At 71.3% G+C, this 57,671-nt stretch carries 45 protein-coding genes (1 of these 45 running past the window's edge); 23 read left to right on the top strand and 22 right to left on the bottom strand.

The features are described 5' to 3' along the window. A protein-coding gene (locus J2Z33_RS15575) for an alpha-amylase family glycosyl hydrolase (RefSeq protein WP_209842753.1) crosses the window boundary here: on the bottom strand, window positions 1–692 show its 5' portion. 886 nt of this gene lie to the left of the window's left edge; 692 of the gene's 1,578 nt are visible here — the first part of the coding sequence; it begins with the start codon at window positions 690–692; its stop codon lies beyond the left edge, outside the window. Window positions 693–807: 115 nt separating this feature from the next. On the opposite strand from J2Z33_RS15575, the gene J2Z33_RS15570 reads away from it, so the two are divergent. The 9 genes from J2Z33_RS15570 to J2Z33_RS15530 all read left to right on the top strand — a co-directional run bounded on the left by J2Z33_RS15570 (window position 808) and on the right by J2Z33_RS15530 (window position 12,268). Next, window positions 808–1,884: a LacI family DNA-binding transcriptional regulator gene (locus J2Z33_RS15570; RefSeq protein WP_209842751.1), complete on the top strand. Its 1,077-nt coding sequence runs from the start codon at window positions 808–810 to the stop codon at window positions 1,882–1,884. A gap of 127 nt (window positions 1,885–2,011) precedes the next feature. Then, on the top strand, window positions 2,012–3,301 hold the full coding sequence (locus J2Z33_RS15565) for an ABC transporter substrate-binding protein (protein WP_245218913.1): 1,290 nt from the start codon (window positions 2,012–2,014) through the stop codon (window positions 3,299–3,301). 100 nt (window positions 3,302–3,401) lie between these two features. Next, window positions 3,402–4,382 (top strand): carbohydrate ABC transporter permease, encoded by a 981-nt coding sequence (locus J2Z33_RS15560; RefSeq protein ID WP_209842749.1) that lies wholly within the window; start codon window positions 3,402–3,404, stop codon window positions 4,380–4,382. Continuing rightward, complete coding sequence (locus J2Z33_RS15555) at window positions 4,382–5,215, top strand: carbohydrate ABC transporter permease (RefSeq protein WP_209842747.1); 834 nt, start codon at window positions 4,382–4,384, stop codon at window positions 5,213–5,215. The genes J2Z33_RS15560 and J2Z33_RS15555 overlap by 1 nt, the downstream gene beginning before the upstream one ends. 3 nt (window positions 5,216–5,218) lie before the next feature. After that, window positions 5,219–6,244 carry an ABC transporter ATP-binding protein gene (locus J2Z33_RS15550; RefSeq protein ID WP_209842744.1) on the top strand — a complete coding sequence of 342 codons (1,026 nt, stop codon included), beginning with the start codon at window positions 5,219–5,221 and terminating at the stop codon, window positions 6,242–6,244. A gap of 111 nt (window positions 6,245–6,355) precedes the next feature. Next, window positions 6,356–7,591, top strand: coding sequence for an efflux RND transporter periplasmic adaptor subunit (locus J2Z33_RS15545; protein WP_209842742.1), 1,236 nt, complete (start codon window positions 6,356–6,358; stop codon window positions 7,589–7,591). 1 nt (window position 7,592) lies between these two features. Next, window positions 7,593–10,697, top strand: coding sequence for an efflux RND transporter permease subunit (locus J2Z33_RS15540; RefSeq protein WP_209842740.1), 3,105 nt, complete (start codon window positions 7,593–7,595; stop codon window positions 10,695–10,697). Between the two features lie 58 nt (window positions 10,698–10,755). Then, window positions 10,756–11,922, top strand: coding sequence for a fumarylacetoacetate hydrolase family protein (locus tag J2Z33_RS15535; protein ID WP_209842738.1), 1,167 nt, complete (start codon window positions 10,756–10,758; stop codon window positions 11,920–11,922). A gap of 64 nt (window positions 11,923–11,986) precedes the next feature. After that, on the top strand, window positions 11,987–12,268 hold the full coding sequence (locus J2Z33_RS15530) for a hypothetical protein (RefSeq protein WP_209842736.1): 282 nt from the start codon (window positions 11,987–11,989) through the stop codon (window positions 12,266–12,268). A 66-nt stretch (window positions 12,269–12,334) separates the two neighbouring features. On the opposite strand, the gene J2Z33_RS15525 is transcribed toward J2Z33_RS15530, so the two are convergent. Both J2Z33_RS15525 and acs read right to left on the bottom strand, forming a co-directional pair. Beyond that, window positions 12,335–14,149 (bottom strand): MFS transporter, encoded by a 1,815-nt coding sequence (locus tag J2Z33_RS15525; RefSeq protein ID WP_209842734.1) that lies wholly within the window; start codon window positions 14,147–14,149, stop codon window positions 12,335–12,337. A 152-nt stretch (window positions 14,150–14,301) separates the two neighbouring features. Continuing rightward, the gene (gene acs, locus J2Z33_RS15520; protein ID WP_209842732.1) at window positions 14,302–16,263 is read right to left on the bottom strand and encodes an acetate--CoA ligase; all 1,962 of its coding nucleotides are present in this window, start codon (window positions 16,261–16,263) and stop codon (window positions 14,302–14,304) included. Between the two features lie 292 nt (window positions 16,264–16,555). On the opposite strand from acs, the gene J2Z33_RS15515 reads away from it, so the two are divergent. Continuing rightward, complete coding sequence (locus J2Z33_RS15515; RefSeq protein WP_209842730.1) at window positions 16,556–18,091, top strand: aldehyde dehydrogenase (NADP(+)); 1,536 nt, start codon at window positions 16,556–16,558, stop codon at window positions 18,089–18,091. Between the two features lie 3 nt (window positions 18,092–18,094). Here the strand turns inward: J2Z33_RS15515 and J2Z33_RS15510 are convergent, their stop codons facing one another. Next, complete coding sequence (locus J2Z33_RS15510) at window positions 18,095–19,288, bottom strand: low temperature requirement protein A (protein ID WP_209842728.1); 1,194 nt, start codon at window positions 19,286–19,288, stop codon at window positions 18,095–18,097. A gap of 1,495 nt (window positions 19,289–20,783) precedes the next feature. Further along, window positions 20,784–22,973 carry a right-handed parallel beta-helix repeat-containing protein gene (locus tag J2Z33_RS15505; protein WP_209842726.1) on the bottom strand — a complete coding sequence of 730 codons (2,190 nt, stop codon included), beginning with the start codon at window positions 22,971–22,973 and terminating at the stop codon, window positions 20,784–20,786. Window positions 22,974–23,353: 380 nt separating this feature from the next. Here J2Z33_RS15505 and J2Z33_RS15500 point away from each other — a divergent pair, with 380 nt between their 5' ends. Further along, window positions 23,354–23,980: a YcbK family protein gene (locus tag J2Z33_RS15500; protein ID WP_209842724.1), complete on the top strand. Its 627-nt coding sequence runs from the start codon at window positions 23,354–23,356 to the stop codon at window positions 23,978–23,980. Between the two features lie 11 nt (window positions 23,981–23,991). Here the strand turns inward: J2Z33_RS15500 and J2Z33_RS15495 are convergent, their stop codons facing one another. Further along, complete coding sequence (locus J2Z33_RS15495) at window positions 23,992–25,002, bottom strand: tagatose kinase (RefSeq protein WP_342454208.1); 1,011 nt, start codon at window positions 25,000–25,002, stop codon at window positions 23,992–23,994. 194 nt (window positions 25,003–25,196) lie between these two features. Here J2Z33_RS15495 and J2Z33_RS15490 point away from each other — a divergent pair, with 194 nt between their 5' ends. Then, entirely contained in the window at window positions 25,197–25,412 is a 216-nt protein-coding gene (locus J2Z33_RS15490; RefSeq protein ID WP_209842720.1) for a hypothetical protein, read from the top strand. A gap of 34 nt (window positions 25,413–25,446) precedes the next feature. Beyond that, on the top strand, window positions 25,447–25,692 hold the full coding sequence (locus J2Z33_RS15485; protein WP_209842718.1) for a hypothetical protein: 246 nt from the start codon (window positions 25,447–25,449) through the stop codon (window positions 25,690–25,692). A 16-nt stretch (window positions 25,693–25,708) separates the two neighbouring features. Here J2Z33_RS15485 and J2Z33_RS15480 read toward each other — a convergent pair whose 3' ends face one another. The 5 genes from J2Z33_RS15480 to J2Z33_RS15460 form a co-directional block, all read right to left on the bottom strand. After that, window positions 25,709–26,098 (bottom strand): response regulator, encoded by a 390-nt coding sequence (locus J2Z33_RS15480; protein WP_342454209.1) that lies wholly within the window; start codon window positions 26,096–26,098, stop codon window positions 25,709–25,711. Between the two features lie 20 nt (window positions 26,099–26,118). Further along, window positions 26,119–31,188, bottom strand: coding sequence for a PAS domain-containing protein (locus tag J2Z33_RS15475; RefSeq protein ID WP_209842714.1), 5,070 nt, complete (start codon window positions 31,186–31,188; stop codon window positions 26,119–26,121). A 78-nt stretch (window positions 31,189–31,266) separates the two neighbouring features. Further along, on the bottom strand, window positions 31,267–31,620 hold the full coding sequence (locus J2Z33_RS15470; RefSeq protein ID WP_209842712.1) for a response regulator: 354 nt from the start codon (window positions 31,618–31,620) through the stop codon (window positions 31,267–31,269). An 82-nt stretch (window positions 31,621–31,702) separates the two neighbouring features. Continuing rightward, window positions 31,703–33,466 (bottom strand): glycosyltransferase, encoded by a 1,764-nt coding sequence (locus J2Z33_RS18540; RefSeq protein ID WP_209842710.1) that lies wholly within the window; start codon window positions 33,464–33,466, stop codon window positions 31,703–31,705. Between the two features lie 160 nt (window positions 33,467–33,626). Beyond that, window positions 33,627–34,310, bottom strand: a complete 684-nt coding sequence (locus J2Z33_RS15460; protein ID WP_209842708.1) for an alpha/beta hydrolase — start codon at window positions 34,308–34,310, stop codon at window positions 33,627–33,629. Window positions 34,311–34,519: 209 nt separating this feature from the next. Between J2Z33_RS15460 and J2Z33_RS15455 the strand changes: the two genes are divergently transcribed. Genes J2Z33_RS15455 through J2Z33_RS15445 form a run of 3 tightly spaced genes read left to right on the top strand, consistent with a single transcriptional unit; the run spans window position 34,520 to window position 38,063 of the window. Further along, window positions 34,520–36,088, top strand: coding sequence for a sugar ABC transporter ATP-binding protein (locus J2Z33_RS15455; protein WP_209842706.1), 1,569 nt, complete (start codon window positions 34,520–34,522; stop codon window positions 36,086–36,088). Further along, window positions 36,085–37,086: an ABC transporter permease gene (locus J2Z33_RS15450; protein WP_209842705.1), complete on the top strand. Its 1,002-nt coding sequence runs from the start codon at window positions 36,085–36,087 to the stop codon at window positions 37,084–37,086. Before J2Z33_RS15455 ends, J2Z33_RS15450 begins: the two co-directional genes overlap by 4 nt. 32 nt (window positions 37,087–37,118) lie before the next feature. Beyond that, entirely contained in the window at window positions 37,119–38,063 is a 945-nt protein-coding gene (locus J2Z33_RS15445) for an ABC transporter substrate-binding protein (RefSeq protein ID WP_209842703.1), read from the top strand. 346 nt (window positions 38,064–38,409) lie between these two features. Here the strand turns inward: J2Z33_RS15445 and J2Z33_RS15440 are convergent, their stop codons facing one another. From J2Z33_RS15440 to J2Z33_RS15415, 6 genes are all read right to left on the bottom strand, one after another. After that, window positions 38,410–39,498, bottom strand: coding sequence for a DUF1513 domain-containing protein (locus J2Z33_RS15440; protein WP_209842701.1), 1,089 nt, complete (start codon window positions 39,496–39,498; stop codon window positions 38,410–38,412). Window positions 39,499–39,501: 3 nt separating this feature from the next. Next, window positions 39,502–40,506 carry an imelysin family protein gene (locus tag J2Z33_RS15435; protein ID WP_209842699.1) on the bottom strand — a complete coding sequence of 335 codons (1,005 nt, stop codon included), beginning with the start codon at window positions 40,504–40,506 and terminating at the stop codon, window positions 39,502–39,504. Beyond that, window positions 40,507–42,039 (bottom strand): di-heme oxidoreductase family protein, encoded by a 1,533-nt coding sequence (locus J2Z33_RS15430; RefSeq protein ID WP_209842697.1) that lies wholly within the window; start codon window positions 42,037–42,039, stop codon window positions 40,507–40,509. Window positions 42,040–42,053: 14 nt separating this feature from the next. Continuing rightward, the gene (locus tag J2Z33_RS15425) at window positions 42,054–43,313 is read right to left on the bottom strand and encodes an imelysin family protein (RefSeq protein WP_209842695.1); all 1,260 of its coding nucleotides are present in this window, start codon (window positions 43,311–43,313) and stop codon (window positions 42,054–42,056) included. Between the two features lie 105 nt (window positions 43,314–43,418). Further along, a complete protein-coding gene (locus J2Z33_RS15420) occupies window positions 43,419–44,024 on the bottom strand; it encodes a L,D-transpeptidase (protein ID WP_209842693.1) in 606 nt (201 codons plus the stop codon). 84 nt (window positions 44,025–44,108) lie between these two features. Continuing rightward, window positions 44,109–44,555: a hypothetical protein gene (locus J2Z33_RS15415; protein WP_209842691.1), complete on the bottom strand. Its 447-nt coding sequence runs from the start codon at window positions 44,553–44,555 to the stop codon at window positions 44,109–44,111. Window positions 44,556–45,087: 532 nt separating this feature from the next. Here J2Z33_RS15415 and urtA point away from each other — a divergent pair. The 6 genes from urtA (at window position 45,088) to J2Z33_RS15385 (ending at window position 51,621) form a co-directional block, all read left to right on the top strand. Continuing rightward, window positions 45,088–46,374 (top strand): urea ABC transporter substrate-binding protein, encoded by a 1,287-nt coding sequence (urtA, locus tag J2Z33_RS15410; protein ID WP_209842689.1) that lies wholly within the window; start codon window positions 45,088–45,090, stop codon window positions 46,372–46,374. A 44-nt stretch (window positions 46,375–46,418) separates the two neighbouring features. Then, window positions 46,419–48,356 carry an urea ABC transporter permease subunit UrtB gene (gene urtB / locus J2Z33_RS15405; RefSeq protein ID WP_209842687.1) on the top strand — a complete coding sequence of 646 codons (1,938 nt, stop codon included), beginning with the start codon at window positions 46,419–46,421 and terminating at the stop codon, window positions 48,354–48,356. Window positions 48,357–48,360: 4 nt separating this feature from the next. Then, entirely contained in the window at window positions 48,361–49,608 is a 1,248-nt protein-coding gene (locus J2Z33_RS15400; RefSeq protein WP_209842685.1) for an ABC transporter permease subunit, read from the top strand. A gap of 2 nt (window positions 49,609–49,610) precedes the next feature. Beyond that, window positions 49,611–50,351, top strand: a complete 741-nt coding sequence (gene urtD, locus J2Z33_RS15395; RefSeq protein WP_209842683.1) for an urea ABC transporter ATP-binding protein UrtD — start codon at window positions 49,611–49,613, stop codon at window positions 50,349–50,351. 3 nt (window positions 50,352–50,354) lie between these two features. Beyond that, a complete protein-coding gene (gene urtE / locus J2Z33_RS15390) occupies window positions 50,355–51,050 on the top strand; it encodes an urea ABC transporter ATP-binding subunit UrtE (RefSeq protein ID WP_209842681.1) in 696 nt (231 codons plus the stop codon). 97 nt (window positions 51,051–51,147) lie between these two features. Beyond that, on the top strand, window positions 51,148–51,621 hold the full coding sequence (locus J2Z33_RS15385) for a potassium channel family protein (protein ID WP_209842679.1): 474 nt from the start codon (window positions 51,148–51,150) through the stop codon (window positions 51,619–51,621). A gap of 8 nt (window positions 51,622–51,629) precedes the next feature. Here the strand turns inward: J2Z33_RS15385 and J2Z33_RS15380 are convergent, their stop codons facing one another. After that, window positions 51,630–52,886 carry a glycoside hydrolase 5 family protein gene (locus J2Z33_RS15380; protein ID WP_209842677.1) on the bottom strand — a complete coding sequence of 419 codons (1,257 nt, stop codon included), beginning with the start codon at window positions 52,884–52,886 and terminating at the stop codon, window positions 51,630–51,632. A 318-nt stretch (window positions 52,887–53,204) separates the two neighbouring features. After that, window positions 53,205–53,873 (bottom strand): TerC family protein, encoded by a 669-nt coding sequence (locus J2Z33_RS15375; protein WP_209842675.1) that lies wholly within the window; start codon window positions 53,871–53,873, stop codon window positions 53,205–53,207. 138 nt (window positions 53,874–54,011) lie between these two features. On the opposite strand from J2Z33_RS15375, the gene J2Z33_RS15370 reads away from it, so the two are divergent. Then, window positions 54,012–55,004 (top strand): aldo/keto reductase, encoded by a 993-nt coding sequence (locus J2Z33_RS15370; RefSeq protein ID WP_209842673.1) that lies wholly within the window; start codon window positions 54,012–54,014, stop codon window positions 55,002–55,004. A 1-nt stretch (window position 55,005) separates the two neighbouring features. Here J2Z33_RS15370 and uvsE read toward each other — a convergent pair whose 3' ends face one another. The 3 genes from uvsE to J2Z33_RS15355 form a co-directional block, all read right to left on the bottom strand. Beyond that, window positions 55,006–56,172: a UV DNA damage repair endonuclease UvsE gene (uvsE, locus tag J2Z33_RS15365; protein WP_209842671.1), complete on the bottom strand. Its 1,167-nt coding sequence runs from the start codon at window positions 56,170–56,172 to the stop codon at window positions 55,006–55,008. Then, window positions 56,169–57,239, bottom strand: a complete 1,071-nt coding sequence (locus tag J2Z33_RS15360; protein WP_209842669.1) for a DHH family phosphoesterase — start codon at window positions 57,237–57,239, stop codon at window positions 56,169–56,171. The genes uvsE and J2Z33_RS15360 overlap by 4 nt, the downstream gene beginning before the upstream one ends. Window positions 57,240–57,476: 237 nt before the next feature. Further along, window positions 57,477–57,671: hypothetical protein (locus tag J2Z33_RS15355; protein WP_209842667.1), on the bottom strand; the 195-nt coding region annotated here is incomplete at its 5' end.

Here is a 57,671-nt window from a genome sequence, read left to right as displayed (position 1 = left end):
ATGTCGTAGGTCTTGAAGGCAGGGCGGGCCTTCACGCGGAAATCGGCGGCGTCGTCGCGCAACTGGCGGTCGTGGAAGTAGAAGTTGACCGTGTCGAAGCGGAAGCCGTCCACGCCGCGGTCGAGCCAGAAGCGCAGCGTGTCGAGCGCCCAGTCCTGCACGGCGAGGTTCCAGAAGTTCAGGTCGGGCTGCGCGACCATGAAGTTGTGCAGGTAGTATTGGAAGCGGCGGGCGTCCCATTCCCAGGCCGGGCCGCCGAAGACGGATTGCCAGTTGTTGGGCGGCGTGCCGTCCGGGCGGGGGTCGGCCCAGACGAACCAGTCGGATCGGGGGTTGTCGCGGCTGCTCTGGCTTTCGCGGAACAGCGGGTGGTCGGTGGAGGCGTGGTTCAGAACCTGGTCGATGAGGACCCGGAGCCCGAGGCGGTGCGCCTCGGCCACCAGGGCGTCGAAGTCCGCGAGCGTGCCGAAGGTCGGGTCGATGTCGCGGTGGTCGGACACGTCGTAGCCCATGTCCACCATGGGCGAGCGGAACACCGGCGAGAGCCAGACGGCATCGACTCCGAGATCGGCGATCCGCGGCAGCCGGGCGGTGATGCCCGGCAGGTCGCCCACGCCGTCGCCATCGGAGTCCTGAAAGCTGCGCGGGTAGACCTGATACGTCACCGAGCCGCGCCACCAGTCCTTGTCCATGGCCGTCCCCTCCCCCTGTGACGCCCGGCTTGTCCGAAGCGTTTCGGAATGGCAAGCTTCGCGAGAAGCCTAGAAGCGCGGGGAACGCGGTCAACGGGCTTCGCGGGAGGGGTTCATGACCACGCTGCGGGACCTGAGCCGCCACCTCGGCCTGTCGGTGACGCAGGTGAGCCGGGCGCTGAACGACCACGCCGACGTCGCGGCCGACACGCGCGAGAGGGTGAGGGCGGCGGCGCGGGAACTGGGCTACCAACCGAACGTCTCGGCGCGGCGGCTCGCGACGGGGCGGTCGGGGATGCTGGGCCTGGTGCTGCCGGACATCCCGCCGCAAGCCGAGGACGCGATGTTCGTGCAGATCGTCGGCACGCTGTCGCAGCACCTGTCGCGGCTGGGTCGGGCCTTCGTGCTGCACATCGCCGACCCGCAGGACGATATCGTGGAGGTCTATCGGCGACTGACCGGCGGGGGGGCGCTGGACGGCTTCGTGCTGCTCGACCCCGAGAGGCGGGACCGGCGGGTGGAGTTCCTGCGCGGGGCGGGGGTGCCCTTCGTGATCCACGGGAGAATCGAGGAGCCGCATGACTATTCGTTCTACGACATCGACAACCGGATTGTCGCGGAGCGGCTGACCGAGGTGCTGGTCGCGGCCGGGCACCGGCGCATCGCCTTCCTGAACGGGCCGCGGGGGCGGACCTACGCGGCCTCGCGCCACAAGGGCTGGCGGGCGGTGCTGGCGCGGGCGGGGATCGCCGAGGCGCCGGGGCTCCATCGCTGGGGACCGATGAGCGAGGGGGAGGGGCTGCTCGCGGGAGTGGCTCTGTTCGGCGAGGGGGGCCCGAGGCCCACGGGTGTCGTCTGCGGCAATGCGCGGCTGGCGGCGGGGCTGCTACAGGCGCTGCGGGCGCTGGGGCTGCGGGTGCCGGGGGACGTGTCGGTGGTGGCGCACGACGACGAGTTGCCGGGGTTCCGCGTCGGGGCCTTCGACCCGCCGCTGACGGCGACATGGTCGCCACTGGCCTGGGGCTGGCCGCACCTCGCGCGGCTGCTGGCGGCGGCGGTGGACGGCGCGCCGCTGGCCGAGCTGCAGATGGTGGGCGAGGTGCGGTTGGTCGAGAGGGGCTCGGTCGCCCCGGTTTCCGCTGCGACGCGGCGGAGGGATTCGTTGACGGATCGAACGGGCGGCGTAACTTAGGACCAAGCGAAGGATGAAGCCGGTTGACGCGCCGAACGCGGGTCAGCTAACGTCCAAAGCGTTTCGGAAGGTCATCCGAAGCCATAGCAAAAGACGGCGGGCACCCGCCGACATCCGGGAGGATCCCATGACCCACAAGATGAAGGCGGTCGCGCTGCGGTCGTCCGCGCTGGCCATCGTGGCGGCGCTGTCCGCCTCGGCCGCAGGCGCGCAGGGCGTCGAGGTGACGGTCGTCTCGGGCGCCGTCGGCGCGGCGGTGGCCAACTTCGACGCGCTGGTGGCCCCCTGGGAGGAGCGGACCGGCAACGACGCCGTGCTCGTGCCGATGCCGGCCTCGACCTCGGACCAGTTCGGGCAATACCGGCTCTGGCTCGCGGCGGGGAACGGGGATATCGACCTCTACCAGACCGACGTGATCTGGGCGCCGCAACTGGCCGAGCACTTCGTGGACCTCCTGCCCCACGCGCAGGAAGCCGGGCTGATCGAGCAGAACTTCCCCTCGATCGTCGAATCGCAGACGGTGGACGGCAAGCTGGTCGCCATGCCGATCTTCACCGACGCCCCGGCGCTCTACTACCGCACCGACCTCCTGGAGAAGCACGGGCGCGAGGTGCCGACCACCTGGGCCGAGCTGCAGGAGACCGCGCAGTTCATCCAGGACGCCGAGCGGGCCGAGGGCAACGCCGAGATGTGGGGCTTCGTCTGGCAGGGCAACGCCTACGAGGGGCTGACCTGCGACGCGCTGGAATGGATCAAGTCGAACGGCGGCGGCCAGATCGTCGAAGCCGACGGCACCATCTCGGTCAACAACCCGCAGGCGGCCGCCGCGCTGGAGATGGCAGCGGGCTGGGTCGGGACCATTTCGCCCGAGGGCGTGCTGGCCTACCAGGAGGAGGAATCGCGCGGGGTCTGGCAGACCGGCAACGCGGTCTTCATGCGGAACTGGCCCTACGCCTACCTGCTGGGCAACGGCGACGATTCGGCGGTGAAGGGCCTCTTCGACGTGGCGCCCCTGCCGATGGGCGAGGGCGAGGGCGCGACCTCGGCGGCGACGCTGGGCGGCTGGAACATGGCCGTGTCGCGCTATGGCGACAATCAGGAGGCGGCGATCGATCTCGCGCTGTATCTCGGCTCGGCCGAGGCGCAGAAGCAGCGCGCGCTGAACGAGGGCAACCTGCCCACGCTCCAGGCGCTCTATTCGGACGAGGAGATCCTGGCGGCGAACCCCTACTTCGCCCGCTGGGTCGAGGTGTTCCAGACTGCCGTGCCGCGCCCCTCGGCGCCGACCCAAGCCAACTACAACGAGGTTTCGACGCTGTTCTTCACCGCCGTCCACAGCGTCATCTCGGGCGAGGAGGACGCCGCGACCGCGCTGGAGGACTTGGAGATCGATCTGCAGGACCTCCTGGAGGAGTGACGATCCCGGACCGGGCGGCCACGCCGCCGCCCGGTCCGATCCGGGCCAGGGCCCCCCGGTTCCGGGACGGCCGCCCGACACCGGGGGGAGGACCGGCGCCATGACCACCACCATCACCGCCGCGACCGAACGGGCGATGGCCCGCGAGACGGGGCTCCAGCAGCAGCGCGTGCGCGCCGCCTTCTGGTTCCTGGCGCCGATGCTCCTGATGCTGTTCTTCGTGGCGGCCTGGCCGCTGTTCCGGTCGATCATGTTCTCTTTCACCGACGCGGACGCGAACAACATCTTTAGCGGCGGCGCGGAATGGGTGGGCTTCGAGAACTACCTGACCTGGCGTGTGCGCGAGAACGGCGACATCCGCTGGCGCGGCGTCCTGGCCGACCCCGACTGGTGGAACGCCGTCTGGAACACGGTGCGCTTCGCCATCATCTCGGTCGGGCTGGAGACGGTGCTGGGCCTGCTGGTCGCGCTGATGCTGAACGCCGAGTTCAAGGGGCGCGGCCTCGTGCGCGCGGCCATCCTGATCCCCTGGGCGATCCCAACCATCGTCTCGGCCCGGATGTGGGGCTGGATGCTGAACGACCAGTACGGGATCATCAACTCGATGCTGCTGTCGGTGGGGCTGATCGATTCGCCCATCGCCTGGACGGCGCGGCCCGACACGGCGATGATCGCCGTGCTGATCGTGGACATCTGGAAGACGACGCCGTTCATGGCGCTGCTGATGCTCGCCGGGCTCCAGATGATCCCGCGCGACATGTATGAATCGGCCAAGATCGACGGCATCCATCCGGTGAAGGTGTTCTTCCGGGTGACGCTGCCGCTGCTCAAGCCCGCGCTGATGGTGGCGGTGATCTTCCGCCTGCTCGACGCGCTGCGGATCTTCGACCTGATCTGGGTGCTGACGCCCCGGTCCGAAGGAACAGTGACGATGTCCGTCATCAGCTTCCAGAACATCCGGGAGTTCGGGGACTACGCCGAGGGCTCGGCGCAGTCGTCGCTCCTGTTCCTCATCATCCTGATCTTCGTCGGCCTTTACATCTGGTTGGGCCGCGTGGACCTCACGGGGGAGCGGAGCTGATGACGGCGTCGTCCATCTTCTGGAACGTGATGTTCTACATCGGCGTCGCGCTGGTGGTGCTGATCGCCGTGTTTCCCTTCTACTACGCGGTGCTGTCGAGCTTCGAGACCGGGACCGACCTGTTCCGGGTCAACTACCTGCCGCAGAGCTGGGACTTCTCCAACTACGAGACGGTGCTGGGCCGGGCGAGCTTCCTCCGCTCCGTCCTGAACTCGGTCTTCGTGGCGACGGTGACGGTGCTGGCGGCGCTGCTGCTGGCCGTGACCGCCTCCTACGCCCTGGCGCGGGTGCGGTTCCGGGGGCGGGGGCTGCTGCTGCTGACCATCCTCGCAGTGTCGATGTTCCCGCAGATCGCGGTGCTGTCGGGGCTCTACGAGCTCATCAACTGGCTCGGGCTCTACAACACGCCCTGGGCGCTCATCATCTCCTACACGATCTTCACGCTGCCCTTCACGGTCTGGGTGCTGACGACGTTCATGCGCGACCTGCCCGTGGAGATCGAGGAGGCGGCCATCGTGGACGGGGCGAGCCCCTGGGTCATCATCACCAAGGTATTCCTGCCGCTCCTCTGGCCGGCGATGGTGACGACGGGGCTCCTGGCCTTCATCGGGGCCTGGAACGAGTTCCTGTTCGCCCTCACCTTCACCATCGACGAAACGCAGCGGACGGTGCCCGTCGCCATCGCCAACTTCTCGGGCGCCTCGGTGCAGGAGATCCCGTGGGGGCCGATCATGGCGGCGTCGGTCGTCGTGACGGTGCCTCTCATCATCCTCGTCCTCGTGTTCCAGCGCAAGATCGTGGCGGGGCTCACCGCCGGCGGCGTCAAGGGGTAAGCCATGGCCAACATCCAGCTTCGCAACGTCACCAAGACCTACGGCGCGGTGAACGTCATCAAGGGCATCGACCTGGAGATCCGGCGCGGGGAGTTCATGGTCTTCGTCGGGCCGTCGGGCTGCGGGAAGTCCACGCTGCTGCGCCTCATATCCGGCCTGGAGAGCATCAGCACCGGCGACCTCTACTTCGATGGAGAGCGGGTGAACAACGTCCTGCCGTCCAAGCGCGGCATCGCCATGGTGTTCCAGAGCTACGCGCTTTATCCGCACATGACCGTCTACGACAACATGGCCTTCGGCATGAAGCTGGGCGGGTCGAACAAGGCCGACATGGACGCGCGGGTGCGGCGGGCGGCCCAGATGCTCCAAATCGACCACCTTCTCGACCGGCTGCCCAAGCAGCTTTCGGGCGGGCAGCGGCAGCGGGTGGCCATTGGCCGGGCCATCGTGCGCGACCCGCGCGTGTTCCTGTTCGACGAGCCGCTGTCGAACCTCGACGCCGCGCTGCGGGTGCAGACGCGGCTGGAGATCGCCAAGCTGCACCACGACATGCGCGACGTGACGATGATCTACGTGACGCACGATCAGGTGGAGGCAATGACGCTCGCGGACCGGATCTGCGTGCTGCGCGACGGCCTCGTGGAGCAGGTGGGCACGCCGACCGAGCTCTACGACCATCCGAACAGCGTGTTCGTGGCGGGGTTCATCGGCAGCCCCAAGATGAACTTCCTCGACGGCGACTTCGCGCGGGCGCATGGCTGCGCGACGCTGGGCATCCGGTCCGAGCACATCGACCTCGTGCCGCAGGGGGCGGGGATCTGGCAGGGCCAGGTGATCCACGCCGAGGACCTGGGGAGCGACAACTACCTGTTCGTGGAGATCGGCTCCAAGGAGCCGCTGATCGTCCGCCAGCCCGGCAAGGTCGCGGTGCCCGAAGGGGCGACCGTGTCGCTCCAGCCCCGGCCGGGGATGCTGCACCGCTTCGACGAGACAGGGCGGCCGGTGCAGGCGCCGCTCGCGGCGGAGTAGCGCAGGAGCCATAAGTCGCGGGTCACGCCCGCGCGGGCGGCCTTGAACCCGAAGCCCGCCAAGCCCACCCTTGGGGGGCGGCGATCCCTGCCGCGGGAAGCGAGTGGCAGGATGGCCAAGGACCTGATCGACACCACCGAGGGCCAGGCCCCCGCGAAGCCCGACTGGGCGCTCACGCGGCGCGAGCGCGCGGCGGCGGAGCGGGTGAGGCAGGGCCTCCCGTCGCGGCGGCGCTGGCCTTGGGTCGTGGCTCTGCTGGTCGTGCTGGCGGCGGGTGCGGGGGCTTGGATGTGGTGGCAGCGCGTGGCGGCCCCCGAAGCCGTCGCCGCCGCTCCGGCGGCTCCGGTCGCGATGCAGGTCAACGGCGACGAATGGACCGAGGTAGCGCCCCTGACGCTGCGGCGCACCGTCAAGGTCATCGGCCCGCTGGCGCCGGAACGGCGGGCCGACCTGTCCGCCGAGACCGGAGGCCGGGTGGAGTCCGTCGCGGCCCGTCCCGGCGACCGGGTGGAGGCGGGCGCGGTGCTCGTGCAGGTGGACGTGGAGCGGCTGACGCTCGACGTGGAACTGGCCCGCAGCAACGCCGCCGCCACGCGGGCGCAACTGGCGCTGGCCGAGCAGCAGCTCGGGCGGGCCGAGGCGCTGGCCGAGCGTGGCGTGCAGGCCGAATCGACCCTGGCCGAGGCGCGGGCCAACGCCGAGGCGCAGCGCGCCAACCTCCAGGCGCAGGAGGAGCAGGTCCGCTCCGCCGAGCTGGCGCTGGAGGGGGCGACGCTGCGCGCGCCGTTCTCGGGCGTGATCGCGTCGCGCGACGTGGAGCCGGGGCAGGTGGTCGCGGCGGGGACGCCGCTCCTCACGCTGGTGGACCTGTCCCGGATGGAGATGCAGGGCGCGGCCCCCGTCTCGGCCGGAGTGGCGGTCGCAGCGGGGCAGGAGGTCGAGCTGCGGGTGGACGGCCTTCCGGGCCGGACGTTCGTTGGCACCGTGGAGCGCATCGCCCCTGTCGCCGCCGAGGGGACGCGCACCCTGCCGGTCTATGTCGCGGTGGACAACGCCGAAGGGCTGCTGCGCGGCGGGATGTTCGCCACGGGCGAGATCGTCACCGCCGAGGCGGTGGACGTCCTCGCCCTGCCGCGCGACGCGCTGCGCGAGGCCAGCACTGAGAACGAAGGCACCCATGTCCTCGTCATCGAGGGCGACACCCTCGCCCGACGGGACGTGACGGCGGGAGAGGAATGGCCCGGCGGCCTCGTGCGGGTCGAGGGGGTGAGCCCCGGCGACCGCGTGGTGGTCGCGCCGCTGACCGGGCTGGAGCCGGGGCAGGCGGTCGAGCTGGTGGAGTTCTGACGTGTTCCTGACCCGCATCAGCGTGGCCCAGCCGGTCTTCGCCACCATGGTCATGGTGGCGATCATGGTTTTCGGCCTCGTCAGCTTCTCGCGGCTGCCGATCGAGCAGTTCCCCGACGTGGACTTCCCCGTCGTGGCCGCCGTCGTGTCCTACCCCGGAGCGAGCCCGGAGGCCGTCGAGGCCGACGTGATCGAGCCCATCGAGGAGGCGGTCAGCACCATCGCCGGCATCGACGAGGTGCAGGCGACCGCGCAGCCCGGCGCGGCCATCGTCGTGATGTTCTTCGACTTGGAGGTGAACTCCGCCGACGCCGCTCAGGACGTGCGCGACAAGCTCGCCCAGGTCGAGGCCGCCTTTCCCGACGCGGTGGAGGAGCCGCAGATCCTCCGCTTCGACCCGGCCGAGCAGCCCATCGTTTCTCTCGCCGTCACGGGGGCCTTGGAGCCGCGCGAGCTGACCGCGCTGGCCGAGGACGTGATCGCACGCCGGCTGCTGGCGATCCAGGGGGTCGGGCGGGCCTCGGTGGTGGGCGGCACGCCCCGGCAGATCGACGTGCTTCTCGACCCCGACCGCATGAACGCCTTCGGCATCGGGGTGGAGCAGGTGACGCAGGCGCTCCTGACCCAGAACCGCGACAACCCGGCGGGCGACATCGAATCGGCGACGACCGTTCAGAGCGTGACCGTCGAGGGCCGCGTGGAGCGAGCCGAGGACTTCCTCGACCTGACGGTGGGCACTCAGGGCGGACTGCCCGTGCGGCTGGGCGACGTGGCGACGATCCAGAACGCGGCGGCCGAGACCGATTCACTGGCACTCCTTGACGGGCGGCCCGCGCTGGCGGTGGACGTGGTCAAGCAGCAGGGCGCCAACACCGTCGCCGTCGCGCAGGCGATCCGCGCAGTGGTGGAGGAAATGAACGCGAACGACATGCCCGAGGGCGTGCGGATCGAGGTCGTCAGCGACAATGCCGTGGAGGTCGAGGAAAGCTACCTGTCCGTCCAGAACATGCTGGTCGAGGGAGCGATCCTCGCCACGGTGATCGTGTTCCTGTTCCTGAACTCCTGGCGCTCCACGCTCATCACCGGGCTGACGCTGCCGATCTCGGTCATCGGGGCCATGGCGGTGATCTACCCCTTGGGCTTCACGCTCAACATCATGACGCTGCTGGCGCTGTCGCTCGCCATCGGCCTCCTGATCGACGACGCCATCGTGGTGCGCGAGAACATCGTGCGGCACCTGCGGATGGGCAAGACGCACCGCCGCGCGGCGCTGGAAGGGACCGAGGAGATCGGCCTCGCCGTGCTGGCGACCACCCTCTCCATCGTTGCCGTGTTCCTGCCCGTGGCCTTCATGGAAGGGATCATCGGGCGATTCTTCCTGCAGTTCGGGGTGACGGTCTCGGTCGCGGTGCTGATCTCGCTCTTCGTGGCCTTCACGCTCGACCCGATGCTGTCCTCGGTCTGGTACGACCCCTCGGCCGACCCGGACGCGCCCAAGGGGCCGGTCTGGCGGCTGGTGGACCGCTTCGACCGCTTCTTCGAGGCGCTGGGCCGGGCCTATGGCGGCCTCGTGCGGGGGGCCCTGCGGCATCGCCTCCTGACGCTGGGGGTGGCGGGGCTGGCCTTCGTGGGCAGCTTCGCACTGGTGCCGATGGTCGGGACGGAGTTCGCGCCCGCCGTGGACGACGGCCGCTTCCAGGTGGAGATCGAGACGCCCGCCGGATCGTCGCTCGACCGCACCGCAGCCAAGATCCGGCAGGTGGACGCGGTGCTGAAGGAATTTCCGGAGGTGGCGCGGACCTACGCCACCGTGAACTCCGGCACCACGGCGAGCGGGGTGACGCAGGCGACGATCCAGGTGACGATGGTCGCGCAAGCGGAGCGGACGCGGGCGCCCCAGGACATGACCGAGCCCGTGCGCGAGGCGCTGCGGGCGGTGCCGGGGATCGAGGTCACGATCGGCGCGGCGGGGGGCCTGGGCGGCGTCGAGGCGCCGGTGCAGCTCACGCTCTCGGGCGACAGCTTCGTGGAGCTGGAGCGGCTGGCCGCCGACCTCCAGCGCCGGCTGGAGGCGGTCGAGGGGCTCTCCGACGTGACCACCAGCCTTCAGGACGTGGAGCCGGTGCTGGCGGTGCGGCTGAACCGCGAGGCGGCGGACGACCTGGGCGTGAGCTTCGCCACCCTGGGCGATTCGCTCTCGACGCTGCTGGGGGGCACCAACGTCGGCGACTGGACCTCGCCCGACGGCAAGAGCTACGCGGTCAACGTGCAGCTTCCCGAAGCGGCGCGGACCGACGCCGGAGCGCTGGGCGCGCTGCCCATCGCCAGCGCCGGGGGCGCGCTGGTCCGGCTCGATCAGGTGGCGACTCTCGTGCCGTCAGTGGGGCCGTCCGAGATCAACCGAACCGACCTGTCGCGCACGGTGACGGTGACGGCGAACCTCGCCGACGTGACGCTGGGCGAGGTGCTGCCCGCCGTCAACGCCGCGACCGAGGCGCTCGACCTGCCGCCCGGCTACCGGGTGATCCAGGGCGGCGACGCGGAGCAACTGGCCGAGTCCGGAGCTTCGGCGCTGACCGCGCTGGGGCTGGCGGTGGTGTTCATCTACCTTGTGCTCGCCTCGCAGTTCGGCAGTTTCCTTCAGCCGCTCGCCATCATGATGTCGCTGCCCCTGGCCCTGATCGGGGTCCTGGCGGGCCTGCTGATCGGGGGGAGCACGCTCAACATCTTCTCGGCCATCGGTTTCATCATGCTGATGGGACTTGTGGTGAAGAACGCGATTTTGCTGGTGGACAACGCCAACCAGAGGGCGCGCGAGGGCACGAACCTCTACGATGCGCTCGTGCTAGCGGGGCAGACGCGGTTCCGGCCCATCGTGATGACGACGCTGGCGATGATCTTCGGGATGCTGCCGCTGGCGCTGAACCTCCACGGCGGCAGCGGGCAGAACGCCCCCATGGCGCACGCGGTGATCGGAGGGCTGGTGTCCTCGACGCTGCTGACGCTGGTCGTGGTGCCGGTGGCGCTGACCTACATGGACGCGCTGGGCCGTTGGGCGGGGCGTCTGGTCCCCTCGCCCCCCGACCACGGCACGCCGGCGGAGTGATCCCCCTTCCGGTCGGCCCGCCCGGCTGGCACCCTGTCCGAAACAAAGGAGGGACGGGATGGATCAGGGGGTTGGCCTCGGGCTGCCGGGGGAGGGGCTCTTCGTGGGGCGGGTCTGGCGCGGGGGGATCGGCCCCTCGGTCGTGGCGCTGCGCGGGGGCCGCGTAGTGGACATCACCTCGCGCGAGGCCCCGACGCTGAGCGCGCTTCTCGAACGGGACGATGTGGCGGACCACGCGCGCACCGCGCCGGGCGAGGACCTGGGAAGCGCCGAGGAGATCGCCGAGACCAGCCTGGACGCCGCCCGCTCGGGCGACCCCGAGGCGACGCGCCTCCTCGCTCCCGCCGACCTCCAGGCGGTCAAGGCCTGCGGCGTGACCTTCGCCCGGTCGATGATCGAGCGGGTGATCGAGGAGCGCGCGGGCGGCGACCCCTCCCGCGCCGAAGCGATCCGGGCGCGCGTCGGCGCCGTGGTAGGCGAGCGGCTGCGCGACTTGCGTCCGGGGTCCGAGGCGGCAGCCGAGGTCAAGCGCCTGCTCCAGGCCGAGGGGCTCTGGTCGCAATACCTGGAAGTCGGCATCGGCCCGGACGCCGAGGTCTTCACCAAATGCCCGCCCATGGCCGCCGTGGGCTGGGGGGCCGAGGTCGGGCTCCACCCCGTGTCGCGCTGGAACAACCCCGAGCCCGAGGTCGTGCTGGCCTGCGATTCGCGCGGCCGCGTCCGGGGTGTCACGCTCGGCAACGACGTGAACCTGCGCGACGTGGAGGGGCGCTCGGCGCTGCTCCTTGGAAAGGCTAAGGACAACAACGCCTCGGCCGCCCTCGGGCCGTTCGTCCGCCTGCTCGACGACGGCTTCGCGATGGATGCCGTGCGCGGCCTGGAGCTGACGCTAACCGTGGAAGGCGAGGGCGGCTATCGGATGGAGGGCCGGTCGTCGATGAGGGAAATCAGCCGCGACCCGCTCGACCTCGTGGCCCAGGCGCGCGGGCGTCACCACCAGTATCCCGACGGGTTCCTGCTCTACCTCGGCACGCTCTTCGCGCCGGTCGAGGACCGGGATGCGCCCGGCCAGGGCTTCACGCACCACGGGGGCGACCGCGTGACCATCGCCTGCCCGGAACTTGGGGCGCTGGTCAGCGTCGTGGGGTTGTCTACCGAGGTTCCCGAATGGACCTTCGGCGCGGGCGCGCTGATGCGGAACCTCGCGGGGCGGGGACTCCTGTGACCCCCTTGGGGCGGGGCGGCGCATCCCCTACCTTGTCAGGGGCGAAAAAGGGAGGCGCCGCGACATGACCTTGGGCGAGATACTGACCGCGCAGATCTTCGATCCGTTCCGGCTGGGCCTGATCGTGGCCTTGGTCGTGACCATGCTGCGGACCGAGGCCGTGACGGGCCGATGGCTTCCACTGGCGGCGGGCGTGCTGTTCGTGGCCTTCATCATCCCCGCCACCCTCGGCCAGAACGCCGCCGCGCCCTTCTGGCAGCTTGTGGCGGTGGGGGTGCTGGCGAACCTCGTGCTGCTCGCCGTGGTGATGACGATCCGGCACTTTGTCCTTCGCATCATGCCCTGAAAACGCGAACCGCCCCCGGAGAGGAACTCCGGGGGCGGTCGCGTGTAGGCCTAGGGCCAAGAGAGGTCAGTGGTGGACCTTGTGCTCCGGGTCGTCGGTGAACATCGACTTGCTCTGCGTGCCGCCGGGGACAAAGATCGCCCCGATCACCACCGTCGCCGCGGCGACGATGATCGCGTACCAGAGGCCCGAGTAGATGTTGCCCGACTGCGCCGAGATCGCGAAGGCGGTCGCCGGCAGCAGGCCCCCGAACCAGCCGTTGCCGATGTGGTAGGGCAGCGACAGGCCGGAATACCGGATGCGGGTCGGGAACAGCTCACAGAGCATGGCGGCGATGGGGCCGTAGACCATGGTGACGAGCAGGATCAGGTAGGTGAGGATCGCGACGATCGCGAGCTTTTGGCCGGTGAAGATGTCGACGAAGTTGGAGGCCACCGCGACGGTGGCGTTGTCCGCGGCGACCAGCGGGTAGCCGGCGGTGCGGAGCGCGTCGGCCACGCTCGCGTCGAAGGCGGTCTTGGCGGCGGCCAAGTCGGCGCCGGTCAGCGCGCCGGCGTCATAGGACGGGATCACCGCGTCGCCGATCTGGATGGTCGCGGCGGTCGCGGCCGGGTCCTCGACGGTGGTGTAGTTGACCGAGGTCCGGGCAAGCTGGGCCTTGGCGATGTCGCAGGACGAGGTGAACTTGGCCGTGCCCGTCGGGTTGAACTGGAACGAGCAGTCCTCGGGGTTGGTGGTCACCGTCACCGGCGTCTGGTGCGCGGCGTGCAGCGCCGGATTGGCGACGCGGGTCAGCGCCTCGAAGACCGGGAAGTAGGTCAGCGCGGCGATGAGGCAGCCCGCCAGGATGATCGGCTTGCGGCCGATGCGGTCCGACAGCGCGCCGAAGAACAGGAAGCCGCCGGTGCCCAGGATCAGCGACCAGGCCACGAGGACGTTGGCCGTGAAGCTGTCCACCTTGATGACGTTCTGGAGGAAGAACAGCGCGTAGAACTGGCCCGAATACCAGACCACCGCCTGCCCCATGGTCAGGCCGAACAGCGCGATCAGGGCGATCTTGCCGTTCTTCCAGGTGCCGAAGGCTTCCTTGAGCGGGGCCTTGGAGGCGGTGCCCTCCTCCTTCATGGCCTTGAAGGCCGGGGATTCGTGCATCTGGAGCCGGATGTAGAGCGAGATCAGCAGCAGGATGATCGAGCCCAGGAACGGGATGCGCCAGCCCCAGGCATTGAAGGCCTTCTGCATCATCGGCGAGCCGTCGAGGTTGGTCATCGCCGCGCCCGCCGCGTCCAGCACCGGCTGGTCGGGCCAGTTGCCGTTCACGTAGCCCTGCACCGAGATGATGACGACGAGGGACAGCAGCAGCCCCAGCGTCGCGGTCGTCTGGATGAAGGCGGTGTAGTAGCCGCGCCGGCCGATGGGCGCGTGCTCGGCCACGTAGACCGCCGCCCCGCCGTATTCGCCACCGAGCGCGAGGCCCTGCAACATCCGCAGCGCGATCAGGATGATCGGCGCGGCGACGCCCCACTGGTAGTAGTTGGGCAGCAGGCCCACCAGGAAGGTCGAGGCCCCCATGATGAGGATCGTCATCAGGAACGTGTATTTCCGGCCCACGAGGTCGCCCAGCGCCCCGAACACCAGCGCCCCGAAGGGCCGCACGATGAAGCCCGCCGCGAAGGCGAGGAGCGCGAAGACGTTGCGCGTCGCCTCGGGGAAGGGCGTGAAGAACTGCGCGCCGATGATCGCGGCGAGCGAGCCATACAGATAGAAATCATACCATTCGAAGATGGTCCCGGCCGAGGAGGCCATGATGACCTTCTTTTCCTCGGCGGTCATGGGACGCGTGCGGTTCACTCCGCCGGTCCCTGCGTCGATCGATGCCATTCCCTTCCTCCTCTGGGAGCCGGTCGTTGCCGGCGGTCTCTCTCCGCGACGCTTGGCGTGGCTCCGCCCGCCCCTCCTCATGGGAGGGCAGAGCCTCGTCGCGGTTCTCGGGGGTCGCCCGGCCCGGTTGTCCCCGGGCCGGGGCCTTGAGCTCAGTCCTTGCCGCGGTTCATGCGGTTGGCGATCAGGTCGTCCACCACGCCGGGGTCGGCCAGCGTGCTGATGTCGCCCAGGGTGCCGTGGTCGTTCTCGGCGATCTTGCGAAGGATGCGCCGCATGATCTTGCCCGAGCGGGTCTTGGGCAGGCCGGGGGCGAACTGGATGAGGTCCGGCTTGGCGATCGGGCCGATCTCCTGCCGCACCCAGGTCTCCAGTTGCTTGCGCAGCTCCTCGGTGGGCTCCACGCCGCGCATCAGGCTGACATAGGCGTAGATGCCCTGGCCCTTGATGTCGTGCGGGAAGCCCACCACCGCCGCCTCGGCCACGCATTCATGGGCGACGAGGGCCGATTCGATCTCGGCGGTGCCCATGCGGTGCCCGGAGACGTTCAGCACGTCGTCCACGCGGCCGGTGATCCAGTAGTAGCCGTCCTCGTCCCGCCGGCAGCCGTCGCCGGTGAAGTAGAGGCCGGGATACTGCGAGAAGTAGGTGTCCTCGAACCGCGCGTGGTCGCCCCAGACGGTGCGGGCCTGACCGGGCCAGCTATCGGCGATGCAGAGCACCCCTTCCGTCCCCATGTCCTCCTGCACCTGCCCCGTGGCGGCGTCCACCACCACCGGCTTGATGCCCCAGAACGGCGTCGTGGCCGAGCCGGGCTTGAGCGGGGTCCCGTAGGGATGCGGGCAGATCAGGTGGCCGCCGGTCTCGGTCTGCCAGTAGGCGTCGATGACCGGCAGCTTCCCCTTGCCGACGTGCTGGTGATACCAGTTCCAGGCCTCGGGGTTGATGGGCTCGCCGACCGTGCCCAGCATCTTGAGGCTGCTCAGGTCGTGGCCGTCCACCCATTCCGGCCCCTGCGCCATCAGCGACCGGATCGCCGTCGGCGCCGAGTGGAAGTGCGTGACCTTGTGCTTGTCCACCACGTCCCAGAACCGCCCGGCGTCGGGCCAGGTCGGGATGCCCTCGAACATCAGCACGGTCGCGCCGTTCGCCAGCGGCCCATAGACGATGTAGCTGTGCCCGGTGACCCAGCCCACGTCCGCCGTGCACCACCAGATGTCGTCCGGCTGGAAGTCGAAGCAGACCTCGTGCGTCAGCGACGCATAGGCGAGATAGCCGCCCGAGGTGTGGACGACCCCCTTGGGCTTGCCGGTCGAGCCCGAGGTGTAGAGGATGAACAGCGGGTCCTCGGCCCCGATCTCGGCGTAGGAGCAGTAGGACGGCGCCTTGCGCATCTCATCCGTCAGGTCGATGTCGCGGCCCGGCGTCCAGTGGATCTGCCCGCCGGTGTGGCGGATCACCATGCACTTCACCTTGTCCGAGCAGTGGAGAAGCGCGGCGTCGGCGTTGGACTTGAGCGGCGTCGTCTTGCCGCCGCGTGGCGCGAAGTCGGCGGTGATGACCACCTTCGCGTCCGAGTCGTTGATGCGGTTCGCCAGCGAATCCGGCGAGAAGCCCCCGAACACCACCGAATGGATCGCGCCGATGCGGGCGCAGGCCAGCATCGCGAAGGCGGTCTCGGGGATCATCGGCATGTAGATGACCACCCGGTCGCCCTTCTTGACGCCATGCGCCTTGAGGACGTTGGAGATCCGGCAGGTCTCCTCCAGCAGCTCCCGGTAGGTGATGTGGCGCGAGGGCGCCTTGGGGTTGTCGGCCTCCCAGATGATCGCGACCTTGTCCGGGTTGGTGGCCACGTGCCGGTCGATGCAGTTCGCCGAGACGTTCAGCGTGCCGTCCTCGTACCACTTGATCGAGACGTTGCCCTTCTCGAACGAGGTGTTCTTGATCCGGGTCGGCGGGCTGATCCAGGTCAGCCGCCGGGCCTGCTCGCCCCAGAATCGGTCGGGGTCCGCCAGCGAGGCCGTGTAGCTGTCGTAATAGGCTTGCGCCCCGTCCTTCGCCGCGGTCCCGGTTGCCTCCCTGGCCGCATGCAGCTCGTTGTCGAGCATCATGTCCTCCTCCTCGTGCCGGGCCTATGGTCCCAGCTCCAGCCGGGCGCCGCCGCCCGACGCTCCATCCCGAGTCCAGGGATAGGCCTATACACCCCCGCCGTCCCCGTCCGGTTCACCGGCGCCGCAATTTTGTCACTGAATTTGCCATGCCGAACGACGTTCTGTAAAGATGATGTAAAGTCTGCTGGTTCGGTGGCCGGTCACCGCCTGCATGGCGGACATCTCCCCGTCGCCTGTGGACTTCCGCGCCCCGCGACGCGAGATAGCACGTCCAAAGACGGAGGATCGCATCATGGCGGATGGCGAAGTTGTGGGGCCGGCCCAAGGCCGGCACCTGATCGCGGGCGAATGGGTGGCGGGGGAGGGCACGTTCCGATCCTCGCCCTGGACGGGCGAGGGGCGCGACTTCGCCCTGGGCTCGCCCGCCTTGGTGGACCGGGCCGCCCAGGCCGCCGAAGCCGCCTTCCCCGCCTTTTCGGCGCTGACGCGCGAGGCGCGGGCCGCCTTCCTCGAACGCATCGCCCAGGAGATCGAGGCGCGCGGCCCCGCCATCACCGAGATCGGACACCTGGAGACCGGCCTGCCCAGGGCCCGCCTCGAAGGCGAGCGCGGCCGCACCATCGGCCAGCTTCGCCTCTTCGCGTCCCACATCCGCGAGGGCGCCTATCTCGACCGCCGGCACGATGCCGCACTCCCCGACCGCCAGCCGCTGCCCCGCCCGGACCTGAGGCTGGTCCAGCTTCCCATCGGCCCGGTCGCGGTCTTCGGCGCGTCGAACTTCCCGCTGGCCTTCTCGGTCGCGGGCGGCGACACGGCCTCCGCTCTGGCGGCCGGCTGCCCGGTGCTGGTCAAGGGCCACTCCGCCCACCCCGGCACCGGCGAGGTGGTGGCCGAGGCCGTGCTCGCCGCGATCAAGGCACTCGACCTGCCGCGCGGCGTCTTCTCCCTGATCCAGGGCGGCGACCGCAAGACCGGCGAGGCGCTGGTGCAGCACCCTGTCATCCGCGCAGTGGGCTTCACCGGCTCGCTCACCGGGGGCCGTGCGCTCTTCGACCTCTGCGCCCGCCGGCCCGAGCCGATCCCCTTCTTTGGGGAACTCGGCTCCGTCAACCCGATGTTCGTGCTGCCCGAGGCGATGGCCGCGCGCGGCACCCAAATCGCGACCGGCTGGGTCGCCTCGCTCACCATGGGCGCGGGCCAGTTCTGCACCAACCCCGGCATCGCCGTGGCGCTGGACGGGGACGAGGCCGACGCCTTCGCCCGCCACGCGGCCGATGGCCTGGCCACGGTCGGGCCGCAGGTCATGCTGACCGACGGCATCGCCACCGCCTATCGCGAGGGCTCCCAGCGCATCGGCGGCGGGCAGGGCGTCCGTGCGCTCCACGTCTCCGAGCCCTCGGGCCGCAACGCCACGCCCTTCCTCTACGAAGTGACGGGCGAGCACTTCCTGGCCCAGCCCGAGCTCGCGCACGAGGTCTTCGGGCCGCTGGGCCTGCTGGTCCGCGTGACGGGCGAGGATCAGATGCTCGCGGTCGCCGATGCGATGGAGGGCCAGCTCACCGTGACGCTCCAGCTCGACGCGGGCGATCATGCCCTCGCCGGGCGGCTGACGCCGGTCCTGGCGCGCAAGGCGGGGCGGGTGCTGGCGAATGGCTTCCCGACCGGTGTGGAAGTGGCCGACGCCATGGTGCACGGCGGCCCCTATCCGGCCTCGACGAACTTCGGGGCGACCTCGGTGGGCACGCTCTCCATCCGCCGCTGGCTCCGGCCGGTCTGCTTCCAGAACTGGCCCGAGGAGCTGCTGCCCGAGGACCTGCGCGGCTTCTGACCCTCAGGTGACCTTGGCGGCGGCGGCGGTGCGCGACCGGGCCAGCCGCCACTCCAGCGCCGCCACGACCAGCAGCGCCACCGTCGAGCCCCAGCTCAGGAGCAGGGGCTCGACCACCCAGGGCGCGAGCGCCAGCGCCAGCAGCACCACGAGCCCCGCGAGATGCGACAGCGGCAGCCGCCCCGCGACAGCCATCTTGAACAGGAGGTTGCCCAGGAGGAACAGCGCCGGACCGCCCAGGATCGTGGCGGCCACGCCCCAGTCGCTCACGCCCAGGGGGTCGGCCAGCACCTTCTCGTCGCCGACGGCGGTGACGACGATACCGGCGACGATGGGCATGTGCAGGTAGGTATAGGCGATCTGCGCGAGCCGACCGGGCGTCTCCGACCGCTCCAGCGCGCGCTCGCCCCGGCGGGCGCCGGTGTCGAAGTAGATCCACCACATCGTCACCGCCGTCGCCAGCGCCGCCACGAGCCCCGCGAGGTTGGCGGGCGTGAACTCGTGCTCCTCCAGCGTCGCCCCGGTGAGGAGGAGCGATTCGCCCAGCGCGATGATGATGAAGAGCCCGCAGCGCTCGGCGAAGTGCGGCCCTTCCACGTCCCAGTCCTCGGGCGAGGCCCGCCCAAGGCCCGGCAGCCAGAAGCCGATGGAGGGCGACAGGAGCTCGATCCCCACCGCCAGCGTCCAGAGCCCGAAGCGGGCGTCGCCCTCGGCGAAGGCGCCGGCGATCCAGAACGCGCCCGACAGCAGCAGCCAGACCGCCACCCGCTGGAAGTTGATCCGTCCGTCGTGGCGGGCGAGGATCAGCGCCCAGACCATGAAGAAGGACCGCCCGACCTGCATGGCGACATAGGCCAGCGCGAAGGCGAGGCCCCGGTCCTCGAAGGCGCCGGGCAGGGCGATGGACATCATCAGCCCGGCGAGCATCAGCGCGAAGATCAGCAGCCGCACCGGCGTCCGCTCCGGATCGAGCCAGTTGGTGACCCAGGAGGTGTAGATCCACACCCACCACACCGCGAGGAACAGCAGCAGCGCCCGCATCGCCCCTTCGGCGGTGAGGTTGTCGATCAGGTAATGCGAGAGCTGGGTGATCGCGAAGACGAAGACGAGGTCGAAGAACAGCTCGACATAGGTGACCTCGGCGGATTCGTCCCCCTCGCGGTCGCGGAGCCAATGGCGCGATGTCGCCTCGACCATGCTGCTCCCTCCGCCGGCCCTGCCCGACGACCTAGCGCGGCGGCGGGAAAGGCGAGCGCCGTCGCGCCTTCCATCCCGGGTCGGAAGTCCGATGCTGGCCCAGACCCAGGCGACGACCGCCGCCAGCCCCGGCCAGGACGGAATGCGAGCCGCCGATACCCGTCCGCCAGACGTGCTCAAATGGCTCGCGGCACCGACATGGACAGCCACTACTCGGGCGTGCATGGCCGACACGGCTTCGGTTCCGGCTACGATGCGTTGCGTCGCCGGCTGATCGGCAGGCTTTCATTCGCAGTCTCAACGCTGCCTGCCACTGCCCGGCAACCATGCCCGGCGCATCCGGGCGGCGGGCGGTTGCCGCCTGCCGGCTCGGTGGGGGCGGTCCGTCCTCGACATCGCGTGTCCGCTCCTGGGGGCTTGCCGGGCCACCAAGGCCACGCGACGCTTGCAGGTGCGTCCACCCGACCAATTCCCGGCGCGCGGGCGGCCGAACCGCGATCCGGCTGCCGGTCTCCAAGCCCCGTCGCGGCCCGTCCAGACACTACCGTTCTCCGTCCCAACCGTCGCCGGGCCACGGGACCTCGAACATGCGCCATGGAACGGGCGGCTCGCCGGCCGACGCCGCGCTCGGACCGCAGCCCGCGCCACCGAGGCGACCCGCCACCGGCCCGGCCGCAGAGCGGCCGACCCAAGTCGCACGGTCTCCCCCGCCCGGTCCTCGAAGGCTCCTCCTCCCGATCCCACCGCTGCCCCGGCAGTACCGTCGCCAAGATCGCTCCCGGACCCAACCGCCGCTCGATCCGCGCGATGGACCGGCTCGCGGCCTGTCGCATCCTCGCCATTCGGGCCTCTCCCTTCGGCAGGCCCACGGACGGGACTTGCAGGCACCACCGCGGCCCGATCACGCCTGACCGCGCACCGTAGGCGGCCATTCCCCTAACCTCCAGCCCCGTCACCTATTATCCGAGCTCTCGTGCTCCGCGACAGGGACCGCCTCTGGCGACGCCTCACCCCCCAATTGCACCCTGCCGCGCGACATTCCGTCAGAGGGCTCACCGAACCCCGGACACCCTCGGCGATCGGATTGGCGCAGGGCGGGTGGCTTGGGCGAACGATCGCAGGACCGGTTCCCGCCGTCCGGCCTTCTGCCAAGGCCGAGTCCCGACGCGTGCGCCGATTTGCCAAGTTTGACGAAGGCCCTCGACCTCCATTGTCCCGCGCCCCAGCCGACTCGTCGCGATGCCCGTCCGAGCGCCGAAGCGGGAACCGGGCCGCAGCCCGACAGGACGGCGGGACGCCTGAGTTGAAGGTCCGATGCCGCGCCGGAGCCTCCAGTCGGTTCGCCGCTCCCTTCCACGGAACTTGCGACATCCCCTGCATCCATGAGGCAACCTACGGCGGGACGCCGAGTCGCGGTCCTTGTCCCGGCGGGTCGAGAGCCAGCCCACCGCGGGCCCGAACGAACCAAAGGTGCGACCCCAGGCCCGCATTCGGCTCAGGCCGCCCCCGCGCTCGTCTCCGGCAGGTCGTTGAAGGCGTCGGCCCAGGCGGGCAGGAAATCGCCGAAGGCCGCCCCGAACGCCTCGATGGCGGAGGTGGCCGGGACGAGAAGGTTTGGGTCCGAAAAGTTCCGCAGCTCCGCCTCGATCACGATTGTTTCCGGGCTGTCCGCGAAGCTCCCGTCATCATCCGAGAGCACGAAGGCGCCCAGGTCGCCGTCGAAGTTCGTGCGCCCCCAGGGGTTGCCGAACATGAGCATCTGAGAGCCGAATCCCGTGCCGCCCACGACTCCCAGGTCGTCCATGTGCGCCCGGAGCAGCCCGTCTACCCAGATGTCCAGGTCCCCTTCATGCAGGTCGATCACCACGTCGTGCCACACGTCGGCGGTCGCGTTCAGCGCGGCTCCGACCGTTGTGACGACGGCAGTGGCCTCATCGTCCCGCATCACTTGGAACACCAGTTCGCCCGCCGTGTTCACCGCGGCGATGAAGCTGCCATGGAGCCGGAACAGCTCGCCCGAGGCCCCGGCCCGGTCGGCGTCCAGGCTGAAGGCGATCGTCATGTCGTCGCTGCCCACCACGTCGGCCACGTGCTCGCGCTCGACCGCGACCGTCGTGCCCGTCGCGCCGAGCTGGAGCCCGTCCGCCGTGATCTGCGCCACCGCGCCGAGCGCGCTCTCGATGCCCGCCTCGGTCGCGACGAAGCCCGTGCTTCCCAGCCGAAGGAGTTCGGGTTCCCGGACCACGATGTCGAGCTGCTCCGTGGCCGACGATCCGTCGGGCAGCGTGACCGTGAGGACGGCGGCGTAGGTGCCGCCCTGCGTGTAGGAATGGGCGACCTTCACGCCTTCGGCCGTGGTGCCGTCGCCGAAGGTCCAGTGAAAGCTCGTGCCCGCCGGGAGGTAGCCGGCGCCATAGGACGAGACCGAGGCGTCGAAGACCCGCGTGGCGGCATCGGGCGCCGAAAGGTGGAACAGGGGCGTGAGGCCGAGGCCCGCCGCGCTGGTGGCGGAGGAGCCGACGCCCGTGGCTGCGATCTCGCCGCCCGGCAGCGCGACGAGCCGCAGGTCGGCGTCGTTCGCCAGGGTCGAGGCGATGAACAGGTCGCCGTACCAGCCCTCGGCGAGGGGGTTCTGGTCCTGTACCGTCATGTTGTCGCGCACCGTCCAGGTCGGGAAGTCGGTCGCGGAACGGATGCCTCCCGAGAGGTTGCCCTCGATGAGAACATCGGTCGAGGCGGCGGCCACGCTGATCCGGGGGATCTCCACGCTGGGGTCCTGCCCGTCCGCCAGCCGCCCGTCGGCGTGGAGCACGGAGTTGTCCCGGATCGTCAGGCCCAGCGTCTCGCCGACAGAGATGCCGTGGAGATGGGCGTTGATGATCGTGTTGTTCTCGATGAGCACGTTGCGATAGAACAGCTCCTCGCCCGCCCGCCCGGAGTCGACCTCCTCGTTCCGCATGAAGATGGACTGCGTGCTGTCGCCCAGTCCGATGTCGAGGAGGTTGTCGCGGATGACGATGTCGCGGCTGGCCTCGCTCGTGCCTGTCGTCCAGAACTGGATCATGTCGCGATGGTCGCCCGACAGCAGCGACGCCTGGAAGTCGTGGATGTAGTTGCCCTCAATGGTGACGCCCTGGACATCGGCGAAGTTCATCCCGTCCATGCGGATCGAATGAATATCGTTATCCTTGACGAGGATGTCGCTCGAGTTGCCCACCACCAACGCGCGATAGAACACGCGGAACTCGTTCCCCTCGATGGTGACTCCGCTGCTGTTCGAGACGCTCAGGCCCCTCGCGGTGCCGTAGCCGTCGCTCACCGACGACACGCCCTGCGCCACGTCCCCGTCGAACACGGAGTTGACGATGGCGATGTTCGTCGAACCGGACACCGCGAACGGAGATGAAAAGGCCGGATCCCCCGAGCTGAACGTGTAGTCGAACAGGAGCCCATCGAGCCTGAGATTCGACACGCCATGCAGGCCGAGGCCGGAGAAGCTCGCCGGATCGGCCGGGTCCGCCGACGCGATGGTGACGGCCGGGCTGGGCGACGCGAAATTCGAGGAACGCAGGGCCAGATCGCCGTAATCCCCGGGCGCGAGCAGGATCGTTTCGCCTCCCGTTGCCCGCGCCAGGGCGGAACTGAGTTCCTGCTGCGTGGAAACTGTGATGGTCGTCGCGGTCATGCCTGATCCTTCTCCGGGAAAGCTGCCCCAGCCGGCGCGGAGGGCGGCGCCATGGGGGCAGATTACAGCCGCACCGCGCGCGCCGTAACCGGCAAGTTCCAGCAATTTAAGGAAATAGTCTTTCCACGATGGCAACCGTCCCGGGGCCGGGCACCCGCGCCGCGCCCGAACCGGGGAACGCAAGGCTCTAGCCCGCATGGAGGCTGCGACGGGCTGGAATCGCGCAATTCCGGAAACGCGCGGCCCCATTTCATTTCGGCGGGGCGGCATTGCGTCGCCGCCACAGGCCGTCGCCCTTGCCGCGCCGGGCCGTTCCCGGCGCGCGGGCCCGGTGCTAGCGTCCGGAGCCGGGAGATCGGAATCGCTCGATGGAGACTCGCATGACGTGCCGCGATCCTCAGGCTCCGGCCCGCCCCGCCCGGCGGACCGCCCTTCGCCTCCTCGCCGGCGGGGCGGCCCTGCCGGTGCTCGGCGGCTGCGCGGGCCGCTACGAGGCCCTGCCGTCGCCCTGGCGGCCGGGCAGCCGCCTCGACGGCCTGATCCCGGCGACGGACACCTATCTCGACATCACCAACGCCAACACCCACGAGCATCTGGCGCTCCGCTTCGCGGACGACGGGCGCTACGACGGCCGGGCGATCCGCGCTCTCGACTGGATGTTCCGCGACTGGCGCGAGAACCGGCACCCCGAGATCGACCCGCGCCTCTACTGGGCCCTGGCCGCGCTCTCGACCGCCGCGCGCCAGGACGGCCATTCCGGCCGGATCGAGCTGCTGTCGGGCTTCCGCACCCGGCGCACCAACGCCATGCTCCAGCGGCAGGGCGGCGGGGCGGCGTCCAACAGCTATCACACGCGCCGCCGCGCCTCCGACATCCGGCTTGAGGGCGTCCCGATGGAGCAGGTGGCCGACTACGCCGAATGGCTGCAGGTCGGCGGTGTCGGACGCTACCACGAGCGCGCGTTCACCCACATCGACACGGGCCCGCTGCGGACCTGGAGCGCCTGAGGCCGCGCCGCCTAGCCCCGCCTCGGGGTGGCGGCGATGAAGGCGTCGAGCTCCGCCCGCGTCCCGGCGCCGCCCATCGGCCCCAGGACCGTGACGTTCCGGGCGCCCGCCGCGCTGGCATAAAGCAGGGCCCGTTCGGGGATCAGGCCGAGCCGGCGGACGGCCACGAAGGCGCCGCCGAAGCAGTCGCCCGCGCCGGTGGGATCGACCTCCGGCACGTCGAAGGCCGGTGCGTCGTGGCGCGATCCGTCCGAGCCGAACCAGGTGGCCCCCTCCCGCCCGCGCTTGAGCGCCACCTCGCCCACCCCGCGCGCGAAGAGCGCCGCCAGAGCGGCGTCCTCGTCCCCGGCGCCGGCCGCGACGAGAAGCTCCTCCCCCGACGGCAGCAGCAGGTCGGCCCGGTCGATCACCCGGTCGAGCCTCGCCCGCGCCTCGCCGTCCCCGGCAAGCTCCTTGCGGAGGTTGGGGTCGAGCGACACGCTGCCGCCCCGGTCGCGGACCGCATCCAGCGCGTGATCGAGCAGCGGCCGGAGCCCGGGGATGGCGAAGGCGCTGCCCATGACGTGGAGGTGGCCCGCGCGGGCGATCAGCCGCCGCGCCGGCTCGTCGAGGCTCACCAGGGCGGCGGCCGACCGCGCGATGTTGAAGACGAAGTCGCGCGATCCATCGTCGCGGTAGCGCACGAAGGCGGTGCCGGTCGGGGCGTCGGGCCAGGCGCGGACCGCCGACACGTCCACCCCGTCCGCCGCGAGCCGCCGCAGGCAGAGCCGCCCGAAGTCGTCGTCGCCCACCGCCGCCACGAGGCCCGCCGTGCCGCCCATCCGCGCGCACTGGTCGGCGAAGATCGCCGGGGCGCCGCTCGGGAAGGGGCCCACGAGCGGCATCGGCTCCGGGAAGCCCGGCCCGCGCGTCGTGGCCATGATCTCCACCAGGATCTCGCCGATGACCACCGTCGGCCCGGCCGCGTCCGGCGCGAGCCCGCCGCGACGCCCGTCCGACGCCGCTCCGCCCTTCGTCGTCACGCCCGCCCCTCCCATCCCGGTCCCGCGCCACTCTAGGCCCGCCGGCGTCCCGAGGGCCAGCCCGCGCCCGCCCGCCGCCGCCGCGCGGATTCCTGCCGGCCTCCCGTTCCGTCCCCATGCCCCGTTAAGACGCCCTTAACCGAGATGGCGCAAACCTCGACTCATTCCTGCAACTTCCATCAAGGAAGAAGAACATGACGAGGCTGGACGAGCTTGACACCCTGCACCGGCAAGGCAGCGCCTATGCCCTGATCGCGGCGCGCACCGGATTCTCCGGGACCGCCCGCGCCCTGGAGGCGATGCTGCGCGCCATCGAGGCCGAACGGGCCCTGATCCTGAGCCAGGACGCCCTGGCGGACGGCAGCGCCCAGGAACCCGCGCGCCCCAAGGCCGGGCACGCCACCGCATGAGGAGGTCCTCATGCGCCCAGACCGGAGAGACGACATGACATTGGCCGACCACGTGGGGCAGTTCATCGACCAGGCCCGCGCCTACCAGCAGCGCCACGGCACGCGCGCCCTCGACCACGCGCTCCGCCGGCTGGAGCGGGCCGCGGCCGAGCTCGACGGCGACGGGCCGCCGGCGGGCTCGCTGGCGCAGGTGCTCACCTTCAACGCCAGCCGCCGCCGGCAGGAGCGCGCCACCGCGCCGTCCCGGCCCGAGGCCGTTCGCCGCGAGACCGGGGTCTGAGCCGCGGGCCGCGCGCTCAATAAAGGTGCAAGGCCGCCGGCAGGACATCGGGACGGCGCTCGCCGCGCAGCACGCGGTCGACGGCCTGCATGGCCGAGGCGAGGGCAAAGTCGCTGAACGGCTTGTGGAGGCAGCCCAGCGCCAGCGCGCGACCAGCCTCGGCAGGGCAGTTGCCGGTCGCGAAGAGCACGGGCAGGTCGCGCGCGCGCAGCGCCGCCGCCACCTCGATCCCGCTGCCGCCCGCCCCGAGCCGCACGTCCACGAGCGCGAGGTCGGGCCGCCCCGCCTCCGCCTCGCGCAGCGCCGAAGGCAGGTCGTCGGCCGAGCCCACCGGCTCGTGGCCGGCCATCGCCAGCATGGCTTCCAGCTCCAAGGCCACCAGGGCCTCGTCCTCGACGATCAGCACCCGCAACGGGCTCTCCCTTCCTATGGGCTTCCCGCCCCGTCCGGCTCCGGCTGGGCCAGGTGCCGGGCCGGCAGGCGGATGACGAACCGCGCCCCGGGCGCGTCGCCCGCCAATTCCAGCTCGCCCCGGACCTGCCGCACCAGGGCGGTGACGATCTTCATCCCCAGGCCACCCGACCGCGCAGGGTCGAAGCCCTCCGGCAGGCCAACGCCGTCGTCGGCCACTTCGATCCGCGCCCCCTCGGGGCCCTGCCGCAACGTCACCTCGACCCGCCCGCCGGCCCGGTCGCGGAAGGCGTATTTCACCGCGTTGGTGATGATCTCGCTGACCGCCAGCGCCAGGGGCACCGCCTGCTGCAACGGCACCACCACGCCCGCCTCGACCTCGGCCGCCAGCGTCACCCGCCCCGAGGGGTCGAGCGAGCGCAGCGTCTCCTCGGCGAGGTCGCGCAGGTAGTCGCCGAAGTCCACCCGGTCGTGCTGGCTGGTCGAATAGAGCCGCTGGTGCAGGCTCGCCACCACCGACAGCCGCCCGCGCGCCTCCATCAGCGCCTGACGGAGCTGCGGGTCTCGCGCCTGCCCCGCCTGGAGCATCAGCAGCGAGGTCACGAGCTGGAGGCTGTTCTTGACGCGGTGGTTCACCTCCTGGAGCAGCACCTCCTTGACCGCCAGCGCCTCGGCCAGCTCGGCCTCGATGCGCTTGCGGTCCTCGATGTCGGTGCAGGTGCCCATCCAGCGCCGGATCGCTCCCGCCTCGTCGCGGACGGGCAGGGCGCGGCCCAGCACCCAGCGGAAGGCGCCGCCTCGATGGCGCAGCCGGTATTCGATCTCGTAGAGCTCCCCCGTGGCGAGGCAGCGTCGCCACAGCGCCCCGGCCCGCTCCCGGTCCTCGGGGTGGAAGGCCTCCGCCCAGCCCGCGCCGTCGGTCGAGCCCGGGGCGACGCCGGTGAACTCGTACCAGCGGTCGTTGAAGTAATCGTGATGCCCGTCGGCGCGGGTGGACCAGACCATCTGCGGCATGGCGTTGGCGATGGTGCGGAACCGCGCCTCCGATTCGGCCAGCGCCTCGCGGGCGGCGCGCTCCTCGCCGATGCCGCGCACCTCGATGATGGTGCCGACCGTGCGCGACGCCTCGTCCCGGATGGGCGAGGCGGTGAAGGCCACCGGATAGAACCGCCCGTCCCGGTGGACGAAGACCTCCTCGCCCTGGGTCTGGTTGTTCTCGGGGAAGGCCCGGTCGATGGGGCAGTCCTCCAGCGCGTAGGGCCGGCCGTCGGGATGCGTGTGGTGGATCACGTCGTGCAGCGGCCGCCCCTGCATCTCCTCCAGGCGGTAGCCGGTCAGCCTCTCGGCGGCGGCGTTGGCGAAGACGCAATGCTGCCGCTCGTCCATGACGAAGACCGCCATCATCGTGTTGGCCAGCACCGCGTCGAGCCGCCGCGAGGTCTCGCGCAGGCGGGACTCGCTCGCGGCCTGGGCCTCGCGCGCCCGCTCGCGGTCGGTCACGTCCCGGTAGAACACCGCGAGGTCGTCGCCCACCGGGTAGGCCCGCACCTCCAGCCACACGTCGTGGGCGTCCGATCGGTGCTGGTAGACCGCCTCCACGGGCCGCCGCTCGGCCATCGCGGCCTGATACAGCGGCCAGGTCGGCAGCGCCTCCGACTCGGGCCAGACCTCCAGCAGGTGGCGGCCCAGGATCGCCTCGGCGGGGCGGCCGTCGATCCGCAGCCCCTCGGCGTTGATCTGCTTGACGCGGAAGCCCTCGTCCATGACGAGGAACCCCTCGTCCATGTTCTCCACCACCGTCGCCGCCTCGCGCAGCCGCTCCTCGGCGCGGCGCTCCTCGGTGATGTCGCGCGAGATCGACAGGAGCTTCTCGGGCCGCCCGTCCGCGCCCAGGATCGGCGTCACCACCACGTCCCAGTGCTTGGGCGTGCCCTTGGCCGTGGGCGCCGGCCCCCGGAACCGCCCCGTCCGCCCCTGCCGGGCCTCCTCCAGCGCCGCGAGGGCGTCGTCGCGGGCCTCGCCCTCCCAGTAGTCCGGCCAGAACGACCCGCGCAGCGCCGCGAAGTCGTCCACCTCCATGACCCGCATCCCGCCGCTGCTCATGCTCTCCAGCCGGCCGCCCAGCGACAGCACCTTGATGCAGTCGCCCGAGCTGTCGAGCACGCGGCGGTTGAACTCCAGCGCCGCGCGCAGCGCCTCCTCGGCCTTCTTGGCCTGCGTGATCTCGGCGGTGACGCCCACCAGGCCCACCACCTCCCCCGCGTCGTCGCGCATCGGCGACTTGGTGGAGCGGAAGGTCCGCGTCACCCCGTCGGGCGAGGTGAAGCGCTCCTCGACGACCCGGGTCTCGCCGGCGGCGATCACCCCGGCGTCGGCGGCGAGGATGGCCTCGGTCTCGGCGGGGTTGTCGTGGAACTCCGCCTCCGTGCGCCCCAGCACCTCCGACGCGGGCCGCCCGATCACACGCAGCGTCGCCGGGTTGGCGTACAGGAGCCGCCCCTGCCGGTCCTTGACGTAGATGAGGTCGGGCGTCGTCTCGCCCACCGCCGACAGCAGCGCCGCCGCCCGCGCGCGCTCCTCCTCGGCGCGCGTCTGCACCGAGATGTCCACGAAGGTCACGAGCACGCCGTCCGCCCGTCCCTCGCCGTCGCGGTAGGGCAGGACGCGGCGCAGGAACCAGCGCCCGTCGGCGTGGCGCGCGACGTGCTCCAGTGGCCTGTCGAGCCCCGCCACGTCCGCGAAGCCCGGCACGTCCGGCAGGTCACGGAGCCGGCTGCGAAGCTCCTCCAGCGGGCGGCCGAGGTCGCTCGGGCGCAGGTTGTAGATCTCGGCGGCGGCCGGCGTGAAGCTGCGGACCAGCCCCTCGCGGTCGAGGAACACCGTCGCGATCCGCGTGGAGCGCAGCAGGTTCTCCAGGTCGGCGTTGACCTGCTCCAGCCGCCGGTTGGCGGCCTGCACCTCCTCCTTCGAGGATTCCATCTCCTCGTTGGCGGACTGCAGCTCCTCGTTCATCGACAGGAGCTCCTCGTTCGAGGACTTCAGCTCCTCGTTCGCGGCCTCCTGGTCCTGCGCGGCGCGCTCCAGCTCCTCCCGCGTGCGGGCCAGCTCGCGCTCCAGCGCCTCGATCATCGCCTCGGCGTCGGGCCGCGCGGCGGCGGCCTCGCCGGGCGCGCGGGGCAGGGGGCCGCCCAGGTCCTCGAAGACGATGAGGTGCAGCCCCTCGCCGTGGCCCAGCTCCGGCATCGGCTGCACCGTGAGGCGCACCCGCGCCGAGCCCTCCAGCGTCTGCACCGCCGGCAGCTCGCGCACCACCGTGCGCCGCCGCTGCGCCGATTCCGTCAGGGCCGATCGCAGCCCCGCCGACAGCCCGCGCCGCGCCATGCGGGTGATGCTCTGCGAGAAGCTGCCCACCGGCGGCCGCAGGTAATGCTCCACGCCCTCGGACAGGTGAACGACCTGCCCCTGGTCGCCGACGATGGCGTAGCGCGGCGCGAACTCGGTCAGCAGGATGCGCTGCGCGATGGCGCCCAGGTCGGGCTCGCCCATGGTCCCGGCCAGCGTCTCGCCGCCCCGGAACCCCGGCAGTCCCTGGCCGCCGAACTCGCGCAGGCCGCCGGGCGGCACGCCCCGCGCCTCCTTGCGCTGCGCCAGCCGCGCCCGCGCGTCCACGGCCCGGAACAGCTCCCCGTGCCCGCCCAGGCTCTCGGAGGAGCCCAGGAACAGGTAGCCGCCGGGCTTGAGCGCGTAGTGGAACACCGGGAACAGCTTCTTCTGGAGATGCGGCCCCAGGTAGATCAGCAGGTTGCGGCACGAGATGAGGTCCAGCCGCGAGAAGGGCGGGTCCGACACCAGGTTGTGCGCCGTGAACAGGCACATCTCGCGCAGCTCGGGCGTCACCTGGTAGCGCCGGCCCTTGCGGACGAAGAACCGCCCGAGCCGCTCGGGCCCCACCTGCGCCGCGATCCCCTGCGGGTAGCTGCCGCGCCGGGCGGCGGCCAGCGCCCGCTCGTCGATGTCGGTGGCGAAGATCTGCACGCGCGGCGGGCTCTCCAGCCCGTCCATCGCCTCGCGCGCCAGCATGGCGATGGAATAGGCCTCCTCGCCGGTGGCGCAGCCGGGCACCCAGATCCGCAGCTCGTCCGAGCGCGCGCGCCCCGAGAGCAGCGGCCGCAGCGCCCGCGCCGCCAGCGCCTCGAAGGCCTCGGGGTCGCGCAGGAAGCTCGTGACCCCGATCAGCAGCTCGCGGAACAGGGTCCGCGCCTCGGCCTCCTCCGCCTCCAGCCGGTCGAGGTAGTCGCCGATCCCGGCCACCTGGAGCACCTGCATCCGCCGCTCCAGCCGCCGGACCAGCGTCGTCGGCTTGTAGTGCCGGAAGTCGTTGCCGGTGACGCGCTTCAGCACGTCGCAGACCTGCGGCAGGCTCGCGTGGATCTCGCGGTGGCGCGCGACCCGCTCGGCCCCGTCGGGGAGCCGGCCCACGTGCTCGGCATGGCCCAGCAGCGCGCGGGCGAGGTCGGCGGGCGCCAGCACGTGGTCGCAGATCCCGCCCGAGGCCGCGCTCTCGGGCATCTCCCCCTGGGCGGCGGTCTCGGGGGCCTGCGCCATGGCAAGGCCGCCGGCCGCCCGGATCGCCTCCAGCCCCAGCGCCCCGTCCGAGCCGAATCCCGACAGCACGATCCCCACCGCGCAGGGCCCCGCGTCGGCGGCGAGCGACTGGAAGAACCGGTCGATGGCCGTGCGCCGCTCCACCGCGCCGCGCGCCGGGCGCGGCGCGAACCGCCCCTTCCGCAGCCGGAGCACCTGCCCGGCGGGCGCCAGGAACAGCCGTCCCGGCGCGACCGGGGCGCCCGGCGCCGCCATCTCGACGGGCAGGGGGCTCAGGGGCCGCACCGCGTCGAGCAGGAGCCCGTCCTCGCCCGCGCCCATGTGCTGCACCAGCACGAAGGTCATCCCGCTCGCCGCCGGCACCTCGGCCAGCAGGGCGCGCAACGCCTGCAACCCGCCCGCCGAGGCGCCGATCGCCACGATCAGGTGCCGCCCCGCCGGGGCGGTCGCGGTCGCGCGGTCGGGAACGGGGACATTCATGCGCGCAACCCTAGCACGGTTCGATTCCGGGGAACAATCGGCGCGGCCGGCGGGGGGGCCCGGCCCGGCCCCGCGCGCTCACGCCCGCCTCGGTCCGTCCAGGTCGGACAGCGCCCGCGCCAGCAGGTCCTCCCGGAAGGGCTTCTCCAGCACCGCCAGCGCCGGGGTCGGCCGGGGCACCAGCCGCGCCTCGCCCGAGACGATGATCGACGGGATGCCCCGCTCGGCCAGCGCCGCGACCAGCCCCAGCCCCGTGCGCCCGTCGATCAGCGTCAGGTCCACCGTCACGAGGTCGGGCCGCCGCTCCTCGCAGCGGCTCAGGCACTGCGCGGCGCTCGCCACCGTCCCCAGGACCGCGTGGCCGAGCTCCTCCAGCGTCCAGGCGAGGTCCATGGCGATGATCGGGTCGTCCTCGCAGATCAGGATGTTCATCGGGCCCCTGCATGATCGACCCGGCGGGCCACGGACCCGAGTTATACCCCCGGTTGCATCGAGGGCAAGTTCCACCCGCCATTCAGCGCGCCGCCGGGCCGGCGTCCCCTTCCGCCTCCACGACGATCCGGGGGACGAAGCGCAGCCGGTCGAGAGGGGTCGGGCGGCCCACGGGCACGAGCCGCGCCGTCACCGCCTCCTCGCCATAGACCAGCGCGCGCACCGTCGCCCCATCCACGAGGGCGCGCAGCTCGGCGCACATCCCGGCGTTGGCGGGCAGGTCCAAGCGGTAGTCGTAGGCCTCCACCAGCCCCAGGACCTCGCCCCGCGCGCGCCGGGCGGCGATCTCGGCCGCCAGCGCCAGGACGGCGGGCGTGGCGAGGCGGAACTCGCCCACGAACACGGCGTCGAACCGGCGCGGGACCGGGTCGGGCGGATGCGGGAGCATCATCGGGGCCACGCCGAAGGGCCGCTCGCCGGGCCGGCCCGAATAGCGCAGCGACCGCGCGTGGACGTGGTGGTGGCGCTGCGCGTCGAAGTAGTCCCGCCGCACGCCGTAATAGTGGAAGCCGCCGTCGATCCCCTTCACCGCGTCGCCGGTGACCGAGGTGGCGGCGTCGCGCTGGAAGGACAGCGGCCCGGTCGGCAGCTTGCGGAAGGCCCCGCCGCCCCAGACGCGCTGGACGCGGCGGATCAGCTCGTTGTCGGCCCCGAAGCGCACGGTGTCCCAGTAGCCCAGCGCCTCGCGCACGGGGGCGCGGCGGAACAGGAAGGACGAGGTGTTGAAGGTCACGAAGCCGCCGCCGCCCCGCAGCTTGCGGAAGCTCAGGTCGTCCAGCACCCGCGCCTGCTCCGAGGTGCAGCCCATCACCCGGGGGGTCTCCAGCAGGAACCGCGCCTGCGTCTCGATCTTGGCGGGGTGCGACCAGTCGTCGGCGTCGTGGATGGTGACCAGCTCGCCCGTCGCCTCGTCGAGCCCGCGGTTGCGCGCGATGTAGGCCCCGCCGTTGCGCTCCAGGCGGATCAGCCGGATGCGGGGGTCCTCGGCGGCGTGGGCCCGCACCACGCGGGCCATCGCGTCCGTCGGGCTCGCGTCGTCGAGCACCAGGATCTCCAGGTCGGCCCAGGTCTGGGCGCGCAGCGACCGCAGGGCGGTGCCGATGGTCGCCGCCGCCTCGTAGGCCGCCATCAGCACGGTGACGCGCGGCCCGTCCCGCCCGGCCGAGCCCGGCGCGGGACCCGGGGCCGCCAGCCGGTCGTAGGCCGGCAGCCCCGGCGCCTCGGGCAGCAGGGCCAGCGGCGCGATCCCGTGCCGCGCCAGCGCGGCGTTGATGACCTCCACCCGCGCCTCGGGGCCGGGCTGGAAGTTGGACCAGGCGAGGAGCGCGTCCACGCCCACCTCGCCCGCCGCCTCCGCCCGTTCCAGGGCGGCGCGGCCCGCCTCGGCGTCGCCCAGGCCGTGCAGCGCCAGCAGCTCCACCGACAGGAGCTGGCGGCGCAGGTCGGCGGGCGCTCCCTGCCTGCGGGCCGCCGCCACAAGGCCGAGGCTGTCGCGGAAGCCGTCCGCCGTGCCCCGCCGCAGGTGCCAGACCGCCAGCTCCCGCCCCGCCAGCGCCCGGTCGAGGGGGCGGCGCCCGGAGCGCAGCACGGCTTCCAGGTCGGCCAGGGGCTCCTCGGTGAAGCCCAGGCTGAACAGCTTGGCGCGCAGCAGGTCGATGCGGCGGCGCGACCGGCTGTCGCGGTCGAGGAGGTCCAGGGTCCGCCGCAGGGCGGCGCGCGCCCGGGTCCGCAGCAGCAGGCGGCGCACGAAGGCCGGGCGGGAGGAGGGGGCAAGCCAGGAGGTCACGGGTCGGGAGGCGTCCTTCGGGCCACGGCGGGGCCATCGGGCGTCCTGTGCCGCATTCCGGGGCCCGACCGCAATCCGAAACTTGGCCCGCGTCCGCCCGCCCGGCTGCCGCCCCCGCCACCTCCCCCCTCCGCCGCCGTCGTGGGCGTCGCCGCCGTGGTCAGGCCCAGCCGCCGGGGCCGGGGCCGGAACCGGGGCCGGGGACGGGGCGCGGGGCGGTGTCCGTCCCAGCCTCCCCGGCCAGGGCCTCGGCCAGGAAGCGGACCACCGCCGCCACGCCCCGGGGCGGGATGGCATGGCCCACGCCCGGATAGGTGGCCACCCGCACCGCCAGCCCCGCGCCCTCCAGCGCCGCCGCCGCGCGCCCCGCGTCCGCCACCGGCACCACCGGGTCCGCCTCCCCATGGAGGAGCAGGACGCGCGTCCCGCCCGGCGGCCGCATCGGCGCCGGGATCGACCAGCGCCCCGCGATCGCCGCCAGCGCCGCCACCGGCCAGCGTCCCGAGGCCACCGCGTCCAGCGCCATCGTCCCCCCTTGCGAGAACCCCACCAGCGCCACCCGCCCCAGGCTCCCCGACATCCCTTCCGCCGCCACGATCCCCCCGATGGCCCGGTCCAGGCCCGCCCGCGCCGCCCGCACCCGCGCGGGCCGCTCCTCCTCGGCGACCGCCGTCAGGCTGAACCACTGCCGCGTCCCCGCGTCCCAGTCGCAGGGCTCCGGCGCGTCGGGGCAGGCGGTCCGCGCGCCGGGCAGGCCCCGCGCGATGGCCCGCGCCAGCGGCTCCAGGTCGCGCCCCCGCGCGCCCACCCCATGCAGCAGCACCACCAGCGGCCCCGCGTCCATCCCATGCCCTCCACGTCGAAGCCGTTAGAATGCCGGACAATCCCCTCGCGTCAATCGCGGGCGCAGGGCGTCTGGCGCGTTGACCTGCGGCGCGGGGCCGATAGATTTCCCCCAAGGGGAGGGACCCCGCCGCGCGCCCCGCAACGGGACGGACACGCGGGGGGCCGCAGGGGGACGCCGAATGGCGGCCCGAAGGGGGGAAACGGAGGATGCCGCAGCACGGGCCTCAGCTCGGGCCTCAGCACGGGCACCCGCCCGCCGAGCCGCGCCTTGCGCTCGCCTCGGTGGACCGCAGCTTCGGCCCTGTGCAGGTGCTCCATTCCGTCTCGCTCGACCTCCGCCCCGGCGAGGTGCACGCCCTGATCGGCGAGAACGGGGCCGGCAAGTCCACCACCATGAAGATCCTGACGGGCTACCTCCGCCCCACCTCCGGCGAGGTCCTGCTCGACGGCCGCCCCGCCCGCTTCCCCGACAGCCAGGCCGCCGAGGCCCAGGGCGTCGTCCTCATCCACCAGGAGTTCAACCTCGCCGAAGAGCTCACGGTCGAGGAGAACGTCTTCCTCGGCCGCGAGCTGCGGCGCGGCCTCGTCCTCGACACGCGCGCCATGCGCGACCGGACGGCGGCCCTCCTCGACCGCCTCCAGGCCCGCATCGACCCCAGCGCCCGCGTCCGCGACCTGTCCACCCCCGACAAGCAGATGGTGGAGATCGCCAAGGCCCTCGGCCGAGAGGCGCGGGTCCTCGTCATGGACGAACCCACCGCCGTCCTCACCCACCGCGAATCCGCCGCGCTCTTCGACCAGATCGACCGCCTGCGGGCCGAGGGCGTGGCGCTCCTCTTCACCTCCCACAAGCTCGACGAGGTGCGCCGCATCTCCAACCGGGTGACGGTGATGCGCGACGGCCGCGTGGTCCTGACCCGCCCGACGGCGGACATGACCGAGGATAGGATGGCCGAGGCCATGGTCGGCCGCGACCTGTCCGCCCTCTACCCCCGCCGCGCGACGCCCCTCGGGACCGACGTGGCCCTCCGCGTCCGCAACCTGTCCGTCCCCGGCCACGCCGAGGGCATCTCCTTCGACCTCCGGCGCGGCGAGGTGCTGGGCATCGCCGGCCTCATCGGCTCGGGCCGCACCGAGGCCATGGAGGGCCTCGCGGGCCTGCGCCGCCATGCGGGCACCGTGGAAATCGACGGCCGCCCCGTCGCGATCCGCACCCCCCGCGACGCCCAAACGCTCGGCCTCGCCTACCTGACCGAGGATCGCAAGGGCCGGGGCCTCCTCCTCGACAAGGACCTGCGCGAGAACCTGACGCTGCCCTCCCTACGCGACTTCGCCCGCCCCTTCGTGGACCGGCGTCGCGAGGAGGCGGCCCTCGACGCCGCCATCCGCGACTTCGACATCCGCGCCCCCTCGCGCGCCGCCCGCGCGGGCCACCTGTCGGGCGGCAACCAGCAGAAGCTGCTGCTCGCCAAGACCATGCTGACGCAGCCCCGCATCGTCATCATCGACGAGCCGACGCGCGGCATCGACATCGGCACCAAGCAGCAGATCTACGACCTCATCCACCGCCTCGCCGCCGCCGGCACCTCCGTCGTCGTCGTCTCCTCCGAACTCCCCGAGGTCATCGGCCTGTCCGACCGCGTCCTCGTCATGCGGCAGGGCCGCCTCGCCGGCGAGGTCGAGGGCGCGACCAAGACCGAGGACGCCATCGTGCGCCTCGCCATGGGCCTCGGGACGGAACGCAACGCAACCGTGGCCCAGGAGTCCCCGGCATGACCACCACCGCCCGGCCCGGAGCCGCCCGCGCGCGGCCCGCGATCAACCTGCACGTCCTGGGGCCGATCGTCGCCCTCCTCGTGCTGGTGATCGCCGGCGCGCTGATGAACCCCAACTTCCTCAGCTACGCCAACGTGACGAACGTGCTGGCCCGCTCGGCCTTCATCGGCATCATCGCGGTGGGCATGACCTTCGTCATCACCGCCGGGGGGCTCGACCTCTCGGTGGGCTCCATGGCGGCCTTCATCGCGGGCCTGATGATCCTGGTGATGAACGCCCTCGTCCCGTCGCTCGGGGCCGGGGCCACGACCATCCTCGCCGGCATGGGGGTGGCGCTCCTTTGCGGCCTCCTCGCGGGCTGGATCAACGGCATCCTCGTCACCCGAATGCGGATCGAGGCCTTCATCGTCACCCTCGGCACCATGGGCATCTACCGCAGCCTCGTGACCTGGGTGGCCGACGGCGGCACGCTGTCCTTGGACTTCGCGCTCCGCGACGCCTACGGGCCCGTCTACTACGGCGGGCTCCTGGGCGTGTCCTGGCCGATCCTCGTCTTCCTCCTCGTCGCGATCCTCGGCGAGATCGCGATGCGCAAGACCGCCTTCGGCCGCTACTGCGCCGCCATCGGCTCCAACGACCGGGTGGCCCGCTACTCCTCGGTGGACGTGAACCGGGTGCGCCTGCTGACCTACGTGGGCCTCGGCCTCCTCGTCGGCATCGCCACCATCATGTATGTCCCCCGCCTGGGCAGCGCCTCCGCCGCCACCGGCGTCCTGTGGGAGCTGGAGGCCATCGCCGCCGTCATCATCGGGGGCACCATGCTGCGCGGCGGCTTCGGCCGCGTCTGGGGCACGGTCGTCGGCGTGCTGATCCTGTCGCTGATCGGCAACCTCCTGAACCTGACCGACTGGGTCAGCCCGTATCTCAACGGCGCGATCCAGGGCGTCATCATCGTCCTCGCGGTGATCCTGCAACGGGAGCAACGCCCCGAGGGCTGACGAACGAACAACCACCAAAGGGGAGGACCCACATGAAACGAATCCTGACGGGCGCCGCCGCGCTCGCCCTGCTGGCCGGCCCGCTGGCCGCCCAGGACGAGACGCAGGTGATCGGCGTCTCCATCCCCGCCGCGACGCATGGCTGGGCGGGCGGCATGAACTACTTCGCCCAAGCGGCCGTGGAGCGGCTGGAGGAAGCCTATCCCCAGCTCGACTTCGTGCTCGCCACCGCCTCGGACCCGGCCAAGCAGGTCAGCGACATCGAGGACATGGTCGCCACGCGCGGCATCGACGCCCTCGTGGTCCTGCCCTTCGAATCCGAGCCGCTGACCGGCCCGGTCAAGGCCGTGGCGGACCAGGGCGTCTGGATCACCGTCGTGGACCGGGGCCTCTCGCAGCCCGGCATCGAGGACCTCTACGTCGCCGGCGACAACCCCGGCTTCGGCCGCGTCTCCGGCGAGTTCATGGCCCAGGCCCTCCCCGAGGGGGGCCAGATCGTCGCCCTGCGCGGCATCCCCACCACCATCGACAACGAGCGCGTGGCCGGCTTCGAGGAGGCCATCGCCGGCTCGGGCATCGAGGTGCTGGCGATGGAGCACGGCAACTGGAACCGCGACAACGCCTTCACCGTCATGCAGGACTTCCTGTCCAAGTATCCGCAGATCGACGCGGTCTGGGCCTCGGACGACGACATGGCCGTGGGCGCGCTGGCCGCCATCGAGCAGGCGGGCCGGTCGGACGTCAAGTTCGTCCTCGGCGGCGCGGGCATGAAGGAGATGATCCAGCGCACGCAGGAGGGCGACCCGATGATCCCGGCGAACGTCACCTATCCGCCCGCGATGATCGCCACCGCCATCGAGATGACGGCCGTGGGCCTCGTCTCCGACGCCCCCGTGGCCGGCCGCTTCATCATCGGCTCCGAGCTGGTCACGCCCGAGAACGCGGCGAACTACTACTACCCCGACAGCCCGTTCTGATCGGGCTTCGCAGAGATCCTGAGGGCGGCATCGGGGTCCGGTGCCGCCCTTAACCGTTCCTTCATCCCCGTCTGCTATCGTGGGAACAGATCGGGCCTCAAAGCCCCGAATCACCCCATGGGCGCGCATTCCCCGCGCGCCCCACATCCACCGACATCGCCAAGGCGCGTCCCTCGCGCCACCCCCAACCGGCGCTCCCCGCGCCCCGAACCCATCGTCAGCACAAGGAGACAAGATGCAGTCCTGGCCCTTCCGCCGGGGGCGGATCGGCCAAGGCCCCCGCCCCGGTTCCACCCCCGACGACGCCCCCGCCCTCGCGCGGGCGCCGCACCCCTGCGCGACCGTGCTAGAGATCCGCCGCCAGCCGCACCAGATGGTTGTCGAAGGCCCCCTGGTGCGCGACGTCCCACAGCACCGCCTCGCCGCCGAACCCGACGACGAGGCCCGTCCCCGTGGTCGCGGTGAACCCGTCCGGCCCGGCGCTCAGCCCGCACACGTCCCGCAGCCGCAGCCGGCCGATCCACTCGCCGCTGTCGGCGTTCCAGACCTGCGCCTGCCCGCCGGGCGGCGAGGAGATGGCGACGCGGCTCCCATCGCGCGAAAAGGCGACCGACCCCGCATACCCGTCCATCTCCGCCTGCATCGGGCCGGGCGCGGACAGCAGCCGCACGTCCTCCCCCCGCCGATGCAGCCCGAGAAGGGGCGCGGGCTCGCCTTCGTCCCCGTGCCACTGCATCGCGAAGGCCACCAGCCCATCCTCGCGCAGCGCGAGGTGGCGAATGGAATCGCGCCGCAAGCCCGGCTCCAGCTCCACCACCTCCAGCACCGACCCGGCCTCGCTGAAATACGCGAGGTTCGGCTTCATCGCCGGAATGTCGAGGTCCACGTCCCCCGCGTCCGGGTGCGAGGCGATGCCCCCGTTCCCCACGACCAGGATGTCGGTCCCCGGCATCCGCGCGATCTCGTGCGGGCCGACGCCCATGGTCGGGAACTCGTCGATCTGGACGTAGCCGGCGGTCGCGTCGCGCACGCCGACCATGCCTCGGTTGGCCCCGTAATCGTTCTCGGTGGTGAACAGCAGCCGCCCGTCGCGGCTGTAGGCGCCATGCCCGTAGAAGTGCCGCCCCTCCGCCGCGTCCAGCCGCGCGCGGACCTCGCCGCTCTGGCAATCGATCACGACCGCGAAGGTCCCCGGACGCCGGGCAAAGGCCACCGCCTCGGCGCGCGAGGGGTGGGCGGCGGCGGCATGGCCCCGGTCGGGCAGGGGGAGGCGGAACACCTCCCGCCCGTCCCGCGTCAGCCCCACCAAGGCGTAATCCCCCTCGGGCATCTTCGCCGCCGCGAGGAAGTCGGGGCTGCCCACGTCGGCCCAGGTCGGGCGCGGCACCAGCGCCGCCGCCGCCAGCCCCGCCAGGAATCCGCGTCGCGTCGCCATGCCTCAATCCCCGTCCGAAGCGTTGAAGCCGGCCGCGACGCCCAGCGCCGCGCCCAGCTCCTCGTTGCCGACCGCGCTGATCCGGTCCACCGCGCCCTTCAAGGCCTCGACCCGGAAGCGCCCGGTCGGATCGCTCACGCCCGCGAACACGGGATCGTCCAGCCGCGCGGCCAGGGTCTCCGCGCGGTCGAAGGCCGCCCCAAGGTGGTCATGCACGACCCCTTCCGGCATCAGCCGCTCCGCGAGGTCGTGGAGGCTGGCGAGCGAGATCCGCACGTGCCGCAGCGACCGCCCCGACCGCCGCGCTTCGGCGCGCGCGGGCTTGGGATCGTCGAACTCGCCCATGGGCCGCGCCAGCCGCGAATCGGCGGTGAACTCCAGCCCTGCGCCGAGCGCGTCGTAGAACTCCTGGATCACGTCCGCCTCGCTCCGGTAGCGGTCCCCGCCGGGCCGGAGCATCAGGTCGGCATAGCCCCCCGTCCACTCCTCCTGCATCGCCCCGGCGATCAGGGCGATGTCGCGCGCCTGCGCCCGGATCAGGTCGCAGCGGTAGCCCTCCGCGCCCAACCCGGCGAACTCCTCGTCATACAGCATGAACTCCATGCCGTAGAATCCCCGCGCCGCGATGGAGACCTCGGCGAAGCCCTCGGCCGTCCCGACGACCGGGTCCTCCTCAAGGATCAGCGCCCGCAGCGCCCCCGGCGTGTCCCCGCGCGGATCGGGCCAGAAGGCCAGCGCATAGGCGCGATCCTCCACCTCGGACGGCCCGAAGCGGAGGTGGCTCGCCGCGATCCAGGCGTCGAAGGCCTCGCCATAGGCCTCCCGCAGCGCGGGCGACTCCGGCTCGCAGTCCGCCTGCGCGGCGGCATCGAGGTCCTGCGCGGCCTCGTCCAGCGCGGCATAGCGCGGCAGGACGTGGTTCCCCACCACGTCGCGGATCACCTCGGCGCGCTCTTGCGCGACGGCCGGACCCGCGCAGCAGGCCAGAAGGGCAAGGACAAGGCGCATCTACAGACTCTCCAGGAAGGCGATCAGCGCGTCGCGCTCCGCCTTGGGCATCTCCACGACGGCATCCCGGTGCGGCCGCGCCTCGCCGCCGTGCCAGAGGATCGCCTCCAGCAGGCTCCGCGCCCGCCCGTCATGCAGGAACGTCGCCCGCCCGCTCACCTGTTCCGTCAGCCCGACGCCCCAAAGCGGCGCCGTGCGCCACTCCGTGCCCGTCGCGCGCCCCTCGGGCCGATGGTCCGCGAGCCCCTCGCCCATGTCGTGCAACAGGAGGTCCGTGTAGGGCCAGACGAGCTGGAAGCTCTGCTCCGGCCGGTCCTCCAGCCGGTGGGTGACGAAGCTCGGCTGGTGGCACGACGCGCAGCCGGTGTCGTGGAACACCTCCTTGCCCCGCAGCACCTGCGCGTCATCCTCGCCCCGCCGGGCGGGGACGCCGAGGTTGCGCGAGTAGAAGGCCACGAGGTCCAGCGCCTCGTCGTCCACCTCCAGCCCGTCTCGGGCGGGGTCGCCCCCGTGCGGCGCGGCGCGGCAGGCCGCCTGCGCCTCGGTGCATTCCCCATGCGCGTCGGGGTGGAGCGAGGTGGACAACCCCATGTCGCCCGCGAAGGCGGCGGCCGACTGCTCCTTGACCGTGGGCACCCCGGCCTTCCAGCCGAAGCGGCCCAGCATCGGCATCCCGAACTCGGCCGAGTGCACGATGTTCGCGCGCCCCGACACGCCGTCGCCGTCCGCGTCCTCCTCGTCCACCAGGGCGAGGATGTCGGCCGTCGGCACCGCCTCCAGCAATCCCAGGCCGATCATCTGCGGCGCCACGCGCGGGCTCAGCACCGCGCCGAGGGCGAGGGGGCCGAAGCCCAGGTCGTGCAGCACGTAGGTCGGGCGCCGCAGGTTCGCGGTCTCGCCCTCCGACAGCGGCACGGCGAACTCCTCGTAAACGATCTCCAGCCGCGCCTCGGGCGGCTGGCCGGCGACGCTTTCCGTCTGGATCTGCCCGCCATAGACCGGATCGGGCGTGGCGAGGAGGTAGTCGCGAATGTCCGCCCCCGCGTCCTCCGGCCCGCCGGGGACCGAGACCTTGAGGATCATCGCCTCCGGCCCGTCCGACAGCCCATCCGGCGGCTGCCCGCGCCCGTCCTTGACGTGGCAGCCCTGGCAGGATCGCGCGTTGAACAGCGGCCCGAGCCCGTCCGAGGCCAACGTGGAGGAGGGCGAGGGCACCCAGTTCTTCTGGAACAGCCCGTTGCCGATCTTGAAGTCGAGCTGCCCCTCGAAGCCGAGGTTGCCCGAGAACTGCGAGAAGGCGTCCCGGCTCTGCCGCGCGCGGACGGTCGCCGCGCCGGCGGGCTTGTCCTCGAACTTCGCGGGGGCCGAGAAGTCGGTCGCCAGCGCCGTCACGGCCGCGATCCGCGCCGCCTCCTCGGGCGTGCGCGGCACGATGGCCAGATGCGGCTCCCCCGGCGGCTCCAGCAGGGGCGCGGCCAATGACGCGCTCCCCGCGACCGCAAGGGCGGCGAGGAGCAGGCGAGGCCCGGTCATGGCCGCCCGTCCGGTCACTCGAACACGGCCTCCGGCGCGTCCAGGCTGTCCGAGCCCTCGATGGTCACGCCACCGACCGCCAGCGCCGCCACGACCCGCTCGATGCTGCGGGTCTGGTCCACGAGGCCGTCCACGCCCGCCATGATGAGCCGCTCGCCCTCGGCGTTGCCGCGATCGAGCATCATGTCGTAGGCCAGCCCGCCCTCGGCCGCCGCCTTCATCGCCCCCAGCGCGGCGACGCTCGCGTCGAGCTTGGCGCGCATCTCGGCATCGAGCGCGGGGTCCTTGGCCGCCACGAGGTCGGCCAGCGACGGCCCGGACACGGTGCTGCCATCGGGACGGGTGTAGGTCCCGAGGTAGACGTTCCGGATGCCGACGCCGTCGTAGAAGTGGCTGACATGGGTGTTGTCCGAGAAGCAGTCGTGCTCCTCCTCGGGGTCGTTGAGCATGAGGCCGAGCCGCATCCGCTCGCCCGCCAGCTCGCCGTAGGAGAGGCTACCCATCCCGGTCAGCATGGCCGTCAGGCCGGCGGCCGGATCGGCGGCGACCGCCTCGCGCGCCGCGCCGCCCTCGCCCCACTGCCCGGCCATCCAGGCGAGATCCTGCACCAGCAGGTCCGTCGCGGCCTTGAGGTAGTCCGCGCGACGCTCGCAGTTGCCGCCCGTGCACTCCGCGCCGGGCGCGAAGTCGGTCCAGGGCCGGTCGCCCATGCCGGGCCCGTTGCCGTTCAGGTCCTGCCCCCAGAGCAGGAACTCGACGGCGTGGTAGCCGGTGGCGACGTTGGCCTCGACCCCCGCCGCCTGCTGGAGCGTGCCGGTCAGCAGCTCGGGCGTGATCTCGGACGCATCCACCTCCTCGCCCGACAGGGTGAAGGTCGGATGCGCGATGACGTTGACGACGGCGGCCTCGTTCTCATCGGTCGGCCCGCCATAGGAGGGATCGACATAGTCGATCAGCCCCTCGTCCAGGGGCCAGGAGTTCACCTGACCTTCCCAGTCGTCCACGATCGGGTTGCCGAAGCGGAACACCTCGGTCTGCATGTAGGGCACGCGCGAGTCGAGCCAGGCCGAGCGGGCGGTCGCCAGCGTCCCCTCGGAGGGGGAGGCGATCAGCGCGTCCACGGCCTGCGCCAGCGCCTCGGCCGCCGCATGGCTGTCGGCATAGCCGGCCTCGGCGATGTCGGCATAGGTGTCGATGACGGCGGAGGCGTCCTGCGCCAAAGCCGGCAGCGCGCCGGCCGCCATCGTCGCGGCTGCAAGGGTCAGGTGCTTCATCTCGGGTCTCGTGCTCCGCTGCGCCAACGGCGACGCTGTTGGACGGATCCCTTAGTGAAACAGTCGTCTATGTCAATCGACTTGTTCCGGCGCGCGTGGCCGACCCTAGGCCCCGGCCGTGAACAGGCTGCTGCGCGGATAGAGCACGACCATCGTGCCGACCGGCACCCGTGCATAAAGGTCGATGATGTCGGCGTTGATGAGCCGCGTGCAGCCGTTCGAGACCGCCGCCTGGATGGTCCGCGGGGCGTTGGTCCCGTGGATGCGCATGAAGGTGTCGCCCCGGCCCGGCTCGAACAGATACAGCGCCCGCGCGCCCAGCGGGTTGTCCGGCCCGCCCGGCATCCCCTCCTCGGCGTAGGGGCCGTAAAGCTCGGGCTCCCGCTCCACCATGTCGGGGGTGGGCTTCCAGGAGGGCCATTCCTTCCTGGCGCCGATGGTGTAGACCCCCGGCTCGTACAGCCCGGGCCGGCCGATCCCGACCGCGTAGCGGAGCGCCGTCCCGTCGCCCTGCGTCCAGTAGAGCGCGAAGCGGTTCGGATCGACGTGGATCTGCCCGGCCGGGATGCCGGGCTGGATGGGCACGAAGCGGGGCTGCAACTCGGGCGCGAGGACCTGCGACAGGGCCAGTTCGTCCTGCGCCCGGACCCCTCCGGCGGCGAGCCCGAAGGTCGCGAGTCCGGTGGCCAGCAGATGGCGGCGGGTCAGCATGGGAGGGCTCCTTTCGGCTCGGTGTGCCGAGCGAAACGAGGGAGGGGCCCGATTGGTTCACCCGCGCGACCCGGCGCGTGCGCGTCAGGCGACGGCAGCCGGCTGCGGGAAGTAGGACTCCACCACCTCGGCCGAGCAACCCCGGCCCGCGCGGCCGGCGATGGCGCGCAGCACCGGCGTCATGGCGTCGTCGAGATAGGGCGACAGCATCTCGAAGAGGTCGGCGGGCACCTCGACCAGATCGACGGGGGATGGCTTGCCTCGAAGCGTCCGCCCGAAGCGCACCGCCTCGTCCACGCGGGCCTGGCAGGCGCGGGTGCGATGGTCGGCGGCGGCGAGGCGGCGCGCGAGCGCCCGGAGCACGGCGACACGGCTCTCCTCGGGGAGGTCGGCGGTGACCTCCAGCACGACGTCGTAGCTGCCCAGCACGCGCTGCGCGTCGTCGAGCGCGTGGACGGCCGCGGCGGCCGCCTCGGCCTGGAGCGCACGAAGGGCGACGAGCGCGGGGAGGGAAGGCAGGCTGATCGGCATCGTCGTCCTTTCCGGGGGAGGCAAGCGAGGAGGTCGCGGTTCTTCGCCGACCATTGTCGCGAACTTGGGAAAAATGAGGGCCGAGCTGCGGCGCGTCGGAGACGGCGGTCCCGCCCTGCCGTCGATCGGCTCGGAAGGCGTTCCTCGATGTCGGCCATGTCGGGAAACGGCGCCTCGGTGCCGGTAAGCGACGTCTTGGGGTGGTGCTGCCCCGACCCTATGGTGCTCGGACATCTGCGTCATGCCTGTGACTTGGGCATCGGATGCGCCGATGCCCATTCCGTCACCAATATCCGGGCTTGCGCGAAAGGGCCGCTCGGGAGCGGTTGCCACCGGGGGAACCCGCGTCTTTGGTCGGCTCGGGTTCCGGCGTGCCGGAGCCCGGGAGAGCGCCGCACGGGGCCGGTCCGGCCAGACAAGACCCGCGCGGCGGCAGCGGAATGGCTGCGGTGCAAGGATAATCCGAGGCCCGAGGCGCGCCAAGCGTCCCGGAAGCCCGGGACTTGGCCGGGCCGAGGACAGGGAACCGGGAATGACCAACACCACCAGCCTTTCCATCGCGGCGCTGATCGCCGCCTTTGGCGCGACGACGGCCGCCGCGCAGGAGGCCTGCCCGATCAAGGTCGGCGTCCTCCACTCGCTCTCGGGGACCATGGCGATCTCCGAGACGACGCTGAAGGACACGATGCTGATGCTCATCGAGCAGCAGAACGCCAAGGGCGGCCTGCTGGGCTGCCAGATCGAGGCCGTGGTCGTGGACCCCGCCTCGGACTGGCCGCTCTTCGCCGAGAAGGCGCGCGAGCTGCTGACCGTGAACGAGGTGGACGCGATCTTCGGCGCCTGGACCTCGGTGTCGCGCAAGTCCGTCCTGCCGGTGATCGAGGAGCTGAACGGCCTGATGTTCTACCCCGTGCAATACGAGGGGGAGGAATCGTCCAAGAACGTCTTCTACACCGGCGCCGCGCCGAACCAGCAGGCGATCCCGGCCGTGGACTACTACCTGGAGGAGCTGGGCATCACCAAGTTCGCCCTGCTCGGCACCGACTACGTGTATCCGCGCACGACGAACAACATCCTGGCCGCCTACCTCGAGTCGAAGGGCATCCCCGAGGAGGACATCTTCGTCAACTATACCCCCTTCGGCCAGTCCGACTGGGCGACGATCGTCGGCGACGTGAAGGCGCTGGCCGCCGACGGCGAGCCGGTGGGCGTGATCTCGACCATCAACGGCGACGCCAACATCGGCTTCTACAAGGAGTTGGCCGCGCAGGGCATCTCGGCCGACGAGATGCCGGTCGTCGCCTTCTCGGTGGGCGAGGAGGAGCTTTCGGGCCTCGATACCTCGAACCTCGTCGGGCACCTCGCCGCGTGGAACTACTTCATGTCCGCCGACACGCCCGAGAACGCGGCCTTCATCGCAGCGTGGCACGATTACATCGGCGACGAGGCGCGCGTGACCAACGACCCGATGGAGGCCCACTACATCGGCTTCAACATGTGGGTGAACGCCGTCACGCAGGCCGGCACCACCGACGTGGACGCCGTGATCGACGCCATGGTGGGGCAGAAGGTCCCGAACCTGACCGGCGGCGTGGCCGAGATGCTGCCCAACCATCACCTGACCAAGCCGGTCCTGATCGGCGAGATCACGGCCGATGGCCAGTTCGACATCATCTCGCAGACCGAGCCCGTCGCGGGCGACGCCTGGACCGACTTCCTGCCCGAATCCGCCGTGCTGGAGGCCGACTGGCAGAAGCTGAAATGCGGCATGTACAACACCGAGACGCAGACCTGCGTCCAGCTCACCTCCAACTACTGAGAAAAGGGCGGGGGCCGCGTATCGCCGGTCCCCGCGTCCGCCCCATGCGACTCCTCCTCGTCCTTCTCGTGACACTCTGGGCCTCGGCGGCCTCGGCGCAGAGCCTCCAGGATCTGCTCCAGGCTGATCCGGAGGCGATCTCGGACCCGTCGCGCCGCACGGTTGGCGAGGTGCTGGGCCGGCTCGTGGACTCCGGCCTCCCGGAGGTCCCGGCCTTCCTGCAGCACTGGCAAGCCAAGGAGGTCGTCCAGCGACGGAGCGACGGCCTGTTCTTCGTCGGCGAGCCGGACGGGGACGGCCATATCCTCCACGACGTTTCGAACGGGGCCGAGGCCGGCCGCGCCGGCCCGCGCGAGGTCGAGGAGCTGAAACCCAACGCCGGCGTGCGCGGCGTCATAGGCTCGGCCCTGATCCGCTTCCAGCTCTCCGATCCCGATCCCGCGCGGCGGCAGGCCGCCCTCGACGCCATCGCCAATGACCCCGCCGCCGACCAGATCGAGCCCTTGCGAGCCTCGCTGACGGACGAATCCGACCCCGCGATCCTCGTCCGCAAGGAACGTCTTGCGGACCTCCTCGCCGCCCGCTTCGGGTCCGATCCGGCCGCGCGCATCGCCGCCATAGAAGACCTGGGCTCGGACATCGCCGTCGAGGCGCGGGCCGTCCTGAACCAGATCCTCGCCAGCACGAGCCGCGTGGCCGATACGATCCCTGAGGAGGCCAACGTCGCCCGCACCCTCGCGCCCGGCAGCGCCGACCTCCCGCGCGAGGCCGCCTACGTCATGCTGGTCGAAGCCGGGCTCGCCCCGCCCCGCGTCACCGAGGCGGAGATCCGCGACGCCCTCTCCGCCGCCATAGCCGACGGGCGGGTGGGCGACGCGCCGGCCGCGACGCTCGGCACCGACGAGGCCCGCCACGCCGCCTACGACGCGATGGCCGCCGCGCGCGGCCTGCCGCCCCGCGTGACCGAGGCGGAGGTCGATGCCGCGCTCGCCTCCCATGCCTTCTGGCAGGACTACGAGGAGACGGACCCCGCCGTCACCGCCGCCGCCGAGCGGGCGCTCGGCACCGCCGAGTCGCGGGTGCGGCTCTACCAGACCGCCGACATCGTGCTCGACGCGGTGTCGCTGGCCTCGATCTACTTCCTCGCCGCCATCGGCCTCGCGATCACCTTCGGCGTCATGGGCGTCATCAACATGGCGCATGGCGAGTTCATCATGATGGGCGCCTACACCGGCTACGTCGTGCAGACGCTGGTGCCCGACTACACGCTGTCGTTGGTGTTGGCGCTGCCGTTGGCCTTCGCCGTCACCTTCGCGGCCGGAGTCGCGATGGAACGGCTGGTGATCCGCCACCTCGCGCACCGGCCGCTGGAGACGCTGCTCGCCACCTTCGGCATCTCCATCGCGCTCCAGCAGATCGCCAAGAACATCTTCGGGACGCAGGCGCGGCCGCTCACCTCGCCGGGCTGGCTCGACGGCGCCTGGATCGTCAACGACGTGCTGGGCATCGCCTATATCCGCATCGCCATCTTCGTCTTGGCGCTGCTGTTCCTTGCGCTCATCCTGGTCGTCCTCAGGCGCACCCGGCTGGGGCTGGAAGTGCGGGCGGTGACGCAGAACCCCGGCATGGCGGCGTCGATGGGCATCGACCCGGACCGCATCGCCATGCTGACCTTCGGCCTGGGCTCGGGCATCGCCGGCATCGCCGGCGTGGCGATCGGGCTCTATGCCAAGGTCACATCCGAGATGGGCTCCGACTACATCGTCCAGAGCTTCATGACCGTGGTCGTCGGCGGCGTCGGGAACGTCTGGGGGACGCTGGCCGGGGCGGCGCTGATCGGCGTGCTCCAGAAGTGGATCGAGTGGTTCAACCCCTCCAACACCCTCGCCGCGCAGACCTACATGATCCTGTTCATCATCGCCTTCATCCAGTTCCGTCCTCGCGGCATCGTCGCGATGAAGGGCCGCGCGGCCGGAGCCTGACGCCATGACCATCGCGCCCGCCGCTGCCCTCCGGCCCCGCTTCGTCCTTGCCGGGAACCCCTCCGTGCTCTGGGCGCTCCTCGTGCTCGCGATCTTCACGCTGGGCGTGAGCTTCCTTTCGGAGGGTATGGGAGTCGGCCTGATCTCCACCTCCTTCGTCAAGACGCTCGGCAAGACGCTCTGCCTTTGCCTCGCTGCCGTGGCGATGGACGTGGTCTGGGGCTACTGCGGCATCCTGAGCCTCGGCCACATGGCCTTCTTCGGCCTGGGCGGCTATGCCATCGGCCAATGGCTGATGACGGCCCGCACCACCGAGATCGTCGCCCAAAGCCTCGCCGGGCAGCCGCTCCCCCCGACCCCGCGCGAGCTGGAGCAGGCGGTCGCCACGCAGATCTTCGGCGTCGTCGGGGCGGACGAGTTTCCCTGGATATGGGCCTTCTCGGACAGCCTCGGGCTCCAGCTCCTCATGGTGGTGCTGGTGCCAGGCCTGCTGGCGGGCCTCTTTGGCTGGCTGGCATTCCGTTCCAGGGTGACGGGGGTCTACCTGTCGATCCTCACGCAGGGCATGACCCTGGCGCTGTCGCTGTGGCTCTTCCAGAACGACTCGGGGCTGCGCGGCAACAACGGCCTCTCGGGCCTCCAGAACATCCCCGGCCTCGACGGCTGGGGGCAGGCCACGCTGTCGGTCGCGTTTCTCTGGGGCTCGGCCCTGGCGCTGGCGCTGGGCTACGTCCTCTTCGCCTGGCTCACCTCAGGCCGGCGCGGGTCGGTCATCCGGGCCATCCGCGACGACGAGGCGCGGGTGCGCTTCCTGGGCTACGGGGTCGAGGGGACGAAGCTCCTGGTCTTCACGCTCACCGCCATGGTGACCGCCATCGCCGGGGCGCTCTATTACCCGCAGGCCGGGATCATCAATCCGGGCGAAGTCGCGCCGCTCGCCTCCGTCTATCTCGCCGTCTGGGTCGCCATTGGCGGGCGGGGGCGGCTTTATGGGGCGGCGCTGGGGGCGGCGCTGGTCTCGCTCCTGTCGTCGTGGTTCACGAGCGGCGGCGTGCCGGACGTGCCACTGGGGTTCGCCACGATCCGCTGGACCGATTGGTGGACGGTGCTCCTGGGATTGGGCTTCGTGGCGGTGACGCTGCTCGCGCCCAAGGGCTTGGGCGGCCTCTTCGACCTGGTGCCGCGACGTCCGTCCCGTCGTCAGGGCGACTGGGGCCCCGACGATGGCGCCTGGCGCAGGGAGGAGGGCTAGCCATGACGACGCTCCTGGAGGTCGACTCCATCTCCGTCACCTTCGACGGCTTCAAGGCGATCAACGACCTTTCGCTTGCCATCGCGAGCACCGGATTGCGCGCCATCATCGGGCCGAACGGCGCCGGCAAGACCACCTTCATGGACATCGTGACCGGCAAGACCCGGCCCGACCGGGGTCGCGTGCTCTGGGGAGAGGGGGGGATGAACCTCGTCGGGCTCTCCGAGGCGCGGATCGCCCGGCTGGGCCTCGGGCGCAAGTTCCAGCGCCCGACGGTGTTCGAGGCGCAAAGCGTGGCCGAGAACCTCGACATGGCGCTGAAGAACCCGCGCCAGCCGCTCCGGCTTCTCCTCGCGCGCCGCACCGCCGCCGACCGCGTCCGCGTCGAGGCCATCGCCGAGGAGATCGGCCTGCGCGCCCATCTCACCCGTCGCGCCGGCGAGCTGTCCCACGGCCAGAAGCAGTGGCTGGAGATCGGAATGCTCCTCGCGCAGGACCCCAAGCTCCTGCTGGTGGACGAGCCGGCGGCCGGGATGACCGTGGCCGAGCGGGAGCACACGACCGACCTTCTCAAGCGCGCGGCGCGGACACGGGCCGTGGTGGTGGTCGAGCACGACATGGAGTTCGTCCGCCGGCTCGACTGCCGGGTGACGGTGCTCCACGAAGGACGCGTGCTGGCCGAGGGCAGCCTCGACCACGTCACCGCCGATCCGAACGTCATCGACGTCTACCTGGGGAGATAGGGAATGCTGGAAGTCCGGGGCCTGACCCTCCGCTACGGCCAGAGCCGCATCCTGCACGGCGTGGACCTCCTGGCCCGGCCAGGCGAGGTGACGGCGGTGATGGGGATGAACGGCGTCGGCAAGACCAGCCTCCTCAAAGCGATCGCCGGGCGACATCCGTTCGACGGTGGCACGGTGACGCTGGACGGGCGCGACCTCGGCCACCCGACCGCCGCGCAGGCGGCGCGCGCCGGCATCGCCTCCGTGCCGCAGGGGCGCGAGATCTTCCCGCTCCTGACCGTGGCCGAGAACCTCGAGGCGGGCTTCGCCTGCCTGCCCCGCGCCAGGCGCGAGGTCCCGCCCGAGCTCTACGACCTGTTCCCGATCCTCAGGACCATGCGGAACCGCCGGGGCGGCGACCTGTCGGGCGGCCAGCAGCAGCAGCTCGCAATCGCCCGCGCGCTGGTGACGCGGCCCCGCGTCCTCCTGCTCGACGAGCCGACCGAGGGCATCCAGCCCAGCATCATCAAGGACATCGGCCGCGTGATCGAATCGCTGCGCGACGGGGGCCGCATCGCCATCGTGCTGGTCGAACAGTATTTCGACTTCGCCCACGCGCTCGCCGACCGCTTCGTGGCACTGAGCCGTGGCTCCGTGACGCTCGCCGCGCCGAAGCCGGAGGTGGAGCGCCAGCGGCTCCTTGAGGCCGTCTCGATCTAGGCCCAGCGTCCCGGACGCGGCGGGGCCTTGGCATCGCGGCCGCTTGGTGTTTCCTGATCGCGGGCGTGCCTGATCGGGGAACGGAATGATCGCTGCGATGACGGCCACGGTCGTCCTGGTGATGGCGACGGTGCTCACCTTCTACGAGGTGCTTCGGCTCACCTCGGCTCACCTCAGCGACCTGCCCATCCCGCTGCGCGCGCGGACGGTGGCGGTCGTGCTGGCCTGCTTCGCCGGGCACACGGTCGCAGTCTGGATCTACGCCATCGCCTACTGGGTCCTGGCCGTCGTCTGGCAGGTGCCGAGCTTCTCCGGCGTGCCGGTCACGGGATTGCTGGACTGCGTCTACTTCTCGGTGGTGAGCTACACGTCACTGGGCTTCGGCGACCAGGTGCCCGTGGGACCCGCCCGGCTGATCGCGGGGGTCGAGGCGCTGAACGGCCTCCTCCTCATCGGCTGGTCGGCCTCCTTCACCTACCTGGCCATGGAGCGCTACTGGCCCATGCACGACGCGCGACGGCGGCGCGGCGACGATCCCGCGCCTCGGGACTCCGAAGCGTCCGAGCCCTGACCGCCTTCTCAGGCCCGTGCGCGGAGCGCGAGCGCGAGATCGGCCGGCACCTCGATCCCGTCAAGGCCGAGGACGCCCTCCCGCACGACGACCGTCCGGTCCCACGAGCGCAGGCCCGAGCGGGTGTCCCAGGCGACCACCTCCCAAGGGCCATCGGCCACCCCGGGCAGCTCGACGCGGCTCGCCTGGACCGGGTCGCGCGGCCGCAACATGCCCTTGCCGTCAAGGCTGTCGTTGCGCAGGAGCCAGACTACGGCCTGCCGTGGGTCGGAGCAGGCGAAGGCGCTTAGCCCCGGATCGGACACCCGGACCTCGCGGCTGACGTTCCGACGGCGGAAGCGCGTCCAGTCGATGAGCGGCAGGAACCCCGCCAGCGCCGCCTGCGCCTGCCGCATTCCGGGGGTGAGCGTGTGCGGGTGCCGGTTCGGCCATCGCATTCCGCCGCCCACGCCGCCAGAGGCGAGGTGAGCCCACTGGATGTGGCGGAAGTATTCGTCGTCGAACGGCGCGGGCAGGGTGCGCCGGCGGTCCTTGAAGGTATGGATCGGCCCGTGCTCGCTGTCGAGGTAGGGGCGGCTCGGCGGGCAGTGCTCCAGCGCCTCGCGCACGAGGTCGCCTACGACGACCGCCGGGGCCACGGTGTCGCGCGGCGCGTCGATGGTTCCCTCGGCATAGAGATGGGTGGTCGCGAAGTCGAGCCGGGGATGGCGGAAGATCGTGTCGGCCACCTCGGGATGCGTCCGAAGGATCGGGCCGAACAGCGAGATCGTCTGCGGATGGCTTCGGCCATGGGCCGCCAATTCGATGCCGCGGACATGCTCGCTCAGTTCCGTCGCGATCCCCGCGAAACCCGCGGCGCTGTCCCCCATGTGGGCCGGGTGCATCTCGTTCCACAGGTCCCAAGCGAAGACGACGCCGCTGCCGCCCCAGCGCTCGACGATGAAGGTCAGGCGAGCCTTGATGGCCTCTATCGTCGGTCGGTGGGTCAGGAGCTGCCGCCTTTGCGGGCATGGCCCGCCATTGATCCTATTGTAAGGGTGCTTGGCCCAGCGGAGCCAAAGCCAGAACGTGTCGAACGGGGTGAGCAGGAGCCGCAGCCGGTGCCGGGCGCAGAGGGCGAAGATGTCGTCCCAGAGGCGGACCATGTTGGGCTGGAGCCGTCCGACCGGCCGTTCGAGGTAGCGGTTCTCGCCGTGAGCGTATTCCATCATCAACCGAAGGCAGGTCACGCCATGATCGGCCAGCCAGTCGAAGTGCCGGTCCACGGCGGCCAAGTCCCTGCGGCGGAAAAGGCCGGCCAGCTCGGGCCAGGTGACCGCGTCGTTCTGGCCGATGGGCGTCCAAGGCTCGCCGGTGTCGAGCTGGAAATACGGCGCGTCCGGCGCGACGCTGACCCAGGGTAGGTCGTGGAGGCCCGGGTTGCGCGCGAAGGCTTCCGGTCCGACAGCGGTGAGATCATTGGCGATGGCCGGGCCTCCCCCATCCTTCCGCGCCGCATCCAGCTACTTGGCTGGATGCGGACGGGAGACAAGGCGCGCCGAGGCCGTGGGTTCCCTCTCCGCCGGGCCGGGCCCGAGACGGCGTCAGTGCGGGCCCGCCCAGGCCAGCACGCCGACCTCGACCTCGTGCCAGCCCTCCCAGATCATCCGGAGCGCGACATAGAGGATGATGAGGAGGCCCAGGTAGGCGATCCAGCGATGACGCGCGATCAGCCGGGCGATGACCGTGGAGGCGAGGCCCATCAGCGCGATGGAGAGCACGAGCCCGATGACGAGCACCGAGAAATGCTCGCGCGCCGCGCCCGCCACCGCGAGCACGTTGTCGAGCGACATCGACACGTCGGCGACGACGATCTGCGTGGCCGCCTGGGCGAAGGTCTTGCGCGGGATGCCGCCCGCCACCGTGCCATCGGCGTTCAGGTCCGCTCCGGCCAGCGCCTCCTCGGCGGCCTGGGATTCAGCGGCGTGACCCGCGCGCAACTCGCGCCACATCTTCCAGCAGACCCAGAGAAGGAGGATGCCGCCCGCCAGCAGCAGCCCGGTGATGGCCAAGAGTTGCGTCGTGACGGTGGCGAACAGGATGCGGAGCGCCGTCGCGGCCAGGATGCCGACCAGGATCGCCCGGTTGCGCTGCTCCTTGGGCAGCCCCGCCGCCGCGAGGCCGATCACCACGGCGTTGTCGCCCGCCAGTACGAGGTCGATGGCGACGACTTGGAGCAGGGCCACGAGGCCCGCATAGGTGAAGATTTCCATTCTGGCCCCCCGGCAGCGGCGTTGCGCGCCGTGCACCACGTTTCGGCCGCGACCTCAACCCCGGCGGGACGCGCGCCCGCTGTTGCCCCGCCCGGCCTCCCGGGGCATCAGGTGGGGACGACGGCATGGGAGGAGAACATGACGATGCTGACGAGGGAATTCGGCCGGACCGGCTGGCGCGTGGGGGCGGTGGGCTTCGGAGCCTGGGCCATCGGTGGAACCTGGGGCGAGGTGAGCGAGGCCGACGCCCGCGCCGCGCTCCATGCCGCGCTGGACGAGGGCGTGAACTTCGTCGACACCGCCGATGTTTATGGCGACGGGCGCAGCGAGCGCATCATCCGCGAGGTGCTGAAAGACCGAGGCGGCGACCGCCCCATCGTCGCGACCAAGGCCGGGCGAAGGCTGAACCCTCATGTGGCCGAAGGCTACACCAGGGCCAACCTCGAAGCGTTCATCGACCGCAGCCTCTCGAACCTCGGCGTGGACATCCTGGATCTCGTCCAGCTCCACTGCCCTCCGACCGAGGTCTTTTACCGGCCCGAGGTGTTCGGTGCGCTCGACGACCTCGTGCGCGAGGGCAAGATCCGGCACTACGGCGTCTCGGTCGAGAAGGTCGAGGAGGCGCTCAAGGCCATCGAGTTCCCGAACGTCGCTTCGGTCCAGATCATCTGGAACATGTTCCGCCAGCGCCCGGCCGAGCTGTTCTTCTCCCAGGCCCTGAAGAAGCACGTCGCGGTGATCGCCCGCGTGCCACTTGCCTCCGGCCTCCTGACCGGCAAGATGTCGCGCGATTCCATCTTCGCCGCCGACGACCACCGTGCCTTCAATCGCGACGGCGCGGCCTTCGACAAGGGCGAGACCTTCTCGGGCGTGCCCTTCGACGTGGCCCTCGACGCGGTGGAGGCGGTGCAGGCCGCGCTGCCTGGCGACACGCCGCTGGCGCAGGTGGCCCTGCGCTGGTGCCTGATGGAGGAGGCCGTGTCCGTCGTCATCCCCGGTGCCAAGACCGCCGACCAGGCCCGCTCCAACGCCGCCGCCGGTCGCCTGCCACCCCTGGACGAGGGCACCATGGAGGTCGTGCGCGAAATCTACCGGAGCCGCATCGCTCCCCACGTCCACCAGCTCTGGTAGCTCAGGCGCTGGCCTCCTCGGGGGCGTCCGTCAGGCCGCCCTCGTCCACGTCCGCCTCCTCCTCGGCGGTGACGCCCTCGTCCAGCATCCGCTCCACCTCGGCCACTTCGCGCGCGTCGTCCGGTCCGCTGCCGAACCGCGCCGCCACGTCGGGCGCATAGCGGAGCAGGTCCGTCTTGAGCTTGAGGAGCGACAGGTCTTTCGTCTTGCTTTCCAGCATCACGTCGAAGTCGAGCCCTTCCGCCGTCCGCATGAAGGTCGCGAACTCGAAGGGATTGGTGAAGTCCGCGTGCCCCGTCCAGATCGGCGGCACCAGCACCGTCTTGACCCGCGACGTGGGCTTGACCGGTGCTCCCAACAGTTGCCCCCTCAGCTCCTTGCCCGCCTTCAGCGCCTCGCGGTCCTTGTCCGTCACCTTGCGCTTCACCTCCCGCATCTCCGTGCGTGGCGAGGAGAAGTGGATCTTGGGCCGCACCCCCTCGGGCCAGGACCGCACGAATCGCTCCAGCACTGCCCGCAGCTCCAGCCCCTCGGGGTTCAGGCACCAGTAATGCTGGTAGTCGAAGATCAACGGCACCCCGCACCGCTCATGAATCCACAGCACGTCCGCCGCCGAAAAGCGGATGTCGTCGTTCTCCAGCACCAGCCGCCGCCGGACGTGCTCGGGGCATTGGCCGTAGCCTTCGATCCAGCGCGCCCGGCTCTCCTCCCGGTCGCCGTAGACGCCGCCCACATGGGTCACCAGCACCGCCTCGGGACCCAGCCCCATGCGGTCCAGCATCTCGGCCTGCGAGGACAGGTCCCAGATGCTCTTGCGCGTCAGGTCCGGGTCGGGGCTGTTGAGCAGCACGAACTGCGACGGATGGAACGACAGCCGGATGTCCAGATCCCGGGCCTTCCGCCCGAACGCCGCCAGTTCCGCGTCGCTCTCCGCGACCATGCCATGAAACTGCGGCATGTCCGGGTGGGTCGCATAGGGCGCGAGGTCCGAGGACAGCCGATACATGTCCACCTCGATCGCCACGAGGTAGTCGAGGATCGCATCCACGTATTCGAGCGACTGCTTGAGGTGCGGTCCCTTCCGCCAGCCCCGCGTGTCGTTGCTCTTGAGGTCGGGCTGTCCCATGACCTTCACGGGAAAGCCGAGGCGGAGGGGGCGAGGGGTCATGCGGGCACCTGTTCGTCGGGGAAGCCTAGTCCGGCGATGAACGCGTTCCAATCGGCCGGCCGGAGCGCGCCGCCCGTCGCCTGCGCGTGGCCGCTGCCATAGCCCTCGTCCGCGCCGGGCGGGCGGTGCGCGGCCAAAAAGCGGATCAGGTCCGTCCCGGTTGCCGTCCGGGCGGCGAAGTGGACCCAGCCCTCGCGGTAGCCGGTATTCGCGGCCAGCACGATCTTGTCCCTCAGCCGCCCGCGCCACTGCTGGGCGATGAGCGGATGGATCTGGCAGCCGGACGCGAAGCGGATCAGCGCCACGTCGCCCCGCACCTTCGGCGCGACCCGTTTGGCCGCGTCCAGCGCCGCCGCCACCTCGGCCTTGGCAGCGTGCAGCCGCTCGGTCTCCGGATGACCGCCCCGGAGCAACTCCTTGGGCGAGTCGCAGCGGAGGAGGAGGGCGAGGGCCGGGCTCGGATCGGCGGCAACGGTCCGGCGCGGCGCGTTCACCAGCGACACGGCGTCCCGAAGGGCGGTCTTGCCGTAGCGGGCCTGCGCCTCGGCCAGTTCCGCGAAGCCCGCCTCGCCAGACATATCGCCGATCAGCCCCAGGGCCGCCAGCCACAGGAGATCCTCGGCGGGCCCGATCGCCTGCGCGCACCAGTAGGCCAGCAGCGCCGACGTGGGCTCGGGCTCCCATCCATTGCCGGAGATGACGACCGCCTCGCCGGGCGTGCCGGTCGGGACATGGTGGTCGATCAGGACCGTCGGCACGCCCGGGAGGATGTCCCCCTCGCGGATGCCGAGATCGGTGACCAGCAGGCCAGCCGGATTGTGGCCGGCCAGCTCGGCGCCGAGGTCCGGCGACCAGGGGTTCTCGCCCTTGCCGACGATGCGGAGAGCGACCCGTCGTCCCCCTCGCTCCAGCCCCCGGCCCAGGATCGCGGCAGCCGACAGGCCATCGGCGTCGAAGTGGCCCAGGACCAGCAACGGCCCCTCGGACCCGCCGGGTTCCATACGCCCGAGCGCCGCCCGGAAGGCTTGGGCCACTTCGGACGAGCGGTGAACCTGCGTCTCGGACATGGCTCTACAACGGCCGAGCGGGCATCCGGGTCCGCCGTCCCATTGCTCTTGAGGGAGCGGCGGGGCTGTATCTGGGCCGGGTTGGGGTTTGGGGTCGCGTCTTGTGGTGTCCTGTGGCGTTCTTTGTTGTCTGGTCTTTGGTCTCCTGGGTCCTTGCCGTTTGGTCACTGTCTGGTTCGTGGGCTTTTTTGCGGTGTGGGGTCTTGCGTCTGCCGGCTGGCGTCTCTAGATCACGCCTCACCGGACGGCGACGCCACTGAGGTGGCCGAGCGGGACGGGATGGATGGTGATGATCGCCGGGCCGCCCTGGAAGTGGGGAGGCCGGGCGTGAAAGCTGTCCCCTGCTATTTGACATTCGAATGTATCTTGAAGGGATATGTGGGCGGTTGCTTTAGGCTTGTCGGGATCGACGGTTTGGGGTCGTTTTGCATA

The organism is Rubellimicrobium aerolatum, from assembly GCF_017872975.1.
GTDB lineage: Bacteria > Pseudomonadota > Alphaproteobacteria > Rhodobacterales > Rhodobacteraceae > Rubellimicrobium > Rubellimicrobium aerolatum.
Note: the sequence above shows the minus strand (reverse complement) of the source record. Positions and strands in the feature narration are given on the sequence as shown.

Bases quoted from the DNA above. Each gene is read 5' to 3' on its own strand.
- J2Z33_RS15570 (WP_209842751.1), top strand. From the start codon at position 808: ATGACCACGCTGCGGGACCTGAGCCGCCACCTCGGCCTGTCGGTGACG.
- J2Z33_RS15565 (WP_245218913.1), top strand. From the start codon at position 2,012: ATGACCCACAAGATGAAGGCGGTCGCGCTGCGGTCGTCCGCGCTGGCC.
- J2Z33_RS15560 (WP_209842749.1), top strand. From the start codon at position 3,402: ATGACCACCACCATCACCGCCGCGACCGAACGGGCGATGGCCCGCGAG.
- J2Z33_RS15555 (WP_209842747.1), top strand. From the start codon at position 4,382: ATGACGGCGTCGTCCATCTTCTGGAACGTGATGTTCTACATCGGCGTC.
- J2Z33_RS15550 (WP_209842744.1), top strand. From the start codon at position 5,219: ATGGCCAACATCCAGCTTCGCAACGTCACCAAGACCTACGGCGCGGTG.
- J2Z33_RS15545 (WP_209842742.1), top strand. From the start codon at position 6,356: ATGGCCAAGGACCTGATCGACACCACCGAGGGCCAGGCCCCCGCGAAG.
- J2Z33_RS15535 (WP_209842738.1), top strand. From the start codon at position 10,756: ATGGATCAGGGGGTTGGCCTCGGGCTGCCGGGGGAGGGGCTCTTCGTG.
- J2Z33_RS15530 (WP_209842736.1), top strand. From the start codon at position 11,987: ATGACCTTGGGCGAGATACTGACCGCGCAGATCTTCGATCCGTTCCGG.
- J2Z33_RS15525 (WP_209842734.1), bottom strand. From the start codon at position 14,149: ATGGCATCGATCGACGCAGGGACCGGCGGAGTGAACCGCACGCGTCCC.
- acs (WP_209842732.1), bottom strand. From the start codon at position 16,263: ATGATGCTCGACAACGAGCTGCATGCGGCCAGGGAGGCAACCGGGACC.
- J2Z33_RS15515 (WP_209842730.1), top strand. From the start codon at position 16,556: ATGGCGGATGGCGAAGTTGTGGGGCCGGCCCAAGGCCGGCACCTGATC.
- J2Z33_RS15510 (WP_209842728.1), bottom strand. From the start codon at position 19,288: ATGGTCGAGGCGACATCGCGCCATTGGCTCCGCGACCGCGAGGGGGAC.
- J2Z33_RS15505 (WP_209842726.1), bottom strand. From the start codon at position 22,973: ATGACCGCGACGACCATCACAGTTTCCACGCAGCAGGAACTCAGTTCC.
- J2Z33_RS15500 (WP_209842724.1), top strand. From the start codon at position 23,354: ATGACGTGCCGCGATCCTCAGGCTCCGGCCCGCCCCGCCCGGCGGACC.
- J2Z33_RS15490 (WP_209842720.1), top strand. From the start codon at position 25,197: ATGACGAGGCTGGACGAGCTTGACACCCTGCACCGGCAAGGCAGCGCC.
- J2Z33_RS15485 (WP_209842718.1), top strand. From the start codon at position 25,447: ATGACATTGGCCGACCACGTGGGGCAGTTCATCGACCAGGCCCGCGCC.
- J2Z33_RS15475 (WP_209842714.1), bottom strand. From the start codon at position 31,188: ATGAATGTCCCCGTTCCCGACCGCGCGACCGCGACCGCCCCGGCGGGG.
- J2Z33_RS15470 (WP_209842712.1), bottom strand. From the start codon at position 31,620: ATGAACATCCTGATCTGCGAGGACGACCCGATCATCGCCATGGACCTC.
- J2Z33_RS15460 (WP_209842708.1), bottom strand. From the start codon at position 34,310: ATGGACGCGGGGCCGCTGGTGGTGCTGCTGCATGGGGTGGGCGCGCGG.
- J2Z33_RS15455 (WP_209842706.1), top strand. From the start codon at position 34,520: ATGCCGCAGCACGGGCCTCAGCTCGGGCCTCAGCACGGGCACCCGCCC.
- J2Z33_RS15450 (WP_209842705.1), top strand. From the start codon at position 36,085: ATGACCACCACCGCCCGGCCCGGAGCCGCCCGCGCGCGGCCCGCGATC.
- J2Z33_RS15445 (WP_209842703.1), top strand. From the start codon at position 37,119: ATGAAACGAATCCTGACGGGCGCCGCCGCGCTCGCCCTGCTGGCCGGC.
- J2Z33_RS15440 (WP_209842701.1), bottom strand. From the start codon at position 39,498: ATGGCGACGCGACGCGGATTCCTGGCGGGGCTGGCGGCGGCGGCGCTG.
- J2Z33_RS15435 (WP_209842699.1), bottom strand. From the start codon at position 40,506: ATGCGCCTTGTCCTTGCCCTTCTGGCCTGCTGCGCGGGTCCGGCCGTC.
- J2Z33_RS15430 (WP_209842697.1), bottom strand. From the start codon at position 42,039: ATGACCGGGCCTCGCCTGCTCCTCGCCGCCCTTGCGGTCGCGGGGAGC.
- J2Z33_RS15425 (WP_209842695.1), bottom strand. From the start codon at position 43,313: ATGAAGCACCTGACCCTTGCAGCCGCGACGATGGCGGCCGGCGCGCTG.
- J2Z33_RS15420 (WP_209842693.1), bottom strand. From the start codon at position 44,024: ATGCTGACCCGCCGCCATCTGCTGGCCACCGGACTCGCGACCTTCGGG.
- J2Z33_RS15415 (WP_209842691.1), bottom strand. From the start codon at position 44,555: ATGCCGATCAGCCTGCCTTCCCTCCCCGCGCTCGTCGCCCTTCGTGCG.
- urtA (WP_209842689.1), top strand. From the start codon at position 45,088: ATGACCAACACCACCAGCCTTTCCATCGCGGCGCTGATCGCCGCCTTT.
- urtB (WP_209842687.1), top strand. From the start codon at position 46,419: ATGCGACTCCTCCTCGTCCTTCTCGTGACACTCTGGGCCTCGGCGGCC.
- J2Z33_RS15400 (WP_209842685.1), top strand. From the start codon at position 48,361: ATGACCATCGCGCCCGCCGCTGCCCTCCGGCCCCGCTTCGTCCTTGCC.
- urtD (WP_209842683.1), top strand. From the start codon at position 49,611: ATGACGACGCTCCTGGAGGTCGACTCCATCTCCGTCACCTTCGACGGC.
- urtE (WP_209842681.1), top strand. From the start codon at position 50,355: ATGCTGGAAGTCCGGGGCCTGACCCTCCGCTACGGCCAGAGCCGCATC.
- J2Z33_RS15385 (WP_209842679.1), top strand. From the start codon at position 51,148: ATGACGGCCACGGTCGTCCTGGTGATGGCGACGGTGCTCACCTTCTAC.
- J2Z33_RS15375 (WP_209842675.1), bottom strand. From the start codon at position 53,873: ATGGAAATCTTCACCTATGCGGGCCTCGTGGCCCTGCTCCAAGTCGTC.
- J2Z33_RS15370 (WP_209842673.1), top strand. From the start codon at position 54,012: ATGACGATGCTGACGAGGGAATTCGGCCGGACCGGCTGGCGCGTGGGG.
- uvsE (WP_209842671.1), bottom strand. From the start codon at position 56,172: ATGACCCCTCGCCCCCTCCGCCTCGGCTTTCCCGTGAAGGTCATGGGA.
- J2Z33_RS15360 (WP_209842669.1), bottom strand. From the start codon at position 57,239: ATGTCCGAGACGCAGGTTCACCGCTCGTCCGAAGTGGCCCAAGCCTTC.